Genomic DNA, 51,417 nt, shown 5'->3' with positions numbered 1-51,417 from the left:
CGAGTGCCTGTCCGTCGAGGACACCCTGCGCGTCCTGGACGGGCGCACCATCCACGCCTTCCACATCGAGGGCTGCGGCGGCGGACACGTCCCCAACGTGCTCAAGATGGCGGGCGTGCCGAACGTCATCGGCTCCTCCACCAACCCCACGCTGCCCTTCGGCCGGGACGCGGTCGCCGAGCACTACGGCATGATCGTCTCCGTCCACGACCTCAAGCCGGACCTCCCCGGTGACGCCGCCATGGCCCGCGACCGCATCCGCGCGGGCACCATGGGCGCCGAGGACGTGCTGCACGACCTGGGCGCCATCGGCATCACCTCCTCCGACGCCCAGGGCATGGGCCGCGCCGGCGAGACCATCCGCCGCACCTTCGCCATGGCCGCCAAGATGAAGGGCGAGCTCGGCCCGCTGGAAGGCGACGGCGAGGGAGACGACAACGCCCGCGTCCTGCGCTACATGGCCAAGCTGACCATCAACCCGGCCATCGCCCACGGCCTCGCCCACGAGATCGGCTCCATCGAGGTCGGCAAGCTCGCCGACATCGTGCTGTGGCGCCCCCAGTTCTTCGGCGCCAAGCCCCAGCTGGTCCTCAAGTCCGGCTTCCCCGCGTACGGGGTCACCGGCGACCCCAACGCGGCCACCGACACCTGCGAACCGCTGGTCCTCGGACCGCAGTTCGGCGCGTACGGCGCCACCGCCGCCGACATCTCCGTCGCCTTCGTCTCGGCCGCCGCGGCCGCCCTCGGGAGCGACGAGATGCCGACCCGCCGGCGCCGCGTCGCCGTCCGCGGCACCCGCGGCATCGGCCCCGGGAACCTCCTCCTCAACTCCCGGGTGGGCGCGGTCGACGTGGACGCGCGCAGCGGCCTCGTCACCCTCGACGGCGACCCGCTGCGCTCCGAAGCGGCCGACTCGGTCTCCCTCAACCGCCTGTACTTCTTGTGATGCGGCACAGCCTGTACATCAGCACCGCTTGTACGTCGCACAGCCTTTAAGGACCCTGCCATGACTGCAAAGCCCACGGACCACGGCTTCAAGATGCCCGCCGAGTGGACGCCCCACGAGCGCACCTGGATGGCCTGGCCGAGCCCCAACCCGACCTTCACCAACGAGCAGGAGCTCGCCGAAGCCCGCGAGGCCTGGGGCGCCGTCGCCCGCGCGGTGCGCACGTACGAGCCCGTGACCCTGGTCGTCTCGCCCGGTGACGCCGAGAACGCGCTCGCACACGTCGGCGACGACGTACAGCTGGTGGAGCGGGAGCTCGACGACGCCTGGATGCGCGACATCGGCCCGACCTTCGTCACCAACGGGGCCGGCGAACTGGCCGCCGTGGACTGGACCTTCAACGGCTGGGGCGCCCAGGAGTGGGCCCGCTGGGAGCACGACTCCAAGATCGCCCGGCACGTCTCGGACCTCGCCGGCACCCGTACGTTCAGCACCCGGCTGGTCAACGAGGGCGGCGCGATCCACGTCGACGGCGAGGGCACCGTGCTCCTCACCGACACCGTGCAGCTGGGCGCCGGGCGCAACCCCGAGTGGACCCGCCAGCAGGTCGAGGAGGAGATCCACGCCCACCTCGGCACCACCAAGGCGATCTGGCTGCCCTACGGTCTGGCCGGCGACTACGGCACCTACGGAACCCAGGGCCACGTGGACATCGTGGCCGCCTTCGCCCGCCCCGGCGTGGTGATGGTCCACACCCAGCCCGACCCGGCCCACCCGGACCACGAGCGCTGCAAGACCATCGCCGCCATCCTGCGCTCCTCCACGGACGCGCAGGGCCGGCGGCTGGAGGTCGTGGAGATCCCGGCGCCGACCGTGCTGGAGGAGGACGGGGAGTGGGTGGACTACTCCTACATCAACCACTACCTGTGCAACGGCGGCGTCGTGCTGTGCTCGTTCGACGACCCGCGCGACGAGGAAGCCGCCGAGATCTTCCGCGGCCTGTTCCCCGAGCGGACCGTGACACTGGTTGACGCACGTACGATTTTCGCCGGGGGTGGCGGTATCCACTGCATCACCCAGCAGCAGCCGAAGGTCTGACCCTGACCTGCAGCCATGGGTTTTGACCTGGGCAGACATCCTTTTGATCTAGCGGATCCTGGCGGTTCCTAGCGGATCCACGCGGTTGTTCCCCTTGATCAACTCCCATCTGTCTCCCATGGGGGTGGACTGAATCGAACAAGCCGAAGCCGGAGTGCTCACCTTGGGGGGTGGACTGCACTCCGGCTTCGGCGTTCTTGGGGAGTTGTTGCCGCCGGCCGGCCGCCGAGGGGGTACCGCAGCCGACCGGCGGTCATCTCCGGGATTGGGGCCTCGCTATGGGCTCCCAATCGGAATGAGTCAGTGAAGCGGCTAGATAGCTGCTGACTTATGATGATCTTCGGTTCAGTTTTTGTAGGTGCGTCCCGCAGACCAACCCGACTGGATCCTCGATGCCCGCCGACGGGTAGGCCTGAGAATTCGTGACGCCCGGGTGGGTGTGAAAATGACGCAAGAGGAATTGGCGCACTGCGCCGAGGTGGATCGCTCCACGGTTCAACGGGCCGAGCTTGGTCAGAATGATCTCAAGCTCAGCCACCTCTTCCGTATTGCAGCCGCCCTCCGCCTCCCGGCGAGGGATCTCATGCCGTAGCACCCCTATGCCCAGTTTCGGCCACGGGGAACGCTCTCATCCTGCCTGGCATATGCCAGCCCGGGAAGGGTGTGGCGCGCATTTATCTACACGCTGGGTTCGCACCCCGTGCGAATGTGTAACTTTTGCCAGGCCTGTCCTGCTCGTCGCCCCTGTCACGGGTCGAACCTACGAGCGAGTAGGTCCGGAGTCAACCATTCCGCAGAGTGGGGTCTGGCTGGTACCCGCCCCTCCCGTAGCCGCCGCAGCAGGAGGGGCGGGAGTCAGGGGGTGGCGGCCGGCCGCAGGCTGGACGCGAGGTGTCGCACGACCCGGGCGAGGCCGCGGGTGTAGGTCCAGTTCGCGATGCCTGCGGTCGTGCCCGTCGGCCCGGTGGCGGTCAGGTACTCCCAGTCTCGGATCGCGTTGACGTAGGCCGCCCGATCGGCTTCGGGGAGGGTCTCGATGGCTGTGATGGCCTGCTGCCCGTAGGTGAGTAGCTGGTCTGTCAGGCGGGCGACCTCAACCGGCGACGGCATCAGGCCGTAGGGGCCAAGGGCTTGCGTGATGACGGCGTCGAGGCCGTCGCCGTCCAGGGGTTTTTGGGGTGTCACAGTGGCTGTCCCTGCTCTCCGCGGCGGGTGGTGGTGCACAGCGTGGCCCGAATGCGGACGCAGGGCGAGGACGTCAAGCGGCCTCTTGCTGGCCGCTTTGCGGACGCATGAGGTCTCATGTGGGTGATTCGTGGCCTCAAGGCGGCCCCGCTGGGAGACTTGCCACCGCCCCTACGACATACGGAGGTTGGGATGTCCCGACCGCAAGGCAATGCGCGCCTGAGGGCGGCGCGGCAGGCAGCCGGGTACCGCTCGCAGCAGGACCTCGCCGATGCCCTGGCTCGCCGCGGGATGAGCGTCAGCGCCCGCCAGGTACGCCGCTGGGAGTCCGACAACCCGCCGATGCCGTACTCGGACCTTCAGCGTGCTCTCGTCGACCTGCTGCACGTCACCAGCATCGAGGATCTCGGTTTTCCGGCCCCGACGGGTGCGGATGCGGGCCGGGTGCTGCGGACGCCTCCGGTGGCGCCGATGGCCGTCCCGAACGCGGCGCAGCCGGCTTCGGCGGCGTCGGCTTTCGCCACGGTGACCCGGGCGCATCGGCGCCTGTACTGGACGGTGGCTCCAGCCACGCTGCATCCGGCGGTGGCGGCGCACGCGACGCTCGGCGCCGCCCTGCTTCCGGCGACGGCCGGTGTGATCCGCAGGTCTGTGGCGGCGGCGCTCGCCGAGTCCTGGCTGCTGGCCGGCCGCATCGAATTCTTCGATCTGTCCGAGCCGGGCCGGGCGCGGGAGACGTGGCTGCGCGCGTTGCAGGCCGCTGGTGACGCGGACGATGCGCTGCTCGGGGCGGCGATCCTCGCCCATACGGCGTTCGTGCCGGGCTGGGCGGGTGACCGGGCGGGCGCGGTGGAGCGGATGGCGATGGCCCGGACGTCGGCCCGGCGCGGTCCTGCGTCCGCGGAGCTGCTGGCGTGGCTGGACGCGGTGGAGGCCGAGTGCGAGACCCGCTGCGGCAACACGCGGACGGCCTTGAATCTGATCGCGCACGGCGAGGACGTCCTGGCGGCTGGTCGCGAGGATCCGTCCCCGGAGTGGCTGGACTGGTTCAGTGCGGTCCGTCTGGCGGCGTTCAAGGGCAACGTGCAGCTGCGTGCCGGCCATCTGCCGCAGGCCCGGGAGACGCTGCTCGGCGTGATGGCGGATCTGCCGGCTGACGCGGACAAGCAGATGACGGTCGTCCTCGGCGACCTCGCCGCGGTCGAAGCGGCAGCCGGTCAGCCTGAGGCGGCCTGTGACTACGCGGTCCGTGCCCTGGATCTACTGGAGACGCACTGGTACGCGACGGGTATGGAGCGGGTGTGGGGGGTACGGCGCGAGCTCGCCCAATGGCAGGGCGAGCCGTGCGTTCGTGCTCTCGATGACCGGTTGTACAGCTGGAGTGCGATGCTCAGCGCTCTCGCGAATTGAAGCCGCTGATCAGTGCGGGGAGTTCGAGGAGGCTGTCGACCCGGAAGGTCGGCAGTTTCTTCGCTTCTTCGGTGTCCCATTGGATGGTGGCCCAGGGGCCGCGTCGGATGAGCGCGGTGTGCATGCCGGCCTTCGCGCCGGGGCGCAGGTCGTTGTCGACGCGGTCGCCAACGTAGAGGATCTCCTCCGCCGCGAACGGGACGACCTTCGCGACGCGGACGAAGAACTCCGGGTCGGGCTTGCTCGCGCCCCAGTCGTCCGAGGTGCCGATCAGGTCGACGTCCTTCGTGAACAGGTCGCGGAGCAGGCCGCCGGCGCGCACGGTCTGGTTGCCTGCGATGCCCAGCCAGAGGCCCGCCTCGCGGAGGGCGGCGAGCGCGGGACGGACGTCGGTGTAGAGGTCGTCCTCGCCGAACCATTCCGGCTTGCCGGCGGCGGCGCGTGCATCCCGCTGCTCGGTCAGGTCGAAGCCGGGCTGGAAGGCCTGGAACACGTCGCGGTAGTCCCGGCCCTGGGCGATGACCGCGCCGAACATGGCGGCGAAGGTGTGGCGGGGGACGCCGAGCCAGTCGGCCCACGTCCCGTACTCGCGGGTCTCGTCTACCAGGCATTCGCCAACGTCGAAAACGACAGCTCGAATCATGGGCTGATCCTATGGGCGGCCGGGGTCGACTGTCGGTCCTGATCGCTATCCTGTGCGACATGATCCCGACCCCTGAGGCTGCCGAGCTGAACGAGGCGATCCGTGCCCTCGTCGCCCGCGGCGAGGCCGGGTCGGAGGAGTACCAGCGTCTCCTCGCCGCATGGCTGCGGGCGACTGTCGTACCGGCGGCCTGACGTGCGTCCGCCCCACCGGGCGCTGTCCCCTGGGGCGGGGTCCGATGGGGCGGATGAAGCACGAGGCGCAGCTTTTGCCTCAACCCGTGAATGGGATACGGACAGGCTAGCGGCGGCCACTGACAACGGCGTGCGCCGATCGACGTAGACTCGAACATGTGTCCGATGCTCAGCCGTCCCGTCTCGCCCTGCTCCGCTTCCTGGAGCGGGTGCAGCTGCAGGGCCTGGAGCGGACCCGCAGCTGGATCGCCGCCGAGGAGCAGCGGCTCGCCGAGCTGTCCGCGCGCCTGCCGCCCGCCCCGCCCGCCGAGTGGGAGCTGGAGCTCGACCTGGGCCGCCGGCCGACCACCGTGCACGTCGGTGGCTGCACGATGGGCGGCAAGGGCTTCCGGCGGCAGGCGCTGACCAGGGACGCGGCACTCCGAGCCCTCGGCGTTGACCAACTGCAGGCCTGCGAGTGTTGCCGGCCCGACGCGGAGCTCGGCGTGCTGGACTGACCGGCCCGTCGCACCCTGGATCCATGGAGCATGCGCCGATCCTCGTGCACCGGATCTCCCCGTCGGGTGGCCGGCGGGTCGTGATCCGGGTGCACGGTGTCGACACCGTCCTCGGCGTCGCCTACAGCGACCGCCCGACGACCTGGTCCTCGGCGACTCGGAGGTCATCGCCTGGCAGGGCGGGAAGCCACACGTGTACGAGGAGCAGCCGGACGCCGAGGCGTAGGCGCGCGGCAACCCTCCCGTGGGGAGCCGGGAGGGCGCTGGGCCCGGGATGGTCCGGAGTCACACCGTAGACCCGCAGGCAGGCGGGCCGGTAGGCATATGACAGAGCAAGATTCCGGACACGAAGAAGCCCGCCCCCGCTGGATGCGGAGGCGGGCGTCCGAGCCGAGGTCAGGATTCTGCGGACAAGAGCTCTGCCAGTTGAGCGATCGCTTCGGGCGGGAGGTTGCGACGCAAGGCCTTGGCCACGTTCTCGGGGCTGTCGGCGGGGATGGTGACCATGCGGCGTCGGAAGCCGGCTTTCACCATGGCGGCGTGGGTGGTGAGTGCGCCCGCGAGGACTTCGGCATGGAGGTCGGGGCGGTCCTTGCGGAGGCGACGGAGGCCGGCAGCGCGGGAGGTGCCTGAGGGCGCGCTCTGAGAGTCATCCTCCGCCCGCCCTTCAAGTTGTATGTTATGCAACTTGAAAGCTTTAGAGTGCCTGTCTCCACCATGCTGCCGCTGCGTCGCGGCCTCCAGGAGCCCCTGAGCTTCTGAGCGCTGGGCCGGGTCGTCGATCGACTCGACCAGCTTCTCGATCAGACGCATCGAGGCGCCCAGTCCTTTCAGTGGCTGCTTGATGACGAAGTCTTCGAACCGGTCGTACCGGACAGCCTCCCCCCGTTGGGTAACAAACTCCCGCCAGGACCCCTCACTGAGCACGCGGACCAGTAGTGCAGGGCCCGTCTTGAGACCGTGCTCCCCGCTGCGGAGGGAAGACCCAAGCGCCTCGACCAGGGCAGCGTTCTTCTTCGGGTTCCCCGTCACGCCTCGGCCGCCCATCCTGTGAGCGTCTTGAGCATCGCCTCAAGTTCCTCGACGGTGGCCTTGGACCGCTTGGGGTGGCCGGCACGAAGCAGGTCGATGTTGATGTCCTTCGGCTGGACCCGACGCCGGTACGCGACTTTGCGGGCGAGGGTCTCCACTGCCTGCCTCAGCATCTTCTCGCGCCGGTAGTGCGGGATCTCGGCCTCTCGCGGCTGCGGTACGGGCTGAGCTGTGGCTACGACCTGAGCCTGGGAAGCCTGGGCCCGTAGGAGCGGAACCAGATTCGCCGCGTAGGCCCGAGGGATGCCGAGCTCCTGGGCCTTTGCCTGCGCGGACGCGAGCTCCTCAGCCGAGACTTCGTCTCCCTGAAGGATGGCGCGGTCGAAGACGGACTCGGATGCGGAGAGGGGCGTCCGGAAGTCCAGCATGCCCTGCCCGCTGGATCCCCCGCCTTCCTCGCGGTCCTTTGCATCCTCCTCGGCCGCGATCTCCAGCTGGTGTCGCAGCTCCTCTTCGATCTCTCGTGCGTGCCGCATCAGCTCGGGCACGGCCGGGATGATGAGGCGGGCGTTGATCTCCTCGTTGGGCCTGGTGCGGACGAAGCGGCCCACGACTTGGCGGTAGAAGAGCGGGGTCTGCGTCTTGGAGGCGTACACGCCGACGGCCAGGCGGGGGATGTCCACGCCTTCTGAGATCATCTTGACGGCGACGATCCACCGCCCGGTACCTCGTCGGAACTGGTCGATCTGAGACTTGGCGATCCTGCTGCCGGGGTCGGCCTTCGGGTCCGATACCACCACGGGCGGGCGGGTGCCGGTGATTTGCTGCAGGAGCTCGGCGTATCCCTGGGCCAGCCACTGCCGTTCTGCGATGACCAGGCCTGCCGCGTCGGGCACGTCTTCTCGCACCTCGGTCAGCATGGCGTCGGCCTGCGCCAGGATGGACGGCATCCAGGCGTACTTTGGTTCGTACACCGTGTCGAGGGCGGCGGACACGTCCTCGTCGGGCATGTTGGCGCCCAGCTTGGCGGTGAACTCGACACTGACGTGGGACTTGCCGTTCTCCTCGATGGTGGAGCGCCGCACTCGGGCGGGGTCGGTCCATCGGGCCTCGCCGTCGTAGGCGTGGAACTCGATACGCCGGCAGACGCCATCCGCCACTGCCGCCCCGTACTCGTAGGCGTAGTCGACGGCCACAGTCCCGTCCGTGTCGTAGCGGACGAACGGGATCGGGGACGTGGCGTCCCGTCGCCATGGGGTGCCGGTCAGGCAGAGGCGGTGCACGGCAGGTTCGACGGCGGTCCGTAGCGCCTCGCCCCAGGACTTGTTGTCGCCCGCGTGGTGCACCTCATCCAGGATGACGAAGGTCCGGCGGCGCATGGCGTGCCGCATAAGGCTTCCGCCGGTGCCGAGTAGCTGCTGGTAGGTGACGACGCATCCGGTGTAGCCAGCCTTGTTGTAGCCGTCGCTGTCGCCGGGGGCGACCGGGTAGAGGGGCAGCCCTGCGGCCGAGGCTTCGTCTGCCCACTGAACACGCAGGTTGTCGGACGGAGCGACCACGGCAACCCGGTCGACTATGCCGCGCTGCAGGAGGTCCTGAGCCAGGTACAGGGAGAACTTGGTCTTTCCTGCTCCGGGCGTCGCAGAGACGAGGAAGTTCTCGGAGTCGGATGCATAGAAGGCGTCTACGGCGCGGCGCTGCCACTGGCGAAGCTGCATCAGCTGCTTGGAACCCTTCTTCAGGTTGCATGGGGCACAGAGCGCTTGTCCGTTGAGGACGTCGGTGGGGCCGTCGAGGGAGTACGGAGTCACGTGGTCGGCGTGCCAGCCAGATTCGAGATCGGTGCCGCAGCGGGTGCAGTACCCGTCAGCGGCGAGGTACAGGGCGGCGCGTTCGCTGGTGCTGAAGCGGCGCCGCGTTGGCGTGTCTGGTGGTTCAGGCATGGCGGAACCCTTCTGGGGGTGGGGCCCGTGCCCGGACGTAGCCGGATATTCACCAGTGTGGCAGCGATATGGCTGACGCATATGCAGAATGGCTGATCTTCCGATTGACAGCAGAGGCCTACACAGCAGAACGCCCACCCCTCGCGGGGTGGGCGCATGGAACAGCTCAGCCGTCCTCGGCCCTGCGGACCTCCCGGGACGCTGCTACATAGAGGTCGGCTACGTCTCGCGCCGATCGGCCTTCAGCCCATTCAGTCAGGATGCGGTGAGCTGCTCCGACGGTCTCGGCGGTTCGCCCGGCAGACCAAGAGCGGTCCGGCCAGCTGGTGCTCACAGCCGGATCGATGACGCGGGCTGACGCGATCAGGGCGACGCCCCACGAGAGAACGTGCTCAGGGGTGACGATGGCGGCGTAGTCGTCCGGGTCGGCCGACCCGTAGACGCCCTTGCAGAGTCCAGGGATGGCGCCAGCAGGCGCCGCACCTGCCGCATCCAACAGAGCGGCCGAGACAGTTGGAGCGGTGGACAGGAGGGCCAACTCTGCTGGAGACATACTCATGACTTCTCCTGGTGGGAGTCGTGAGCGCTCAGGGCCTGCGAGATGGCGCCGATGCTCGGATTCTTTCCTTTGTTCTTGCCCTCGGCGATCCGCAGGTGGGGCTGGATCTGCCGCAGGGTGAAGCCCTTCTCCTTCAGTGCTACTGCCTGGATGGTGAGGGCTTCCGTCATGACCGGCCTGCGCCCGCCGACCCGGCCGCGCGCCCGCGCTGCGACGAGACCGTCCTTGGTCTTCTTGACGATGTCGCGGCGTCGCTCCGATGCCAGCACTAGGGCGAGTTCGAGCAGGAGATTCATCTCCTTGTGCTCGCCGGCGCCGACGCCGTCCAGCACCTTGACGGAGATGTTCCGCTGGAAGAGCTCGGCCAGGGTGGTCAGGCCGGTGAGGGTGTCACGGCCGAGTCGGTCGACTTCCTGGACGCAGAGCATGTCGCCGTCGCGGAGGTAGGCCAGGGCGGCGCTGAGCCCCGGTCGCTCGTCGACGGAGAGCTTGCCGGACACCTTCTCTTCGAAGACCTTGACGCAGATCGGGTCGAGGGCGTCGTGTTGTCGGTCGACGTTCTGCTTGTCGGTTGATACGCGGACGAGTCCCACGAGTGCCACGCGGCCTCCAATTCATCAAACGCTTTGGATGAGTTCTTGAACGCTAGCAGTTGATGAAACGTTTGATGAAGGCTTTGGGTGAACTCGCTGACTCCGCAACGCGACTTGTTCAGCCTGCGCAGCTAACGACCGATTGATGAACAGCCATCCGAAGCTGGACCCACCTGACTCGCCAGCCGTAGGGTCGGCCCCATGCAGATGCATGAAGCGATTCAGGTCCGCCGCGAGTGGGCCGACAAGGGCAGCCCTCCGTGCGAGCATCCCCAGATCGAGAAGGAGTACCACCTAGGCAGCGACACTGGCGACAAGGTCTGCACGACCTGCGGCCAGTGCTTCTTCAACGGCAAGCCGGTCTAACAGAGCAAAGCGCCCCCGCCGCGCGAGCGGCAGGGGCGGTCATCCGTATGTATGGCATCTTATCTGGGTCGCGATCCTCAACCGGGCCTCGGTGCGCCGGGGTTGTCGCGGGCGCCGGTCGGCAGGCATGACGAAAGCCCCCACCCTCGAAGGGTGGGGGTCGCCTACTTCTCCTCGGTCGGCTCGGGTTCCCGCTGGACCCACTTGGTGATGGCGTCCACGACGGCTGGGTCCAACTTGGCGAGTTCGGCGATCGCCGCGGCGTCGGCTGGTTCGGGCTCGATGCCTGCTCCGGCAAGCGCCTCATCCAGGGCGGCCGCGTTAGCCTGCTCCTCCGGCGGTGGTGCCGGCGGTTCGTCAGGTGGCGGCTGCGGCTGTTCCTCGAGGACGCCCATGTCGACGAGCGTCTCGACATCGGCCATGAGCGGCTGGCGGCGCGGCGGTGCCGGCCGCGGGGCGGGCGCTTCGTCGCTCATACTCGCACTCCAGTTCTCACACGTCGCTGCGCTCGAGGACACGAGCGGCGCGGGCCGACATGGGACGTGATGCTGGCGGTTCTCCGCCGGACTTGCGGATGTAGGCGACGAGGTCTCGGATGCGCACCAAGGCCCAGGCGATGGCCTCATCGTTCTCGGCGAGGCGCTCCTGCTGTGCCGCGGCCTTCGTCTCGCCCTGCTCCACGCGCCGCTCTAGGCGTTCGATGGCTCTGCCTTGCTGCTCGCTGATCGCCACGAAGTCGTCGCGGTTCTCCTGCCGCTTCGATCTCCGCGCCGCCCGTCCGGCGAACGCGCTGGCTACGGCGGTAGCTCCCGCGAGTCCGACCTGCGCCCACATTTCAGCACTCATAGGGTGGCTCCGCTTTCTTGGCGCGGGGCGGCTCGGGCCACCCTGCTGCCACGAGGACCGGGACGGTAATCACCGCCCACACGGCTGCTGCCACCCAGCCGCGGGGAAAGTCCCCGAACGCCCAGGCGGCGAGGTACGACACCATCCACGGCACCACCACGAGTGGCAGCACGATGAAGGCGGCAGTGTCACGGCCCGGCGGAGCCCACGCACTTACAAGAGCCACAAGACCTGCGGCGATCCAGCACCAGCCCCAGAACTCCAGGGGCTGGATGCTCAGTACGAGCTGGAGCCCGCGCTGGTCGGGTTGGGGAATCGTCAGCTGCCCGTACCCGTACAGGAGCCAGACGAGTCCGTAGCTCGTGAGGATGGTGCCGCGGCGGCCCAGCTGACGCCTGAGCCGCCGGACCGCACGGCACCGCACCTACACGCCCGTGAGCGGGCGCTGCACCGCGGCGGCCGGTGCCGGGGCGGTGATCTGCGTCCGGTCCCACATGGCGACGACGGCGGACGCGGCGGCGAGGACGACGGCCTGCTGCTCGGCAGACCAGTCCAGGCCGAAGCCGACGGCGAGTGCGAGGACGGCCTGGGCGAGGCCGAGGACGGCGGCGCCGATCGCGTCGTGCGCCATCACGGCGAGCGCGAGACCGACGAGGGCCGCGGCGACCGCGTTGATGACGGCCTGCTGATCGGAGGAGACGTCCAGTCCGAACGCGGCGAGGAGCTTCACGACGATGGCAACCAGGCCCAACCAGAGCGCGGGCTCTCTCTTGAAGATCATGGCGGTTCCTCTCAGCCCCTCAGGGCCTTGTCGTAGGCGAAGAGCTGGTCGTACTGGGCGTCCCCGTCCGATGTTCCGGGGATCCAGTAGTCGATGGCCGGGCTGCCCCAGAGGGCGTACTCGGCGGCGGTGATCCGGCGGACGTAGCCGCTGGGCCAGATCCCGAAGACGGCCCTTCCGTCGCCCTGCTGAGCCTGCCCCTTGACGAGGATCAAGCCGGCCGGCTTGGTGAACGTCGGTGCGGGCGGCGTGGTGGGGGGCGTGGTCATGGTCAGACTCCGATCGCTCGGTAAGCGCGCGGCCGGCGATACCGGGGCGCGGGGGAAGGGGTGGGGGTTACGGGTGGCGTCGGGGCGCCTCCTGCGGCCAGCAGGGCTACGCGGTCGATTGCGCCGGGATCCCAGTGATCGTTGCCAGGAATGTTGGAGTGGCCGTAGTGCCCGCCGCGGGACAGCCAGACGGCCAGTGACCGGGGCGAGTCGTCGCTGTACGACTGTGCGAGACGCCCGGCCGGCCAGTCGTCCGGGATCCCCCAGGACCGGATCGCCCGCAGCAGGGCGCGGAAGTTGGGGCCGGGCTTCCAGTAGCTGGTGAACGCGGTACCGGCTTTTGCCATGACCTCGATCTGGATGCACACCAGGCCGGTTCGGTTGGTCCGGACAGACCCCGCGTTGACCAGGGCCTTCGCCGACTTGTTGAGCGGGCCGAACTGGCCGAGCCGGTCGGTGCGCGGGTCGTACAGGATGTGCGGCTCGTAGTTCTCGGACATCAGGTAGTCGGCCGTGCCCTGGAAAGCGGACTCGGTTCCGGCACTCCCCTCCGTGGTGTGCCAGACGGCGCGCGGCGGGTTGTTTGGGGTGTCCATGGCGCCGGAGCCGGCGATGTTGCCGTCCCCAAGGCGGGTGGCCTCGGGGATCCAGATCTCGCCCATCGGCGATACCTCCTGGGCGTGCGGAAGCCCCGGCCAAGACGGTCCGGGGCTTGAGTGGGTCAGGTGTGCAGGAACTCGATCAGGATGGACGCGGCCGTGCCGCTCGGTACGTCGGTGCTGAGGGCGCCGCCGGACTGTTGCAGTGCGGTCATGGTGATCTGCCGGCCGGCTGCCAGGTTGGCGATGCAGGTCCGTTCCTGGAGGGTGCCGACGTTGGCGCCGACCGCGCCGCCCTGAGAGCCGGGGATCTGGGTGCCGTTGTCGTTGAGCCACATCGTGCGCCAGCCGCCCCCGCCCGACGCGACCCACGACACCATGGCCGTCAGCCGGTACTTGCCCGCGACCGGCGTCAGCCAGTACTTGCCTGCCACGTTGAGTCCGGAGGTGTCGTCGAGGATCGCGGTGTTGATGTTCACCAGGGTGGAGGTGTTGTGCGGGACGGACTGCGCGGATGCTGCGTACACGAACGCGGAGAACCGGTCGATTATCCAGGCGCTGCCGTCGTAGTACGTCCACAGCTTCTCGGTGGCCAGCCAGGCGCGCATGCCGGCGGCCGGGCTGGTGATGGCGGCCGCCCGCGCGGCCGCGTTCGTGAACCGCATGTTGCTCTGGCCGACTGCCCCGGCAAGGCCTTGGGCCAGGACCTGGGCGTTGGGTGCATCGGTGAGCGCGGCGACTTGAATGCCCTGCCCGTAGGCGTCTGTGGTGCTCACATGCACCCCTTTCTAGGTGAGGCGGAATGTGGCGCCGTCGAGGGTGGCCCAGATGGCGGTACCGGGAAAGTCTGTGATCTGGATCGTTCCGTCGGTGTTGACGTCAAGGGCGCCGTTCACGCCCGGGTTGACGATCGTCGAGAACCGGGCCTTCTGAGCGGGTCGGGCGGTGGCCGGCAGGGTCGCGATGGTGGAGGTACCCGTGGTCGAGCCGGGCGCCTTGGCGAGGCCGGACAGGGAGACGGTGCCGTCGCCGTTGATGCGGTAGGCCGGCGAGTAGTGCGGTGCCCCCCAAGCTGACCAGGTGCCGTTGTAGGTAAGCGCCTGCCAGGTGCCTGCGGTGGTTGAGGGTGCGACGCGGCCCAGGGCCAGCCAGTTGCCGTTGCCGGAGACGGTGAGGACGATCGTCTCGCCGACGACAGGCGTGACGTAGAGGTCGGTACGGCGGGCGACGATGCCATCGGTCGTGGTGACGGTGCCGGTGGCCTGGATAGAGGCGACGAGGGCCAGCCGCCAGTCCGACCCTCGGATGCTCGGGTCCTGGTCGGACGCCTGCCGAACCTGACGGGAGAGGACATCAGCGAGGTCTGCGGCCGCCTGCTGGACGGAGCTCACGCGCCCTCCTTCGCCGAGATCGTCCGGATCGTGAAGGCGCCGCCGACGTCCAGAGGCACGGGGAACGCGGCGACCTGGTGGAGCTCGGCGGTGCCGTCTTCGTAGACGACTCGCAGGACATCGCCCGTTTCCAGCGCCGGGTTGGGGAGCGTGGTCAGGTCGGCGGACGCGTTCGCAGCCTGCGCCTGCCGCAGGTGCAGCGTCGCCGCCAGCGTCGCCTGCAGCGAGGTGAGGATCGCTGGCGAGGTGACCGGCGTCGGGTCCAGGCGGTGCCCGTAGGGGCCGTCCCAGTAGGTGGGGCTGCCAGGGTCGGAGTCGACGACGAGGACCTGGAAAGGGGCGATGCCCGCCTCGCTGTTCTCGCCGCGGCCGAGGACGCCGTTGTAGACGCCCTCGCTGCTCATGCCGCGTGACGCCTGCACGTAGGTGCCGCCCTCGGCGGCCGACACCGTCCAGACAGGGGCCGTCGTCAGGACGTCCGGGAGCTCCTCCAGGACGAAGGACGCGTCGCCGTCGACGTATGCCTCCGCGCCGATAACGGAGGCCAGTTCCTGGACCGCGGCCCAGGGATCCCCGCCGACGTCCCAGGTGCGGGCGGCTATCGCGGAGTCAACCAGCGAACCGACGACCACAGACGCTGTGGGGATCGACCGCTGGATCAGTGCGGTGATGGCGCTGACGGCTGTGCCGGTCGCCCGGTAGGGGGCGCTGAACCGGTCGTCGGACACGACGATCTCGAGGCCGTTGCCCGTGATGGTGACGGGCCCCTCGTCGACGTCGCCGCTGACGTCGTCGATGCGGAACGTGCCCAGCGGAACGGTCTCCTGGGAGCCGTCGCTGTACTGGACGCCGCGGCTGATCCGCAGCCGGGCGCCGTAGATACTCACCCGGTCCGCGGCGGTCCGCGGGATCAGGGACGGGTCGGCCACGGTGACCGTGCAGGTGCGCCGCACGGACCGGTTGCGGTCCACCGAGACGCTGCCGCCGACGATGGCGAGTGCCTCCTCGCCGCCGTCGGTACGGATCAGGACCACCTCGGTGACCACGTCATGCGATTCGGCGATGGCCTGCAGGAAGCGGTCCGATACGGCGTACATCAGGCTCCGATCTTCCGGTCCAGGAACACGTCCTCCCAGGTCGCGTACTTCGACAGCACCTCGGCCCAGGTCGCGTTCTCGGTCAGGACGTCCTGCCAGGTGCGGTCCGCCGAGCTTGCGACGCCGACAGTGACCGGCAGGTCGACCTGCTTGACGGGCAGTTGCCAGGTCCGCCACGGATCGGTGGCCATCCCGGAGTGTTCCTCTGCGGCGGCGCCGATGGCGATGTACATGTCGTCGACGCCGTGGCCGGGGGCGGCCTGCCACAGCAGCACCGACCCGGAGTCGAGCAGCCGGTGCAGGGCGGCCCGCTCCTCGTCGGTCTGGGTGTACACGACGAGAGTCCCCTCCAGACCGCCGCGGACGTCACTGAGGACGACCGTGTTGCGGCGGCGCCGGACCCTGAACTCGGCTTGCGTGACCGGGCGGGTCCACGACGGGGCCTCGGCCATCATGACCTGCATGTTCCGGTCGGGGCGTCCCGGGTCCTTCAGCCACGCGTACTGGGCGTCGCCCGGATCGAGGGTGACGCTGTCACTGGTGCGGGCCTCGGGGGTTGCGCCGACACTGTCCGCGATCTCCACGTAGTACGTCACCGGCACCCCGAGCGGGGCCTCGGCGTCCTCGATGATGTACTGGTCCGCGGCGATCGTCTCACTCTGGATCAGGCCTGACGAGCCGCGGACCAGAGTCCGGGTTCCGTCTGCGGTGACACGCCACACCGTCAGCAGGTAGCCGACGGTCAGCTCTCGCAAGGTCAGCGTCACCACCGCGGTCGCATCGTCGCCTGCCACCTCGATCAGGGGCAGCGCCTCCCACACCTGGACGGCGTCGATCCGCAGCGCCGACGAGGTAGCCGTCGCCGTCAGGGTCAGCTCTACCGCCGCCTGCGTGGCCAGCGCCGGCGCCGTCCCGCTGTGCGTGAGCACCCACCAGTCCGGTGTAGGCGCAGCCGCCGACGTCGACGAGGTCAAGCCGAGGCTGTTGTTCGCGGCGTCGTACCAGCGGATGTGTCGCTGGATCGTCCAGCCGCCTGCTGTGACGTTCGTGTACAGCTGCAGCCGGAAGCTCTTTCCCGCCGCAGAGCCGGCCGGGAATCGGGCGCTGCGGATGGTGCTCGCGGTGGCCGTCGCCGACGACACGGTCAGGGAGTAGGCGCCGTCGATGGCGTAAGCCCCCCATGGTGTGGACCGGGCCAGCGTCGCGACGCCGCTCGTCGTGGTCCAGCCAGCGACGTCCCTTTCGAAGGAGGCGTCGGCGTAGGGGATGATGCTGCCCTGGCGGATCACGGGCGCGGCCGCGATGACGGCACCGTCGATACGCATCACCTGGGCGGCTGTGCCCGAGGTGATACCGACAGCGAGCGTCGCGTAGGCGGTGGTAGCCGGCGCGGCCGCCGATACCCGCTGCTCGTAGTAGCCGGTACCCGGCGCCGCCAGGTTCGACCGGGTCGCGGTCAGCAGGACATCCGCAGCCGTGTAGAACCGCAGCTCCACCCAGACAGTCGACCCGGACGTCGGCGGGCTGAGGTAACACCGCCCCATGTACTCGACGCCCGCAGTCGCGGCAGGCTTCTCGGTCACCTTGGCGGCCGCGTTGCCGTTGGCGGTCACGGTCAGTGCCAGTACCTGGCCGCCTGCCAGGTAGTAGTCGACCGGCCACGACACCATGGGCGCCTGCCGGGCGACGCTGCAGTTCGTCTCCGCCACCCACTTCAGGGTGGCGTGCTCAACGCCCTCCGCGTCCGCCGACAGCAGGTTGCCTGTGGTGCGCATCGGCACACCCAGGTAGACGTTCTCGAAGTGGTTGACCACGCTGCCGGCCGCCGGGGTTGCCGAGACCACCACCTGCACGTCGGACGTTCCCAGCGGCGGCGTCCCGGAGACGGCGATCCGATGCCAGGTCGCCGATGCCGTGGCCGTGGACAGGGACCAGGTGATGCTGATCTCCGCGTTGAAGACGTTCATCCAGCGCAGCCCGATCCGTTCCGGGACCGTGGCCCCGGAGGCGTCCGCGAACGCCTGGTACTCCTGCCCGGGGGTGACCGGGTAGGAGGAGAACGTGCGAGCCTGCATCTCGCCAGCGGCGGTCGAGGACAGGCGCAGAGTCCCGTCCCCCGACCGTCCGCCAGTGCCCTTCGAGATCGTGCAGTTCAGCTTCGCCAGCCAGCCCGACGTGTTCGGATCGACTGTTTCCGTGACCAGCGACAGCATGTTCCCGGGGATCGCCATCGGTTACCCCCTCCGTCCAGGCTGGGTTGTCTGACGCAGCTGGCGCATCCCGCCCACCACGCGGGCATCTGCCCGGGTGTCCACGTAAGCGTTGAACTCCTGGCCGTCGACGACGAGGGTCAGGTGGTCACCGGCAGCGAGCCCTCGATTGGCCGCCGCCAGCGAAGAGACCGCCTGCCACTGGGGGGCGGTGAGGATGGCCTCGGGCCGGCCGGTCGCGTTGACCGCGGTGGTGACTCCTGGCTGGAGCCAGCCGCCGTCGTCGTACTTCCGGAGAGCGGGCGCGAAGCCGTACCGGTCGTGGAACAGGGGCGAGTTGTACCCGCGGGCGCGGGCACCTACGACGACGCCGTCCCCGCCGCGGGACTCCACATTCATGCCGGCGAGGGTGCCGGCGGTGTGGCCGACTCCGTCATTGGTGATGCCGATCATGAATGGGCTTTGCAGGTTGCGCTTCCAGCCGGCCGGAGCCGTGTCCCCCTGGAAGGAGAACGTGCTCCACAGGCGGCCGCCGGGGCTGAGGCCCTGGATGACCTTCTGGATGCCGGACATGAACCCGCTGCAGTCCCAGGACGGGTCGCCCGCACCGCCCCATTGGTAGGGTTTGCCGGCCTGCGAGCGGGCGAAGCCCATCGCTGCGGCGACGCTGCCGGAGGCCGAGCCGCCGATCAGCCCCTCGGCGGCGGCAACGACCTTGTCTTTCAGCGCCTGCAGCATCTTGATGGGGAACTGGCTGAGTGCCTGCGCCCACTGCGAGCCGGTCAGGTTGGAGCCGATCTGGTCGCGGATGAACTGGGTCGCAACGTCCCAGGCCTTGCTCGGACTGGTCATGAACTCGATGCCGTCCATGAGGGCGCCGCCGATCTGGCGGGCCTTCCCGGACAGCCAGTCGACGACACCTCCGTCGGCGTATCGCGGGATGCCGACGGCGCCGCCCCTCGCGAAGGCCGAACCGCCTCGCGCCGCCTGTGCTCGGAGAGCTTCGACCGCCGCGTGACCGCCGGCGCCCCGCACCTCGGCGGCCGTCCACACGTGCTCACCGTTGGAGAGCAGTGCGGGGATGGAGTCCGAGGTCGCGGTGCCAGCGCCGAAGACGGAGCCGCCGGTGGCGAAGGTGAGAACGCCGAGCTTGCCAGCGCCGGTGAAGTCGGCAACCTGATTCCATACCTTGCGGATGCCGTTGTTGTAGACGGTGTCGATGATGAACTGGACGGGCTTGCGGGTGATGTCCTTCAGCCCCTCCCAGATGCGGCCGATCGCGCTGACCCCCGTGTCGAAGGAGTCACGGACGTAGCCAACGCCCTTCGAGACGTTGTCGAAGGCCGGCTTGATCCAGTTCTGCCACACCCACTTGATCGCGGTTCCGATTCCGTCCCACGCCGGTTTGATGGCGTTCTGCCAGAGCCACACGGCTCCGTCGCCGACGAGGCGCACACCAGCCATGATGCTGTTGAACACGGGCCTGATGCCGTTCGTCCACAGCCACATTGCGCCCGCGGCGATGCTGTCCCACGCAGGCTTGATCGCATTCATCCACAGCCACATGGCCGCTGAACCGACCGCTCGGATCTGCGTCATGAAACCATCGAAGGCAACCTTGGCCCCGCCCCAAAGCCACAGAGCTGCCGCCACGATGCCGGAGAACGCCGGCTTCACCGCCGACTCGTACAGCCAGAGGGCGATGGCGCCGACCAGCTTGAACAGGAGGTAGAGGGGTGTCAGGACGGCCGTGGCGACGATCGTCCAGAGGTACTGGGCGGCGGTCACGATCGGCCCGAAGGCCGGCTTGATGCCGTTGTTCCAGAGCCACAGAGCTCCCGCCGCGGCCAGTTTGAAGGCGATGACCAGGCCGTCGAAGATCGGCTTGAGGACGTTGTTCCATGCCCACAGGGCGGCTGTCTGGATCCCGACCCAAGCTGCCTGCACGATGGCCCGGAACGTCTCGGACTTCTTGTAGGCGATGACGATCGCCGCGGCCAGGGCGACGAGCGCGATCACGATCAGGGTGATCGGGTTCAACGCCATGACTGCGTTGAGGACCGCCTGCGCCGCAGCGAACCCGTTGGTCACCGCAGTGCCGAGCAGGATTGCGCCACGGTAGATGGAGAACACGGCGGTCACGGCCGCGGTCGCGATGGCCTGCGCGTTCAGCGCCAGGGTGAGGCCGCCGACGAGGATGGCCGCCGGGAGCAGCCAGACACCCCACTCGCGCAGCCAGCCGATGACGGCGATGCCCACCGTGAAGAGCCCCTTCAGGGCAGGCACCAGCACCGCCGCGACCGCGGAGGCCACGGCTGTGATGGGCGGCAGGAGGTCACGGTTGAAGGCCTTCGCCACGTTCAGCACGACGGGCAGCGCTTCGGTGCTGAGGAAGTCGATGAAGTTCTGCTTGATCGTGCGGGCGAAGACCTCGAGTTCGTGGCTCGGCCCGGAGTGGATCGTCTTCCCGAGCTCGTCAGCCGCGCCTGTCACGCTCTCAAATGCGAGCGTCGCCTCGGAAGGGTTCAGCTCGAACAGAGCTTGACCCAGGTCCTCGGCCTGCGTACCGAAGAGGCCGACCGCGGCGGCGTTCCTCTCGACCGGGTCCTTCATTTCCCGGAGCTTGTCGAGAACCAGTTGCAGGCCGTCGCCTGCCTCGTCGCCGCCCTTCGCGATCTGCAGGCTCATCGCCTCGGCGTCGAGACCGATCGCCTTGTACGCGTCCTGCGAGGACTGGGACATGTCGATCGCGCGGATGCCGAACTCCTTGAACGCGTCCGCGATGATGTCCGTGTCCCGGGCGCCAGCGATGATCCCCTGGTTGAAGAGGCCGATCGCTTCCTTGCCGTCGATGCCCAGCTTCTTGAACTGGATCGAGTACTCCTGGAACGTCTCCAGGAGGTCTTCGGCGTTGGGGCCCAGCTTCTGGAATCCGGTCGTGATCAGGTCGAGCGCGTCCTCGGCGGACGGCGCCACGCCGTTCTTGAACATGGCCGCAACGGCCTGCGTCTGCAGTGACATGTCGAGCCCGAACGTCGTTGCGACGTCGGACATCTTGGCGGAGAGGGATTCGAGCTGCGCGTTCGTCGCATCCGGGGTGACGAGGCCTGCGTTGACGATGGATCGGATCGCCTCGGCGCCCTGCTCGAAGGACTCCGTGATGCCCTTGCTGTACAGCTGACCGGCGACCTTGCCGTACCGGGCCGCATCCTTACCGGTCGCGCCAAGCTGGGCCTGCAGGGTCGAGGTGATGTTCGCCTGCTCGATCGCCTCCGTGATCCCCGCGATGAGGATCGCGCCCGCAGCCGCGCCGGCGGCGGCAACGCCGACGAGCAGCTTCTCCTTCAGGTTGCCGCCCGCGGCTTCGCCGGCGTCCCCGCCCGCATCCTCGGACGGGCCGACGAGCTGGCTGCGCAGCTCGTCGGCGATACCGCGAACGGAGGGGATGATCTGGATCGTTGCGTAGCCGACGTTCGGCACCCGGCCACCCCCAGTCTGGTCAGGCGATGCGGCCGGCGGCGATCGCCTCGGCGCGCTCGCGCCTGCGTGTACGGGCGGCCTCAAGCCGTGCGGATCGGTCTCCGCCGGTGGCTTTTGCGCGGGCACTCTGCAACCACCAGCGCGGGTAGGGCTTGGGCGCCTTCGGCAGGTTGGACTTCTTGTCGACGTTGCTGGCGACGATGTGCCAGTCGACGTTCTGGAGCATGTCGAAGACGTCGGCCAGCAGGACCGCCTCAGGGGTCGGTTCGTTCCGCCCCTCGTTCAGGGCCGTCCTCAGGCGCGAGTTTGGTGGGAGGCCCTGAACGAGGGAGCCCAGTTCCCGCCATGTGAGCTCGCCGGTGTAGAGATGCCGGAGGCGGACGCCGGGATAGGTCGCCGGCAGGTCCGCCTCGAGGGCTCGGCCGTGCCTCCGGATCAGTTCCCGGAGGCCGCGGATTCCCCCGGCTCCAGCCCGCAGTGCTTGCGGTAGGCGGAGAACAGGGCCTTCATCTTGTACTGGGGGAGCTTGAGTTTGCGGAAGTCGGTCCACTGGTCGGCGAGGGAGATCTGGAAGACGCCGATCATCGCCTTGATCTCGCCGCCCTCTGCGGCTTCCACGAGGTCCCAGATGTCCAGGCTCTCGAGGTGCGCGAACTCCCAGCGCCGGTCCTTGTAGTGGACGCGGAACGGCGTGAGTGCGACCTCGGATTCGACAGCGTCGAGGTTGAAGTCGAAGGGCTGGTTGTCCGGAGTGGTCGCGGTTCGGGTGGCCATGGGTCACTCGCTTTCGGGTCGCGGTTCGGGGCGGATGACCTGCACGGAGGCGGCCATCAGGGTCAGACGGACGGTGCTCACTCCGTCGGGGTTGAGGCCGATGTCCATCGGCTGCGCCGCGACGAGCCACGGGAAGTGCTCGCCGTCGACGAGGATGGAGCTGCCGTGGATGACGATCTCCTGGGCGAGCTGCGGCTCGGGGGCCTGATGCCGTTCGGCGGCGTCGCCGTAGGCCATGGCGGCGACGACCTTGCCGCGCAGATGGCGGGGAAGGTCGGCGCCATCCTGGATGAGGCCAAGAGACACAGCCTTGTCGTGGATCTGCTGGTCGGTGTAGCTGATCGGCACGGGGCCTCCTCGCGGTTCGGGTGGTGCACCGGGGCGCGGCCGAACCGCGACAGAACTTCCGCGCCCCGGCGATCAGCTGACCGTCACCGCGCAGGTGTCGGAGAAGCCGCCGTAGCTGGCCGTGATGGTCGCGGAGCCGGTGGCGACCGCGGTCACGTAGCCGTAGGCGACAGTCGCCTTGGTCAGGTTGGACGACACCCACGACGCAGACGCGGTGACATCGGCGGTGGAAGCGTCGTCGTAGGTCGCGGTCGCCGTGAGTGCGCCGATCGCTCCGACCGCGAGGGTCTTGGTTGCGGGAGCGACGTCCAGGGCGGTCATCGTCGGCGTGCCCTGCCGGTCGAAGAGGACACCGCCGCCGGTGGGGTAGATCGTCGCGACGAACGTCATCGACTCGAGGTCGGTTTCGTTCTCGCCGTGGTCGCCGTCGAGTGAGATCTCCGCGTAGTTCGCGCTGATCAGGCGGCGGACCTTGCTGCCCTCGCGGGTCTCGAACGCGACGAGGACCTTCGCCGGTCGCGGCACGATGATCTGCGAGGACGTCGACCCAGGCCACAGCAGCGAGAACGTCGTGTCGTTGTCCTCAAGCGCGGTGAACGACTTCGTCAGCTTGAAGTGATTGCGGCTGGTACGGACGAGGATGCCGCCCCACGCGAACTTGTCGTCGGTGTCCTCGTCGCGGGACTCCGGGAAGCCGTCGTCTCCATCGAGGAGGCCGACCAGATCCCAGTCCACACCGAACGGGGTGCCGGCGTTGGCGGGCAGGGTCGCGGAGAGATTGGGCGAGATGTAGACGTCCGCGTCCGTCCACAGATTTGCCTTCAGCGGGTCGCCGGCCACGGCGTCCTCCTTCATTGGGTAAAGGGTTGTCGTCGCAGTTCGGCGGACGAGATCAGGCGCTGAGCACCTGGGGCTTGACGTTGGCGAGCACGGTGAACGTGGAGAGGTCGATGCCGGAGGCGGCTCGCTCCGCGCCCTCGTCGACCGCTGGCATCGGGCCGGTCCCGGGGCGGACGCCGCGGATGACCGATCCGGAGTGCACCAGCAGCAAGGCCTGGCAGAGCATCGCCAGGTCGTGCGCTTGGTCGTCGTCCTCATGCCAGACGGTGACCCGCAGCGTGCACCGCGCGTTGGCCATCGAGGAGTGCGGGAAGTCGGAGTCCTTACGGACCATGACGTAGGGCAGGTGCGGCGTCTCGGGCGAGCGGTCCCCGGGAACCCGGGTGCCGACCGTGACACCGTCCACGAACCCCTCCGGCCTCCCGGCCAGCGCCGCCCGTAGTACAGACGCGCCGGCCGCTTGGACGTCACCGAAGACGACGAGCGGCTTCATCGCTCCACGGCCTTGACCTCGAGGCCAGCCTGCGCGGCTGCACGGGTGAGGATCCCGTCGCGTGCCTGCCACGCCATGCCGCGGACGTCGGCCACAACGACCGTGGCGGCGCCGCGGTCCGTCGTGTACCGGCGCACCTCGATTGGGACGCCCGGGCGAACCAGCGGCTTGACGTTGTCGGCGACCTGCTGGGCGTAGCCGTCGACCAGTTCACGGACCGCCTGGCCCTTGAGGAGTTCGCGGACGCCGGCACTATCCAGCTCGAACTTCTCCAGCATGGCCGCCTCCTATCCGGTGGCTCGCTTCATCTTGAATTCGACGTGATGGACGGAGTCGGTGAACAGGTCCGGCCAGCGAGCCACCTCGCCGTCGACCTCGAGGGTCATGCCGTCCCACTCGATGCGGTCGTCGGCCCGGATGTCGGGGCTGGTGCCCTCGTCGGATTGGACGTGCCAGCCGGTGATCTTTGACGTGCGGGTCTCGTCGTGGGCTTCCTGCTGGACGCTGGGCTGGATGTTGACGCGGGTCACCGTGATCCGGGTGGCGGTGCCCCAGTCGGGGACCGTGTTGCCGCCGCGGTCTGTGCGCGTGCCCGCGCGCACCCGCACCAGCGACTGGTTGAACATCATCAGGTGTCGCTCCCGGTCTGCACCTGATGGCGCCTCACGGCATCCGACCACGAGCTGGTGACGCCCGTTTCGAAGGTCACCGACTGCCCGCCGACCGCCTTCGACTTGACGCCTGGATCGGACCTGAAAGCAGCGCGGGCCTGCTCGATCACCGCATCGGCGATGTCCTCGGGGATCTCCGCCCAGCCGTGGCTGTACGTGACCTTGAGACATCGGAGGCGGGCCGGCCACACCTGGCAGTCCAGGCGGCGCAGGATGCCCGCCTCCGACCATGAGTAGTCGGTGCCCGCGACGAGCCCCTCGTCGTCCAGGAGAACAGCTGTGACGGCGACGGTGGGCCAGACCGGCAGGAGCAGGGACTCTCGCCCATTGCCGTCGAGGACCACCTCGTCCCCCTCAACGAGGTTGACCTCGTGCCGGACGGCGCCCCGGAAACGGCGGGACGCAGAGCGCAGGGTTGCCAGCAGCAGAGGATCGTCGGCCGGAACGCGGAGCCAGGTGGCCAGCTCTGCGGGATCGGCCAGCGGAGTGTCAGTCGCCACCACCCGCACCGCCCTTGCCTCGAGGCGCACGCGCCTTGTTGGCCGCGGCAGGTCGCGCCTTGTTCGGATCCGGGGAAGCCGCCTTCGCGCTGCTGCCCGACTCGATGAGGTCCTCGTCGGACAGGCCGTGGCGCTCGGCGTCCTCCGCGCTCAGCTTGAGGACGGACTCGCTACCGCCGGCTGAGACGTACCGATACTTCCTGAGCGGCCCGCGCATCGCGGCCACCTCCTCAATGTCCTGACCGAAGGGCGTGACGGTCGAGGGCGGGCCGCACGTCGCGTGTTCGGAGCCGCACGGGCACCGCCCTCTGGCCGTCTGCCGGGTGAACAGGGTCACGGCGCAAGCTGGCCGGACGTCCGCATCGCGGCGAGCAGCGCGTTGACCTTGGTACGGAGTGCCAGGTAGTCGGCGCGCAGGGCGTCGTACTCGGCCTTCGTCGGGTTGGCGCCTGCAGCAACCACGGAGGTGGCGGCGGCCGCGTCGGCTACCGCTGCGGTCTGCTTGCCCTCTCGGGCAGCGCCGGCTCCTGCGTTCAGGTAAGCCATGTCGAGCCCTCCTTACGCGGTCAGGTCGATCTCGACGAAGGCGTTGGGCTGCAGGACACCGAACGCGGCCCGCATCTCGGCGAGGATCGCGACGAGGTTGCGGACGAAGAAGTCCGCGTGCGAGTCGGTCATCTGGATCGATGCCTGCTCGCGGTCCCACAGGACGGCCTTGCGGAAGTCGCCCACGTAGCCGGTGCCGGCGGGGACGGCCTCGGTCTCGATGACCGGCAGGCCCCACAGGACGGACGCAGACCCGACGCCGGACGGGCCGCCGAAGTAGAACCGGCCCTCGTTGTCCTGCAGGAGGTCGATCGTCTCCAGGTCCGCCGGGTTGAGGAGGTACGCGTTGGCGATCGATCGGCCCACGGTGCGGACCTTCGTCTTCGCCTTGCGGGCGGTGGTGAGCGCGTTGGTGTCCCAGGCCTGCGCCTGCACGCCGGAGACGTTGCCGAGGCCCTCGAAGTTCTCACCGGTCCCGTCACCCGAGATCATCTGGTCCTCGAGTTCCTCCTCGAGGCCGTAGCGCAGGAACGCGTCGATGAGCGTGCGGATCTGCGCGGCATCCGACAGGGCCCGCTTCGTGACCGGGATCCAGTGCGCGATCGTGCGCACGGGCGTGGTGACCTTGGCGGCGGCGAGCGCCGACTCGGGCTTGTAGCCGCCACCTGCGTTGTTGACCAGTGCGCCCGCTCCGCCGGGAGCGGTCGGCGCGGCCGAGGATGTGGCCTCCGCCACCGGGGCAGCGTTGTTGGTGGTCGACGTCATCCGCACGTACTCGACGGTGTCCGACGTGGTCGTGCCGTTGGTGACGACGTCGCGCAGGCGCAGCGGACGCTGGAAAGAATCCAGCGCCACCTGCAGGCCACGCATGTCGTTGGTGACGAACGCGCCCGCGGACGTGTCGGACAGGCCGGTGACCAGGCTCTTGTAGCCGACGGGCAGGGACTGGACGCGCTGCTTGGCGCCGAACTGGCCGTTCGCCGTGGTGCCCATCAGGGCGGCGTACTCGGCGGACTTCACGAAGTGCTCACCGAGCGAAGTCTTCTCGTCGGGCACGATCAGCCCGCTGGGCGTGCGCCGCTCGCCAGACTTCTTCTCGTTGAGGGCGATGCCGTCGCCGAGATCGGCCAGAGCAGCCCGGATGCCGGCGTCGCCCTTGGCCTTGGCCAGGTTGTCCTTGGCTTCGGTGGCCTTGGCCATGTGCTCGTTGAGCGCGGTGCGCTCGTCGTCGTGGAAGTCCCGGTCCTCGGCCTCCGCCTTCGCGGCGATGGCGCGGGCCTCGGTGAGGTGGTGCTTGATCTGGTCGGTGAGCTCGTCAATCTTGACGGTCATGTCTCCTCGTTCCGGTTAAGCGCCCAGCTCGAGCAGGTCGAGATCCAGGCGAGTAAGCAGGCGGGAGGGGGCGGCACCGACCTTGGCGGCATCCTCTGCGGATGCTTCGCGGGGGTCTGGCGTGGACTCTTCCTCTGTGCTGCTGGGGGCGGGTTCTGCCTTGAGGTCCTGGGCGGGCTGGATCTCCGGCTGTTCCGACGGCTGGCTGCCGTCAGGGGCGGGAGGTTCCTGCTGGCCGGACTCTTCGGTCTTGCTCTTCTCGGGCGTTGCCGCCGCGAGTACCTCACCGATGGCGGCGTGCGCCTTGGAGAGGGAGTCGTAGTTGGCCTGGCTGAGAACGCGGCCGGCCTTCGCGCCGCGGGCCAGGCCGTGGGCCTTGGCCGCGAGGAGTTCGGTCTCCTGGTTGGCGCCGACCAGGCAGGGGCCGACCTCGTGGAGCTTGAGGCGGCGGAGCTCGTAGTAGCCGCCGTAGCGGTGGCTTTCATCCTCGACCCAGGCGCCTTCCTTGACGTCGTAGGCGAAGGAGAACTGAGTGACGCGCCGGCCCTTCAGCAAGCGGTACACCTGGGCGCTGGTCGGGTTGGTGTCGAGGTCGTCGATCTGGCCGGTGACCTCAAGTCCCTGCAGGGTCTCGACTGCCTTGACGACGACACCGACGTGGGCGAACGGGTCGCCCCAGGCGTGGGACCAGATCACGGGGATCGGGTCGCCTTTCTCGCCCCACTCGGCCAGGGTCTCCGTGAACGCGCCCGGGCGGACGACGTCGCCGACACTGTCCTCGTTGCCGAACACGCTGACGATCGCGACGAACTGCCCCTCGGCCAGCCCGTCGGCGACGCCCGCCGCCTTCACCCTGGCGGTGAAATCCTTGGTGCGCACGTCATCCCTCCTTCGCATAGTCGAGAGTGCAGTTGCAGTTGACGAGCTCATCGGTCTTGCCCTGGCCGTCGCCCGGCCAGCGGAGGCCGTTGGAGAAGACGTCGTCGAGGCTGACGGTCTGGCCGTCCTGGGCCTTGTGGGACGGCCGCGGGTTGCGGCCACCGGTACGCCAGATCTTCTTCGTCAGACCGGACGCCGAGGCGGCATCGTGACCACCGAACGAGCGGAGCTCCGTTGAAGCTGTCGCCGCGCGCAGGACGGCCGCCGAGCCCCAGGACGATGCGGCGCCCTGCAGGCCTTCGCGCCAGCCGTCGCCGCCACGCTCCTGCACGGCGGCCACGGCCTTGCGTCCGGCTTCCTCGTGCTGCTCCGCGTGCGTGTGCGCGGCCGCGAGAATCCAGGCCAGCATCACGTCCGCCGACCAGTTCTCGGCCTCCGGATTCCAGGCGTTCAGGACCTCCCAGGCGCCGACCTGTGCGATGCGGTAGCCGTGGTCAGCGAGGAGGGCCTCAAGCTGGGCGATCCGGTCCTTCGATCCGGCAGCCCAAAGCGCCAGCAGGTCAGGCATGTCGCCGGCCTTCACACCGGCAGCTGCGAGTAGCTTGTCCGCTGCTCGCTTGGTCCACTTCTCCAGCGACGTCGCAAGGGCGTCGCCCTCGGTGCCCGCGGTTCCCAGGTCAGCCGGCCTGCCGCTCTTCACCAGCGCCAGGCCCCGCGCTTTTGGGAGCGCCGCCGGATCCGGCGCCGTGTCCCGCGGCGACGCGAGGCCGCCCTCAGTCACGTTCATCGGAGTGATCAGCGAGTCGCCGCCATCGATCGCCGGAAGGTTGTTCCGGGCCCGAGTCTCATTGACCGTCATCCAAGGGCGGCCGGTAGCCGTTGATGCGGCGACCGCCTGCTCCTCGAAAGAGCCGCGTAGCTTCGCGTCGATGTTGAATTCGCAGTAGACATCGCTGTTGTCGCCGGGCAGGTCGGGCAGGATCTGCGCCACGATCTCCTGCTGCAGCATCACCATCCACGGACCGAGCGTGTCCTGGTACAGGTGGGCGTGCTGCTCCTTGATGTTGGAGTAGGTGGCGTGGTCCAGGATCCCGATCAGCGGCGGCGGGATGAAGTACGCCGCCGAGACCTCTTCACGGGTCAGCTTGCGGGCCTCGATGTACTGGGCCTGCTCCGGGTTGAATCCCACCGGCACGTAGGTCATGCCGTCCTCAAGGATCGGCGTGCCACCCTCGGCGCCGCCGCCCTGAGAGAACGTCCGCCACATCTCGCGGAAGCGGGTCTTCTCCGTGGCCCCCCAGTCGGGTGCATCCATCGGACGCTGCAGGACACCCGTCAGACGGGCGCCCCCCTTCCACATCTGTGACCGCTGCCGGGCCGCCTCGGACGACTCGAGCAGCAGATCACGCAGCGACTCGATGGGCGAGGAGCCGACGGTCAGATTGTCGGGCGAGTAGCCGTGAATGTGGACGACCTCATCGACCGCGAAGTCGCGGCCTCCCGCCGTCTCGTAGTACTTCGGTGCGATCCAGTTGCCCCCGTGCGGGCGGATCAAGGAAGGCGGGACGGGGAGGATTCGGAGCTGGCCGTCGAGCTTCAGCTTGATCCCGTACCAGTGGTCGTACACGCCGATATCGGAGACCATCCGCTCGACGAAGCGGTACGTCGTCATGCCGGGCATCGGGGATGCTAGAAGCTTCGCCAGCGGATGATCCGTCAGCCGCTCCCGGTCGGTGTCGCTCACCCGGCGGAACGTGTGGATTCCCAGCTGCGCGATGTTCCGGGCGAGGAAGCCGATGACCGTGCGGACCTGGGGTTGGGTACGCCAGATCGTCTCGTACTCCCACGGCATCGCCGGCAGGGTCATCGCTGCGTATCCGGGAGTTACGCCAGCGCCGGTGACGGCGAGCTGGCCGGAGGAGACCACGAACGCCATCAGCCGCCACCGCCCGCCGAGAGAACCTGAGTGAACTCGATCCGGTGCCGCTCGATGACAACCTCGCCGTCCATGCGGTGGGGGGATCGACCAGGCTCCAGCAGCTCGGCATCCCGCAGGACCAGCAGCGGGCCACGCTTGGCCCACAGAACGCCGCTGAACGCCTTGTCAGCCAGGTTGACGACGACCCTCTTGCGTACCGCGGTACGACGCCAGGCGAACATGCGGCCCCCTCTCGGCGGCCGCTACACGACCATGATCTCTTCGTCGTCCGCGTAGCGGGACTTCCGCCGCGGGGGCCGGGCGACAACCTCGGCCATAGCCGTGGCGAGCGCCGAGACGCCATCGATCTTGTCGCCGGAGTTCGCCTTGTCAGGCTTCACGTTGCCGGCCGGGTCCATCGCCACGGCCAGGTTGTCGACGCACCAACGGGCCACCGGATGGCCGCCGTGCCGAAGCGCCGGAGATTCCGGCGTCCCCTGTAGCGTCAGCCGCTGGATCTCCTTCAGGACCGGCGACATCGTCGCGAAGCCCTGACGGACCTTGACCATCGGCGCCCGCTCAGACACCAGGTCGTTGGTCAGCTGCGAGGCGTTCCAAGGGTCGTAGCCGATGCTCTTGACCTTGAAGAAATCCCGGTCGCGGCGGATCTGCTCCTTGATCCAGTCGTAGTCCGCGACGTTCCCCGGCGTCGCCACCAGGAAACCCTCGCGTACCCACCGGCTGGCCGCACCCGCGGTCCGCTTGTCCAAGGCACGGAGGTTGTCCTCCGGCGTCCAGAAGCGGAACAGGGCGTCCAGCGTGCCAGTCTTGTCGTCCGGGAACAGCCAGCAGAGCGCGCAGAGGTCCGACGTGCTCGCGAGGTCCAGACCGCCATACGCCTCCCGCCCCTCGAAACGCCGCTCGTCGACCATGCCCGCATTGCGGTCCCAGGCATCCAGCGTCAAGAACCTGGTGGTCTGCTTGGTGCGGATGCCCAGGTGCAGGCGCAGAAACTTGGCCAGGTCGGCCGGCGACTGCTGGGCCTCCGCCGACGCGCCGCGCAGGTACGCCGCCGAAGGGCTCACCCCATAGCCCGGGTTGGCCTTCCGCCACGTCGCCTCGGCATGCGGGTCGTCGTCCTCGCCAGCACCCCAGACCACGCCGTAGGTGTCGAGGTCGTGGAGGGCGCCGCGCGCCAGCTGCTCGATGTACTGCCGCTTCCGGTCGTAGATCGACTCCTGCTTGCCCTCGTCGGCCGTCGTGATGATGATGACCAGCGGCTGCCGGCGGGAACCGGTACCCGTCTCGATCGTCTCCACCAGGTCCGGGCTCTTGTGGACGTGCAGCTCGTCGATGATCCCGCCGTGGACGTTGGCGCCGTGCAGAGCCTCTGCCACCGACGAGACGACGGTGAAGTACGAGCCGGACGCCGGGTGCGTGATCTTCTTGGTGAACGCCTTGACGTTTCCCTTCAGCGCAGGCGCCCGCTCCGCAATCGTCTTGATCGGGTCGAACGTGTACCGGGCCTGCTTCTCCGACGTGGCCGCCGCGTACACCTGGGCGCCCGGCTCCGAGTCCGCCGCCATCAGGTACACGGCGATGCCGCCGCTGAGAGTCGTCTTGCCGTTCCTGCGGGGCACGTCCACGTACAGCTTTCGGACGATCCGAACGTAGCCCTCGGCCTCGTCGTCCCAGCGGACCCAGCCGAACACCGGCGCCAGGATGTACGCGACCTGCCACGGGTCCGGGTCCAGCGGCTTGCCCGCCCACTTGCCCTGCGTGTGACGCAGCAGGTGGAAGGACTGCAGGACCTTGTCGACCTTCGTCGGGTCGAAGACTGCGCCCGGCGCCTCGCCAGGGTTGGGTGTCTGGATCTTCGGCGGGCAGTCCGGCACAGGGATCCCACGGTCCTGCAGATACCAGGCGACCTCCGGGGAAATCCCCAGGTCAGCCGGATCCGGCGAACGGGTTCGCCTCGTCGCCATCGTCGCCCCCGCTTCGCGCCAGCGCCTGCTCCGTGGACGGCGTCAGCCCGAAGTGCCCAGCCCACGAGCGGACTTCCCGGCCGGCCGCCCGCGCGATGGCCACGGCCGGATGCGCCAGGGTTCCCTGCCGCGCCTCGATCGTCAGGCCCTCTCGCTGCACCGTCTCCGTCGCCTCCCGGAACGTGGCCCACGCCTCGCAGTAAGCGGCGAGCGAAGCCCGGTCGGACTCCTTCACGAGGTCCAAGCGGGACAGCTCCGGCATGACCCGGTCCCACTCGGCAGCCGCCTCAGGCGACAGCCAGTCAGGGGCTTCGGGAGGTAGGCGCTTGAAGTCGGGCCCGGAGTTGACCTTGCGGCCACCGGAGTCCCGGCCGGTCGAGCGGCCTTCGATGAGCTTGAGCCCTGCCGGCTTGGCGGTCCGGGGCATGGTCAACACCCCCTGGAACCAGTCACTTAGCGTTATCGCAGGTCAGGGGCTTGATCCCCCTATGGCCGTTCTGAGCGTGCGCCTTCCCAGCTCACCGCGGCGCTGTCCAGGATGTCCGATTTGGTGATTTTGACTCCCCTACCCCCTCCTGGGGGTCCTCCCGGGGTCAAATCCGGGCTCTCGGGAGCCGATTTGGGGCTCTCAGAGGCCCCAAAATCGAAGATCCGGAGGCCATTTTCTCACCTCAAATGAGCCCTGTACAGGGTCAAAAGGTGAGCCCTGGACCGTCCGGACGCGTCCTCCGACGTCGATCTTGGGCTGATTTGACCTCGTGATGAGCCTTGCACAGCGTCTGGACGTTCGCGGGATCCCATTTCGAGCCCCCTTCAGACAGAGGGACGATGTGATCGACTTCGAGACCGATCCTCGACCCACACCATCGACACTGAGGCTCTGCTTCGAGTCTCTGAGCCCTGAACGTGCGCCACTTGCGTGTGCTGCCTGAGCCCCAAGCCTTGGACTTGTTGACCCATGCCTTCCTCTGGTGAGCCTCGCACCTGCCCTGCGTGGTCAGCTCTTGGCACTCGGGATCCCCGCACCGCGAGGGGGGTGAGGTCGGCATACCCCCTCCCCTCCAGATACCCCCTGCCCCCTTGAAGGGGGGTGGGGTGTCTCCTGGCTCCTAGGAGGGGGTGATCTCCTGGAGGGCTGCCATGATGCGTCTGGCGATGTACGCGTGCCCTGCATCGGTGGGGTGAACGCCGTCGATACCTATGTACGTGTCAGCGTTTCCAGTGCCCGTAGTGGCCCCTACGCGCCCTGTACCCGTGATCCATGCCCCGTGGGTCGCTATGAGCGTCCCTGAGGCGTCGTAGCAGCCCCCTGTGATCGGGCTGATGAACGGAAGGTTCGCTGCGGCGGCTGCCGCCCTCAGGGTGGCGTCCGTATTGGTGAGCGACGCTCCTGGAGACCCCGTTGGCGACCAGCAGCCGATGACGTAGACCGCTGCACTGGGCAGACCGGCCTTGATGGTGCCGTACAGGCTTGCCGCGGCTGCCGAGATGGCCGGCTGGGAGCCTCCGTTGTCGTTGTAGCCAGCCCAGACGATGAGCTTCGTCGGGGCGTTGGCGATGACGTCGGTGGCGACGCGGTTGGCGAGGGTGGCGTAGCTGCCAGCCGTGATGTAGCCGGTTCCGCCTCGCGCTTCGTTCCAGCAGTTGTCGTAGCCGAGCAGGGAGGCCGTCTTGGCCGCCCAGGTGCCTGCTCCGCCTCCCGTGTTCAAGCTGGACCCGTCGGAGAGGCTGTCACCGAAGGCCATGAAGCGGCCTGGGCGCGTAGCCGTGGACCACATGATCGCCCCTGGGGGAAGGTGAACCCCCCCGAAGGGCACCGTATAGAAGTCGAAGCGCACGACCCTCGGCTGGGCTGCTCCGAGGTTGACGGTCATGAGGTGAGTACTGCCCGGCGTGATGCCGCCTATGGGCTGCATGAGGTCGGTGTAGCGGCGGCCGTCCACGGTGAGCCGGTAGCAGCCTGCGCTCTGGTAGTTGAAGCGGAGCTGCAGAGCGGTCGCGTCGGTCCCGAATTCCACAGACCAGACCGATTGGGAGCTGGACAGGGTGCCGCGGGTGTTGGGGTAGCGGCTGATCGGTAGGACGTTGCTGCTGTCCGGCGTTCCAGAGCCGATCTGGAAGCCCGTAGCGCTGAGGTAGCGGAATGGGCCGGTCACGTCGGAACCCGCCAGGGCGACGCCCGCAGGCGCGTACTTGATGTAGCCGGCGCTGGGCGTGCCGGTCTGGGCGACGCTGATCGACGTCGGCGCGGGTGCCGGGCCGAGGTTCTCGAGGAGCATCCGCCACGGGTAATCGGTGTTCGCGTAGACCTTGCCGGAGGACGTCCCGGAGTGGGCGAGCGCGATCGTCACCATGCCGGTGCTCGTGATGTGCGCCGCAGCGACGGTGAACATGCCGGCTGACGCGGCCTTCGAGAAGCTGACGCTCGGGTAGAGCTCGGGGGCTCCTTCGGTCAGCGGCGACGCTGTGCCGGAGGCTCCGTATTGGGCGATGGCTCCGGCGCTGGTTAGCAGGGCCAGGTCCATGAAGTGGGCGCCGACGTACATCATCGAGAGGTGTACGCGGATGCGGTCTCCGGCGGCTGCGGGGATGGAGCACTGGAGCGGGGTGCCTACGGAGGTCGTGGCGATGATCCACGGCGTGGATGACGTCAGGTCGACGACGGCGCCGTCGGTGATGCGGGCTTCCGCGGTGCGGATTCCTGCTCCGTCTGTGCCGGCAACACCCTGGAGGCCTTGCGCTCCGGTCGCGCCGGTCGGCCCGGTGGGCCCCGTCGCTCCGGTGGCCCCCGTGGCGCCTGCGGGGCCGGTGGCTCCAGTCGGGCCCGGGTTGCCCTGGGGGCCGGTGGCGCCTGCAGCTCCGGCGGGGCCTGTGGCCCCCGTGGGTCCTGTCGGTCCGGGATCGCCCTGCGGCCCTTGGGGGCCCGCCGCTCCGTCGATTCCGTCAGTTCCGTCGGCTCCCGCAGGGCCCGCGGGTCCTTGCGGTCCGGTGGCCCCTGTCGCTCCCGTCGCTCCAGTCGGCCCTTGGGGGCCGGTGGCGCCCGTAGCGCCCGTCGGCCCTGCAGGTCCCTGGGGCCCTGCAGGGCCGGGAACGGTGACGTAGTCGCCCTGTGCCGGGCTGGCCGGTGCGAGCGTGGACAGGTTGACGGTCGGCCCGAGGCTCGCGGCGAGGAGGATGTCGTAGCCGTCGCTGGCCGCGTCGTAGGGCCGCTCGATGACCTCGTAGGTCCACCCGGTGGGCGTGAAGCCGTCGGCGTCTCCGGCGAGGAGTTCGACGCTGAGGGTGCCGTTGACCCATTCGCCTACGGCATCGCCCATGACGATCAGGCCGTGCTCGGTCGAGGTGACGGTGCGGACGCGGGGCCGGAAGATGACCTTGCCGCGCATGGGTCCGCCGTCGGGGTGGGCCCGGTCGTCTACGACTGTGACGGTCTGGACGTCGTCGGGCAGCGGCATGGCGGACCTCCCTCGGGGTGGATCCGCCGCGCCGTGCGGCTGGTTGGCTACTCGCCTGGCGTGGTCGCTTCGCCGTTGACGAGGGTCGCGAAGATCCGCGCTTGGGGTTCCTTGCTTGCCGCGACGGGCTGTACGAGGATCTCGCCGCCAGCGCCCTCGATGGTGATGAAGAGCTGGGTCATTTCCTTCTTCAGGAACACGGCGAATATCCCGGTGAGGGCTACGCGGGTGGCGGTGATGCGCGCCTTGGCCTCTTCGCCCCGTTCCAGGGTGACCTTCGCGCCTTCGACGGGCACGTCCATCTGGTTCGGTGACCGGAACTTGCCGCCGAACATGGTCACGCCGGCTGCGGCTGCTGCGCCTCGGATCTTGCTGAGGCGGGCCGCTGCGGCCTTCTCTTCTGGGGTCTTCTTGCTGCCGAACATGAGGGGTCCCTTGGTCGCGGTTCTGGGACGGCTCATGCTGCCGCAGGCTGGCCTGATTCCGCAGTGGTTCAGGCGGCCTTGGCTCCGGCGGGCAGTGGCGGCGGATCCCCGAGAGTGACCTCGCCCGTCCATTCGTCCACGGTCTTGCGGGGCATCTTCCGCAGGTCGTAGCGGGCCGCCTTGCCGCGGCCAACGACGTCGATGCGGCCTTCGGATGCCCAGCGCCAGATGGTTCCGATGGGCCGGCCGGTGTAGTAGGCGGCGTCGGCTGCGGTGGCGAGCCAGGGTCGGTCCATGCGCCGCCTCCTGGAATGACGAAAGGCCGTCCTTGGGTGGACGGCCTGAGCGCGCACGAGTGCTACTTCAGCAGATCATGACTTCGGTGGTGACTCGTGTCAAGTGCTCGGCTCTGATGGGAGACTGCGCTCATGAGGGTGTCGTTCATGGTGCGGTGCGCGACGGAGGCCGACTGTCTGGCCGAGCTGGACTGGTTGTGCCGGGAGCGGGGAGCGGTGGTGACGATGCTGCCGACGGACCGGTGCGGCGACGGCTGGCTGGCCCGCGCGGTCCCAATGACGAAGGCCCCCGCGGTCGGCGAGGGCCTGTCGGTGGAGCGGTAGGCCTGGGTTCAGTTCTTCCGGGCGGCCTGGATTTCGTCGATGGTTGCTCCGGCTGCCAGGGCTGAGTTTTTGAACGCTTTGGCTTCTTGCATGTCTTCGATGCTGGGGCCGTCGTCGGTGTTGTCCCAGGCTGCCTCGACCCGGTCGAGTGCCTCGGCGGCAAGTTCGATGGCTGACTCCTTGCTCATGGTTTTCTCCTACTGCTTGTTGATCGTTTTGGCGAACAGGCCTCGGGTCTGGGTGCTCACAGTGTGGTGCTCCTGGTGGACGGGCCCGGCGTAGTGGTGGTGGTGCTCCGCTCCGATGCCCTGCATGCCGCGGCTGGCGGCCTTGATCAGGGATCCGATGGCGAGGATCAGGGCGACGGGGGCTGCTCCTCCGATGGCGAGGGCTGTGGGGCTGACGTGGCCGAGCGTGTACAGGACCAGGGAGGTCGCGCCTCCGATGGGGAGCGAGGCGGCACCGGCGGCGAGCATGAGGGCGCTGGCGTCGGTCGCCTTCTGGCTCATAGGGGGCCGGCCGGGCTGGGGCACGGGCTCGGCGGCTCCGATGGTGGGGTTCGGGGTCGGGTCGCGGTAGGCGGTGGCTGCGATGCCGTCGAGTTCGGCGAGGATGGCTTCGGCCTGCCGGCGGGCCGAAGCGCGGTCGGTGGTCATGGCCGCCCTACTTGCTGGAGACGGAGTTGACGGTGTCGCTGGCGGTCTGCACGCCGGTCCCAATGATGCTCTGAACCTTGGCGACGCCTTCGGCGCCCCACGGGGTGGCGACGACTAGGACCCAGAAGAGGCTGACGGCGAGGAACTCGCGCTTCTTGAAGCTGGGATCCCTCTTCATCCAGATTCCGAGGCCGACGGCGACGAGCAGGAACAGGCCGGTGGTGGTGAGCGTCATGGCTGTACTCCGGTTTCGTGAGGAGGGGTGAGGCGTGGCTGTTTAGGCGTCGAGGCGTTCGGTGGTGTGCCAGTCGCGTTCGACCTTGCGGAGCTTGCCGAGGCGTTCCAGTCGAGTGGTGGCGCCGGCGACGTTGGCGGGCTTGAGGTCGGTTACCTCGGAGATCTGCTTGTTGCGGCGGGCGCCGGCGTCGACCGCGTGCCAGACCTTCTGTGTGCGGGTGAGCGGCACGAGGTCGTCCAGGTCCTCGTCGTCGGCTTCCGCCGTTGGTGCTGAGCGATTGGTGTCGATGACGGTGATCTTCTTGCTGCTCTTGGACTGCTGCTCTTTGCTGAGCTCGCGGAGGAACTCCTCTTCGTCCGCCGCGTCGAGGTGGCGATACTCATCGCGCCGCAGGTAGGCCGGACCGGCGGCCTCGGCCTCGCGGTCAGTCAGGGTCTCCAACGGGAACTGGCGGCTGAGTCGTGCAGGGTTGGTGTGGAAGGCGGCTCGCGACTGCGTGTACTGGTCTTTGCCGTCGGCCATGTAGAAGACTCCGCCGGTCTCGGAGCCGTCCGGGAAGCGTTCCGGTAGTGGTTCGAGCCGGTACTTGGGGGTGCGGGAGCCGAGGGACATCACGTCCACGTCGGCTCGGGCGGTGCGGAAGAGGGCGATGTTTCCGGACTGGAGCATGTCGCGAATGGCGTTCGCGCTGGCGTCCGATCCGAGGCTGTCGAGGTTGGGGATCTGGACCCAGATTCGTGCACCGATACCCGCGGCGCGGGAGAGCCGGCCGACGCTGGAGACGGACCGCAGTAGCGGCTTGACGTGATCGGCCTGCGGATCCTTAAGGACCATCTCGTTGAACTCGTCCCAGGTGACGGCCATCGGGGCGAACGGCTCGCCGGGTACGAAGAAGCTCCGGCCGTTCTCGGTGAATCCCTCGGCGTCGAGCCACTGCATCTTCATCTGCTCGGCGTAACGGTATTCGCTGACTCGGTTGGCGCCCTGGCCCATGAGCATGGCCCCGTAGGGGGACTTGACCAGCCAGTCGAGGTCATTCATCCAGGGGGCGTATCCGGCGCCGCCCTTGCCGTCGGCGAGCCAGGACACGAAGCCGTTCCGGCGCTGGGCGACCTGCAAGTCCTCTTCCAGGGAGGTCTTGCCGGCGCCAGTGGTGCCGGAGCCGAAGGCGTGTACGGCGCTGGCGGAGGAGCGGCCGGACAGGCCTCGGCGTGCGGGGTCGTACTTGAGTAGCCTCCATCGGGTCGGAAGGCCGTAGATGTCCTTGCCGACGGTGATGTAGCCCTGGTCGTCCATGAGGAGGGCGTCCAGGTCGAGGGGGACGCCGTCCTGGAGGGGGTTGATGCTCATCTCGTTGACTTCAATGCGGCGGGAGTCGAGGACACGGAGGTGAAGCCGGGATGCGGCGCCTTCGCCCTGGAGGTCGAGGGCCTGGGCGATGATGCCGGCCTGTACGTCGGCGACGCCGGACCCGCGGCGGGGCATGAGGAGCTGGAAGCGGTTGCCGAACTCGGTCTTTTCGACGTCGTACAGCTTGCTGCCGTTGTAGGGGTTGAATTCGTCCCAGACGGCTGCCAGGTCGTCCATGTCGGGGCCGCTGGTTGCAGCGGCCCGCAGGCGGACGGTGATCTTGGCACGGTTGGCTGGCATGTCGACCGGCTGGTATATGTTCACCGCGCGCGGCGGGACGTCGAATGCGATCGATACCGGGTCCTGCCCAAGGGAGGCTGCGGGCCTGGCGGTGGTGGAGACGATGACCGCGGTCAGTTCGTCGGCGTTCACCTGAACGTTGACCAGCCTGGATTCCGGCAGTGGGCCCCGTTCGCAGGCGATCCACTCGGCCCATCGGGCCTGGTACCAGTCGGCGGCCGCAATCTCGGGCTCGGGCATGACTGCAGGAGCGGGCCGGCGAAGAGTCCTGACTCCCCACGTTGCGGCGAGGGATCCGATGCCCAGGTGAGCCCACCAGGGCATGGCGATGAAACCTGCAGCGGGGAGTACTGCCAGCGGCCCGGCACGCAGGATCATCTCCGCAGGGGTGTGCTTGCGCCACCAGCCGGTGTCCCAGTTGGGGAGCGTTTTGGCCCAGGCGCTGCGCAGCATTTCGCAGCGTGCCCGGCGGGCGTCGGCGGTCACTTCCCGGATGAGGGCGGGGCGCTGGGGGTGCCCGTACCAGCCGGCGGGGATGCCCGCCGCTATGGCCTCCGCGCCGGTCTGAGTGAGGCGGCGGCGCATGCGGCGGAGAGTTCGGCGGTAGCCCCGCCGGCTGGAGCGGCACATCCATTCCCACGGCTGGCCGTGTCCGGGCAGCCACCGCCAGGGTCCGGGCAGTACGCCCAAAGCGGCCCAGCCGGCTGCAATCCCCGTCGTGCCGAGGGTGGTAGCGAGGAGCATGCCGTCGGGCATGACGGCGGGCGCGAGTCCGAGGGCCGCTCCGATGTACAGGCCCGGGTTGCGCTTCATCTCGGAGATCCGCGCCTGAGCGCTGGTCTCCGCGTGGTGGGTCTCGTCGTGCTCTTTCTGGGGTGCGATGGTGGTTGCCATCGGGGCCTCTTTCGGAGTCCGTGTGAGGGTGCGGAGGGGCCGCGTATGTGGCGCGGCCCCGTCCGTGGCCTGGCGTTTGGGGCTGAGGGGTTAGCGGGGCCGCAAGAACTGGGGATCGGCCATCTGCACGTTGTGGGTGCGGTTGGCGTCCGCCATCCGGCCATGCTGGGCGTGCGTCTCGCTGTCCAGGCCCTCCGCTGCGGTGGACAGGGAGTCGGCTGCCGAGACGATCTGGCCGACGTTGCCGGCCATGGCATTCGAGAGGTTCGCGATCTCCATGTATGCGGTCGTGGTCGGTTCGTCCACGACCAGGCGGGTCATCGCCTCGGAGAGGTAGCGGGCCGAGTCGGCCCGGTCCTCGAACCGGGACTGCAGGCGTTCGACGGCGGCCTGGGTGCGGGCCGCGCGCACGCCGTAGGCGGCTGCCCTGGCAAGTACGGCGGCGTAGGTGGCGTTCATGCTCAGGCTCCCTGCGTCTCGTAGGTTTCGGCAGCGGCGTTCGTGTCCTCGCTGTCGACCGCGTCGGAGATGTAGAACTCCCGCTCCTCGACTTCCTCCATGTCGGCTGCGATGCCGGCGTAGAGGCCCTGGCCGGCCAGAAGGAGGGCCTTGGCCTTCACGACTCCCTCACCCTGGGCGATGGTGTTGGCGTCGAGTTCGTCGAGCTGCGCGAGGATCACCCGGTACTGCTCTGCGCACCGGGAGATCCAGGCCTGGACGCCGGGGCTCTTGAGCTGCGCGATAAGGGAGTCGGCCCGTCCGATCTCGCGTTCGCAGCGTTCTCGAATCCGCCTGTATACGCTCCGGTCGTCCTCGCACATGAGGGAGAGTTCGTCGCTCTCGTCCATGACCGAGTCGTAGGTGACTTCTGTCGCCATCCGGCCGGTCCCTCCTTCGGTTGTCGCTGGTGCGTTCGGGTTGGCGGATTCGGCGGGCTCCGGCACGTGTTCCGACCGGGGCTCGGGGACGGTGGGCTCCGGCGCGGGTGCAGTGGTCGCCGTGCCCGATTCGATCGGGGCAGGGTCCTCGGCGTCCTTGCTCTCCGGGGCCCCTTCGGGCCTTTCGGGCGTCACGTTCGCCGGGTCGGCGCTGCCCACGGTCGGTGGGGTGGTCGGCATTGGCGGATAGGCCGGCATCGGCGGCACTTGCGGGCCGTGAACCGGGGCCGGGTCGGGTTCGCCAGCGGCCTTGCGGCGCTTGCGGTACTCCAGCAGGGCTGAGCGGCCGGTGTCCTTCGCCCAGTGCACTCCCCTTGCCGCCCAGTCACCGGCCAGTCGTCCCGCTGGGGTTGCGACGCGGGCGACGGGGGCGTATCCCCGGTAGCCGGCCCGGAAGGCCTCGGGAAGAGTGACCGGACTCGGTTCCGACTTCGGGTCGTCAGGCGATCCATCCGAGGAGGCCGGGATGCCGTGCTTCTCGGCGATCCTCCGTACCGCCTTCTCGTGGCGGACTTGTTCGCGGATCAGAGAGCGTTGTGCCGGGCTGATGCCCAGCTTGGCCTGTTCGCTCTGCGCCCCCGCGGCCCACGCCAGTAGGCAGGCGGCGAGCAGTATCTCCATCGCTTCCCCTTCACGGTCTGCGACGGGGAGAGGTGAACGGCCTGCTTGTGCGCGCACGTGCGCGCGTAACAGATCGGAGAGTTCATCTCTACCCAGGTGAATGAACGAGTGAATGATTACGGTGTGTAGCGATCCGTGATGCGTTGGATCGCGTCCGCCGCTTCCCGCCAGGCCCGGTTAGCGATCACCGGATCCACGTGCTGGAGGGTGCTGCGCAAGCGATCCATCCGCCGGGTCGCACCGGTCTTGGGGGATGCGGCATCCGCGCGCTTGATCTCTTTGGTCCAATAGTTCGAGCTCATGACGCCATCCCTTCGGGCTCGGGGCAGGTGGGCCGGGTCTGCTTGCCGGGTCTGCGAACGTTCCGCTCACCGGGTCACTCCTCGGCTGACCTGCGGGTTTGTGGTTCCGACTGCTTCCGGCAGTCTCGGCAAGGTCCAGCGGCTGATGCTGCTGGGCCCTGCCGGCTGTGCCGGGCGCGGGTTAGGCGGGTACGGCTTCGGCTTCGCGGGTCTCAATCTCGCCCCAGGTCCGGCGGACACGGTTCTCACGGGCCTGGAACCCGGCTTCACGGAACGCGGCATACGCCTGGCGGTAGGAGCGGGGCGGCTTCATCGCGTACCGGAGCCAGCGCACGACGACTTCAAGCTGCTCGTCGGTGAGGGTCACGCCCGGCTCAGGAACGTCGACGCCGGCTGCTACGGCAAGTTCCTCCAGGGTCATGGCGTCCTCGACGAGGACCTGCTCTACTTCAACTTCACTGTCCGATTCGTCCGCGGTTGCGGGCGAGATGGCCACGGCTTCGATTTCCGGGATGACCAGCGTGGCCACCGTGTGGCCACCCTGCTCAGACAGGGTGCGGCCAGAGTCCGTGGCCACGGGGCGCGGCCCGACGGTCAGCAGCTCCCGGGACATGAACGCCAGGGCCTTCTCACCGTGCTTTTTGTCGGCCTCGGCGAGGGTCTTCTCGGCCTTGGCCCGGGCCTTGCTGATCTTCTTCTGGGCTGCGGTCAGGACCTCAGCGCGGGCGGTTTGGCGGTGCAGCTCGGCGAGGTGCCCGGCAGTCTCATCGAGGACTTCGGTGCGGGCCTCCGATCGGAGCTGACGGGCGTCGGCCGCTGCGAGGGCGTGAGCGTTGCGGGCTGCAGCGGACTGGTCGGCGATCCGATCGGCCGTGGCGGAGTCCGCCAGCACGTTGCTGGAGAAGATCCGAAGACCCATGAAGACCGCGGCGGCGGCCGGTACGCCAGCGAAGATCTGGGCGTGCCCGAGGACCAACAGGGTCGCGGTGGATACGCCGATGGCTGCGACAGTCAGGCCGAGCATGACGGCCATGCCGATCCTGGACCGCTGCCGGATCGCTACCTCGGACATCCGAAGGGCGCCGATCCACAAGGCGTCGTACACCAGCGCGATCGACCATGCGGCGACGGTGGCCAGGGTGCCGTGCAGGCCGAGCATGTGGCCCAGCTGCCCGCCGACCGTGATGGCGACAAGGATGAGGGCCGCGAGGGTGAGGAGCTTCTCGACGACGGCGAACACGTCGAGCTTCTTGATCCACTCGGGGGGGCTCATAGCCTTCCTTCCTGAGGGCTGCGGCGGATGTCAGGCGGCGCGGCTGGCGTGGTCGTCGAGCTGGTCGGCGAGCTTGGTCACACCCGGGTTCGCCATGTCGTAGGCCAGGACCTCCCAGCGGGCCGCGGCCCGGCCGGCCCTCGTCGTGGCCTGCTCGTAGGCGGCGATGAGCTGCTCGCGGACTTCGTACTCAGCCCAGGCGGCCTCCAGGTCGGACGGCTGCTCGATCTCGGTGACGTTGGCGTTCATGACGGTGGTCCTTCCGTTGGTCAGGCGGTGTAGTAGGCGAGGGCGTCGCATGCTTCGGTGGTGCTGAGGGGGCCGTCGTCGAGGCCGGACAGTTTGCGGGCCTGTGCCTGAACGTCGGCGGGGGTGACAGCCGCGGCCTTGCAGCCGGCGGCACAGAGCGCGAGGTGAGCGGCCTGGCGGGCAACCCGCATGCGGTTGATGGCCCGGTACTCGGCGTGCCGGTCAATGGGCACGGCTACTCCTCAGCGGTTGCGGCGCTTGGCGTCGTAGTCGGCGCGGATATCGACGGCGAGCGAGAGCATCCCGTCGCCGAGCTCCTCGGCCGTGTATCCGGCGGCAACCCGGCGGCCGGCCTCGGTGGCTTCCTCGGGGGTGGCGCCGTTGGCGAGGGCGTCGGTGACGGCCTTCTCGACTCGCTGTGCTGCCTTGCTCCAGCCCATGACGGGGCTCCTTCCAGTGGTCAGGCGGGTGGGGTTACGGCTTGCGGGTGTCGATGGCGAGGAACGTGATCGTGTAGTCGCCGTCCTCGTCGGGCTCGTAGTCGGCGGGCGCCTGCTCCAGGTCCGCGATGCGGCGGTCGTAGGCGTCCATCTCGTCCGACGGTTCGGGCATGGCTGTCCTCCGGTTGGTCGTGCCGGGGTGGGTCTTGCTGCGGTGGGTGTGCTGCTGGCCGGTACCGAGGGCGATTACTCGCCGTCCTGCGGGTCGATCGGGTCACTGTCGCCCTGCCCGCACCAGTCGCAGGCGGTGATCGCGGCGCTCATGACGTCATCGCCGGGCGGCGGACGTAGGAGGCGGCGGCGTGGCGGCCTTGTCGGCGGCGGACATCTGGGGCTGCTCGATGATGAGCGGGCCGGCGCCGCGCTTGATCCCCGCAGCGATGAGACGCCGGGCCGGGGTGGGCGCGCCCTGTTCGTACAGGGAAGCGCTGGTCAGGATAGGCTTGTGCGACATGCGGATCCTCCTGGGCACAGGTAGGGGTTCGCAAGGCCCTGACCAGGTGTGCAAGACCTGGTCAGGGCCGTTTGCGTTGGGCACATTCAGAGGCTATCCCATTCAGGGGTCGCTTGTATAGGATAGGCGGGAGACATCTTGGAACGAGAGGAGAGGCCCATGGCGCCAGCCACCTACATGGACGTAGCAGACGCGATCCGACGCGACGTCGAGGCGGGTCGCTGGCCCATCGGCGACCCCATCCCTGGCATCGACAGACTCAAGGACGAGTACGGCGTATCCCGGCAGACAGCCAACCGAGCCGTCCAGCACCTCGTCGCCAGCGGCCTGCTCTACTCGGAAGGCCGTCGCGGCACGTTCATCCGGCCGCGTCTCGGGCCGCCGGCCGTAGTACGGGACCGCATCGCCTACCGGGACGAGATCGGCTACTTCTTCGACCGCAACGCCCAGGATTGGCGTGGCGTTGGCAGCGGCTCCCAGGCCGTGGGCGTTGCACCCGACGAAATCGCGGACGCTCTCGGCGTACCCCGTGGCGAGCACGTCATGATCCGCGACCGGTCCGTCGGCCCGCCGGAAGCCGAGTTCCCGCACCAGCTGGCCACCTCGTACCTGCCCATGCCCCTGGTGGGCGAACTCCCGATCCTGGGCGCCGCGAACACCGGCCCCGGCGGTATCTACGACCGGATCGAGGAGCACTTCGGTGCAGCCATCGAGTGGCGCGAGACGATAAGGGCGCGGCCGTCGAGTGATGAGGAGCAGCTGCGCTTGAAGATCAGCTCCAGCATTTGGGTGCTGGTCGTGACTCGCGAATCCCGCGTCGGCGACCTTGTGGTCGAGGTCAATCAGACGCGAATGGCAGCAGACATGTTCGCCGTGTCGTACCACGTAGAGCGCGACGAGTCGGCTTCCTGGCCCCGGACCCCCTGACCCGAACGCACTGAAGCGCCCCTGGCCGGCTCGGCCGGGGGCGCTTCGTCATGCTGCGGCTCGCTGTGCCAGTGCCATCTCCCGGAACTCTTCCCAGCCGTAGCCGGTGCCGCACTTGCGGCAGGTGATGGCCGGCGCATCGACGGGGACGTGCATGGCCTCTCCGCAGGTGCAAGTGGCTTTGATGGCGGGCGCCGGTTTGCCGCCGTCGATGACGGCCTGGTAGCGGCGGCAGTGCATGTCGATCTCGTGGGCGAACGCGTCGAGGGCGGGGTGCCGCCAGATGGCTTGGGGGAGGTTGCGGCGGAGGGTGGCGACGGCTTCGTCGAGGCGGTGCTGGAGTCGGCCGCCGCCGCCGTGGATGCCGAGTCCGTAGGTGGACCAGTCCTCAACCCAGCCTTCCAGCAGGCTGACGATGCCGCCGTTGGCTGTCTCGTTGAGGATGTTGAGGTTGCCGGCTATGCCTGCGGTGGCGCTGCCGCTGACGCGGGGGCCGCTGCTGGGGGCGCCGGGTTCGTTGCGGAGGCAGAGTCGGGCGTACAGGCCGCAGGGTCCGGCGAGGGCGCGCAGCCGGTCGTCGATACGGCGTTCGCAGGGGCGGCAAGCCATCCTGCCGAGTTCGTCTTCCCACAGCTCGCGGGTGCAGACCAAGCAGTTCACGGACTCGTTCACGGCGTCTCCTGTGCGGGCGGTACGGGGCGGGTCAGGCGGCGGCGTTGAGCGCGGTGATCGTTGGGCACGGCGCGGGGGCGGGCGGGTTGTCGGTGCTCTCGCCGCAGTAGGCGGAGCGTTCGGCGCAGATGACGCGGCCCATGTGCTCGACCGGCCGGTGCAGCTTCCGGATCCGGTCGCGCGTCTCGTCGAGGAGGGTCTGGATGCGGATGCTCCGCCGCTGGCTGGTCTCGAGTTCGACTGCGACGAGGGCGAGTACGGCGTCGGCGGCGACCGGGCGACCCTCGGTCGGGAGCCAGAACCTGCCGGCGTTTAGGTCGCGGGCGATGGCGTCGATGGCCCGATCGCGGAGGGTGGGCTGGTCGCTCATAGCAGGTCTCCTGTCGGCAGGTTGTGGATGGTCCGGGGTTCGAGTTCCCGCCGGCGTCCGGGTGGTTGGCCGTGGTCGCCGGGGATGATGCGGGGCCGGTCGTCGGGCTGGTCGAGGCCGTGCCCGTACCGGGTTTCGACGGCGGCCGGTTCGGGTGGGGCGGTGTCGCAGGGCTCGACGTCCCAGCCGGGCAGGAACAGAGGCGGCTGGACGGTCACGGCGCGGGCTCGTCGGCTCGGGCGAGGAGGGCCCGGAGGTCGTCGAGTCCGGCCTGGGTGAGGCCGATGTCAACGGACCAGACCTGGGTGTCGAGGTAGTTGATGTTCGGCAGGTGGAGGATCACGCCGCCGTCGGGGTTCGGGGTGAGGCGGGGCTTGTCGATCACGGCTGGCTCCCTTCGGGCTGGGTGCCGAGGGTCGGCGATCGGATAGCGGGTCGCTGGCAGGGTGAAGGTCGAGTCGGGGGTGCCGATGTGGAAGCTGCCGACGCCGAGGTAGGTGAGGGCGGGCTGCGGGTCGGGCTCGGTCACAGGCTGCTCCGCATCACGGCGACGATCACGGTGGAGGTGGCGGCGACGCCGGCGTACACCGCGAGGACCCACAGGAGGTCGGCGATCATCGGCTGCTCCCGGTCGGCTGGGTGGGCTCGCTGGCGTCGAGGAGGGCGAGGGCGTGCTGGAGGAGGGCCCGGCAGATGGCGCGCTCGCGGGGATCCTCGGGGACGGTGCGGTCGACGGGGTGGACGGCGTGGGTGCCGTCGAGCTGCTCGGTGCCGTGGAAGAAGAGGGCGGGGAGGGCGAGCGGGTCGGGTGTCATCGGGTTCTCCGGTGGTGGTCGGTGCGGGCCCACCGTGGGGTGTGGGCGGCCGCGTGACGGGCTTTCATGGCGCGGTGGCGGTCTCGGGCCTGGTTATCTCTGCGGCGCCGTCCTCGGGCGAGGAGAACGAGGACAGCGGACGCGGAGATAGCCCAGGCGAGGAGGGAAAGCAGGAAGACGATCACGGCTCGCCCAACGGGGTGTCTCGGAGCCGGGGTGCGGGACTGCGCGGCGGCATCGTGTGCCGGGCCCGCCAGTTGCGCATCGTCTGCTGCGGCCGGGTGGCGAGGAGGCCGGCGGCAGCACAGCCGAAGACAGCCTGCACGGCCCACCAGCGTCGCGAGTATCGGGCTGGCTGTCGGATGAGGGTCTGCCGCCAGGCCCAGGCCATGGCTCGACTGGCGGGCTGTACGCGGCCGGTGAGGTAGCCGAGGGCCAGGCCGCCGGCGACGAGGAGCAGGGTCAGCACGGCTACTCCTCGGCCTCGTCGGCGGGCCAGCGCAGCACGTGGGCCACGGTGAAGCCGTTCACCGTCAGAGTCGGCGCCGCCTCCTTCGCGAGCTTCAGCGCGGTGTCGAGGTCGAAGCGGTGCTCGGCCAGCCACTCGTCCTCGCGTTCGGACGGGACCGACTCGTAGCTCCACTGGCCCGCCGCGCTCAGGCAGGAGCCGTGGCGGACGACGGCCCACAGGTCCCGGCCGCGGTACTCGACGTTGAGGCTGAAGTGCGGGGCGTTGATGTCGTTCTCTGGGATACAGGAGACGACGTATCGGGTCGGCCGGACGGTCGCCGCGGGCTGCTGGCTCATGCTCCGGCCCCCTTGACGGCGGGCGGGTCGATGTCGAGCGCGCGGAGTACGGCGTTCAGCACGGTGTCCGCGTCGGGGTAGGCCTCCCAGTCGAGGCCGTCGATGGCGTGCCAAGCGGCCTCGTGCTCCAGCTCGGTCAGGCGGCGGCGCGGGGCGGCGGCGGCTCCTCCGGCCTGGCGGGCCATGTCGCGCTGTCCGGCGATGGCCTCCTCCAGCCGGCCGAGCGGGACCTTGACGGACGTGCCGCGGAAGCCGCCGTCGGTGGTCTCGAACCAGAGCGCGGGCGCCTCGTCGGGGTGCTCGCGCTCGACTGGGGTGATGCGGAGACGCTGGTCGTACTCGTCGGTGTACTCGAAGCGGTTCATGAGGGCCTTCCGGTGGTGTGGGTGGTCCGGGCCGGCCGCCCCGAGCGGGACGACCGGCAAGGCGGGCGGTCAGACAGCGGGGACGTGCCCGGCGGCGAGCATCAGCCGGAGAAGCAGCGGGCCGATGGTTTCGCCGCCAGCGCTGCCTTCTTCGGCCAGCCAGCAGTCCGTGAAGCCGTCCATCTGGAAGTCGCCGCCCTTCCATCCGGTGAACCAGGCGCCGCGGGCGGTTCGGGCGTCCGCGAGCATGTCGCCGATGGTGACGTTCCGGGCCGACTCGAAGGCGAGCTCGTGGTAGTAGCCGCGGTAGGAGTGCGGGTTGGTGAAGCCGTCAGGGCAGACCTTGCGAGGGTCCTCGGCTTCAAGGGCGGTGATGATCTCGTCGAGGGTCATGGGGGCTTCTCCTTGTGCGCGCGGGACGGGTCAGGCGGTCGGTTGGCACGGCAGGGCGAAGGCGGCTTCGAGGGTGGCGATCTCGGCGGCCCGCTCGGGGTCGTTCATGCAACTGGCGGCGCAGGCGGCCGTCCCGTGTCCGGGGCAGTCGGCGCGGTGAGGGAAGTCGGCGTGGCAGGTATCGCAGGACAGCCACTGGGGCATGCGGAACGTGAGCTTGAGGGTGTGTCGGCAGATGCGGGCCATCGGGTTCTCCGGGGGTCGGGTGGGGCTGTCGTCTTGGGTGCCGTGCGTTCTTGCCGGTTCCCGCCTTGCTGGTTGCGGCTGGGCGGCCTTGCAGGGGTGGGTTGGACCGATTGCCTTACGAGGGGGGTCCAACTCGTCGGGGACTTAACTGGCCGGTAGCTTCTGGCGGGCCTTCAGGGCCGCCTTGTGCTCCCGCTCCCCGGCCGAACACGTCTCGCAGAGCTTCGGGTCCTCGCCCCGGCGCCGGTGCGCCTCGTACCCGGCGTGATCCCCATGGCGGCGACGCTGGCCGTCGAGGATCCCGGCCTGGCAGCCGAGAAGAACCGCGTTGGGCATGTTCACCGCACCGAGCTTGCGGAAGACCTCGGTCATCAGCTTGCCGACGCTCTTCTCGTCGATGCCGAGCCTGTGGCCGATGGCGGCGTGAGTGTGGCCGGTGGCTGCCAGACGGAAGGCCTCAAGCTGGTGCGGCGTGAGGGGCTTGCTGCTGGGTCCGCGGCGTGAGGTCGGCACCGGCCGGGCGGGCGCGGTCACGACTCGGCCCCCGGCAGACCCTCGACCTCGCCACCCGGCAGACCCGGGTTCACGATGTGCCGGTGCCCGTCCGGCGTGAGCACCATGAACTGCACGTGCTTGACGCCCTCAGAGTCCGTGCGGGCCCATGCGTCGACGACTTCGCCCTCGAAGGTGACGCGTACCCGCTGCCCCTTGCGAGCCAGTGCACGGAGACGGGCTTCCCGGTCGGTGAGCGCCTGCAGCCGGCGGCGCTTCGGCCCGTCCTCGGCGGCCAGGAGAGTCACCCGCGTGGGGCGCAGACCGGGTACGGGGCTTGTGCACTTGCAGGCCGGGTCCCGGAGTGGCGGCTGGACCTTGCACGATTTCCGGCAGCGCCTGCAGTACCAGACGTTGAGGTGGGTATCGGCGGTGGCAGGCATCGGGTTCTCCTCGGGATGGTGGATGATTCGGTCTGGCTGGCCCCCTCGGTTGCGTCGAGGGGGCCAGCCGTCTGCGTCACGGGGTGGGGGCGTCGCCGACGTACCGGTAGCCGGTGCTGATGGGTCGGAAGCGGTCGAGGCGGATGCTGGTCCGGCGGCCGGGCTTGGCGCCGTTGTGGCCGGCTCCTCGCGGGACGATGAGCTCGACGACGGCGTGCGTGCCGGCGATCTCGACGATGCGGACTCGTCGGCCGTAGCCGCGCTTGTCGTTGTCCTGCCAGATCTGGTCGACGGCGGGGGCGGGGGTCTGCTCGGTCACGGGGTTGCCTTTCGGGGTCGGCGTGATGCCTGACGGCGGGTCACGCGGCGTGCTGGCGGTTGGGGTAGGCGGAGTCGGGTCACGGCTTGGCGCGACGGAGGCGATCGGCAGTGCTGCGGCACGTGCGGCATCGACGAAAGCCGGCGGCGGTAACGACCGTGTTGCTGTCGTCGTACCTATGACCGTGCGGGCAGTGCGTCTTACGGGCTGCCACTGCAGCAACTCCCTGGCCACGCAGGACGTTCACCCGCTGTGACACCGGTTCGAGATGCCAGGGATTTACGCACGCCCGATCTCGGCACAGGTGATCAAGGACGAGGCCGTTGGGTATCTCGGCCCGCAGCAGCTCGTAGGCATGGCGGTGAGCTCGAACAACCCGCCCGCGAAACTTGAACTTGCCGTATCCAGTGGTGCCGCGCATGGCAGTCCAGAGCCAGCAGGTTTGGACGTCACCGCCCGTCACGTGGGACCAGAAGCGGTCCTCATACTCGGTCTTCATGTGATCCCTCCGGGGGTGCAGCCGGGGCAGGGGCATTTGGTGCTGGCGTGGGGCCGGTCGACGACGAGCCAGCGCCGGTAGTCGGTGAGCGCCGCCTCGATCTGCGGGCCGGACGGTGCGGGGACCGGGGCGGGCCGGCTGGTGCCCGTGGGCCATGCGCCGGGGTGAGCGATGTGGACGCGGTCCGCGTCAGCGGCCGTGGTCCGCTGCTTGGGGACGGCGGCCGGGGTGAGGCCAGCGGCCATGAGGAGCAGGGCCACAAGATCGCCTTCCTCGCGAGCCGCGGCGATGTCCTCGGGCGTGAGCTCGGTCATCACGCCTCCGAAGCCATATCGACGAAACGGCCGTAGTGGCCCTGGAACGCGACGGTGATATCGCCGGGATGGCCGCCGCGGTGCTTGCCGACGATCAGGTCGGCTTCTCCGGCGCGGGGCGAGTCCCGCTCATAGGCGTCTTCGCGGTGCAGCAGGACCACGATGTCCGCGTCCTGCTCGATCGCCCCGGACTCGCGAAGGTCGGAGACCTGCGGGCGCTTGTCGGTGCGCTGCTCGGGGCCGCGGTTGAGCTGGGCCAGAACGATGATCGTGATGCCGAACTCTTTGGCCATGAGCTTCAACTGACGAGACATGTCGGCGACGGCCTGCTGCCGGTTCTCAGACTTGGGGGCATACATCAGCTGCAGGTAGTCGACGATCACAAGGCGCAGGCCAGCGGTTCGGACGAGGTGGCGGACCTGGCTTCGCAGCAGCGGCACGGACAGGTGCCCGGTCTCGTTGATGTGCAGCGGAGCGGGGCGTACCTGCCCGGCGGCCTTCGCGAGTCGGGCGAGCCCTGCCGCGTCGACCGCGCCCTGCTTGTGGTGGTGGAGGCCGACCTGCGCGGCGGAGCACAGCAGGGTGTCGGCAAGGTCTTCCTTGTTCATCTCGAGGGACTGGAACAGCGTCGGGATGCCGTGCTTGACCGCGGCGGCCCGTGCGAGGCCGAGGGCGAACGTGGTCTTGCCCATGGCGGGGCGGGCGCCGACGACGACCATCTGGCCGGGGGCCCAGCCGCCGGACAGCAGGAGGTCGAGGTCGATGAATCCGGTGGGGATGCGGTTCTCGGTCGTGGGCTTGGTGACTGCCCGCTCGAGGCTGCCGGCGAGCAGGTCGCCGACGACCGCCATGTCGGCCTGGTCGGTGGCGCCGAGGACCCCGTCAAGTTGGGCTTGGGCGGCGGGGACATCTTCGTCGGGGTCGAAGCCGGCGGACCGGCCGCGGCTGATGGCGTCGTAGCCGTGGGCGACGAGACGGGCCGCCTTCGCCTTCTTGGTGATGCTGGCCGCATACCAGGCGCTCGCCCCGGGCTGGGCGCGGCCGTACAGGTCGAC

General features: G+C 69.0%; 74 protein-coding genes (1 of these 74 only partly in view). 9 read left to right on the top strand and 65 right to left on the bottom strand.

Going from position 1 to position 51,417, the window contains the following annotated elements; genetic code table 11:
- The 3 genes from ADK52_RS25690 to ADK52_RS44610 form a co-directional block, all read left to right on the top strand.
- Window positions 1–946, top strand: a 946-nt coding sequence (locus ADK52_RS25690) for an urease subunit alpha (RefSeq protein ID WP_159046032.1), incomplete at its 5' end; no start/stop codon positions are given.
- Window positions 947–1,006: 60 nt separating this feature from the next.
- The gene (locus ADK52_RS25685; RefSeq protein ID WP_053692199.1) at window positions 1,007–2,044 is read left to right on the top strand and encodes an agmatine deiminase family protein; all 1,038 of its coding nucleotides are present in this window, start codon (window positions 1,007–1,009) and stop codon (window positions 2,042–2,044) included.
- A 358-nt stretch (window positions 2,045–2,402) separates the two neighbouring features.
- Window positions 2,403–2,636, top strand: a complete 234-nt coding sequence (locus ADK52_RS44610) for a helix-turn-helix transcriptional regulator (protein WP_078988592.1) — start codon at window positions 2,403–2,405, stop codon at window positions 2,634–2,636.
- Between the two features lie 263 nt (window positions 2,637–2,899).
- Here ADK52_RS44610 and ADK52_RS25680 read toward each other — a convergent pair whose 3' ends face one another.
- Window positions 2,900–3,229, bottom strand: a complete 330-nt coding sequence (locus ADK52_RS25680) for a DUF6415 family natural product biosynthesis protein (RefSeq protein ID WP_053692198.1) — start codon at window positions 3,227–3,229, stop codon at window positions 2,900–2,902.
- A gap of 192 nt (window positions 3,230–3,421) precedes the next feature.
- Between ADK52_RS25680 and ADK52_RS25675 the strand changes: the two genes are divergently transcribed.
- Window positions 3,422–4,639, top strand: coding sequence for a hypothetical protein (locus tag ADK52_RS25675; RefSeq protein ID WP_053692197.1), 1,218 nt, complete (start codon window positions 3,422–3,424; stop codon window positions 4,637–4,639).
- On the opposite strand, the gene ADK52_RS25670 is transcribed toward ADK52_RS25675, so the two are convergent.
- On the bottom strand, window positions 4,620–5,282 hold the full coding sequence (locus ADK52_RS25670) for an HAD family hydrolase (RefSeq protein WP_053692196.1): 663 nt from the start codon (window positions 5,280–5,282) through the stop codon (window positions 4,620–4,622). The two genes, ADK52_RS25675 and ADK52_RS25670, sit on opposite strands and share 20 nt — an antisense overlap.
- Window positions 5,283–5,341: 59 nt before the next feature.
- Here ADK52_RS25670 and ADK52_RS44605 point away from each other — a divergent pair, with 59 nt between their 5' ends.
- Both ADK52_RS44605 and ADK52_RS25660 read left to right on the top strand, forming a co-directional pair.
- Window positions 5,342–5,476 (top strand): hypothetical protein, encoded by a 135-nt coding sequence (locus ADK52_RS44605; protein ID WP_267887289.1) that lies wholly within the window; start codon window positions 5,342–5,344, stop codon window positions 5,474–5,476.
- A gap of 158 nt (window positions 5,477–5,634) precedes the next feature.
- Window positions 5,635–5,973: a DUF6233 domain-containing protein gene (locus ADK52_RS25660; RefSeq protein WP_063783936.1), complete on the top strand. Its 339-nt coding sequence runs from the start codon at window positions 5,635–5,637 to the stop codon at window positions 5,971–5,973.
- Between the two features lie 396 nt (window positions 5,974–6,369).
- Here the strand turns inward: ADK52_RS25660 and ADK52_RS25655 are convergent, their stop codons facing one another.
- The 3 genes from ADK52_RS25655 to ADK52_RS25640 form a co-directional block, all read right to left on the bottom strand.
- Complete coding sequence (locus ADK52_RS25655) at window positions 6,370–7,005, bottom strand: hypothetical protein (protein ID WP_159046031.1); 636 nt, start codon at window positions 7,003–7,005, stop codon at window positions 6,370–6,372.
- On the bottom strand, window positions 7,002–8,948 hold the full coding sequence (locus ADK52_RS25650; protein ID WP_159046030.1) for a DEAD/DEAH box helicase family protein: 1,947 nt from the start codon (window positions 8,946–8,948) through the stop codon (window positions 7,002–7,004). Before ADK52_RS25650 ends, ADK52_RS25655 begins: the two co-directional genes overlap by 4 nt.
- A gap of 555 nt (window positions 8,949–9,503) precedes the next feature.
- Window positions 9,504–10,109 (bottom strand): recombinase family protein, encoded by a 606-nt coding sequence (locus ADK52_RS25640; protein ID WP_053692190.1) that lies wholly within the window; start codon window positions 10,107–10,109, stop codon window positions 9,504–9,506.
- 198 nt (window positions 10,110–10,307) lie between these two features.
- Here ADK52_RS25640 and ADK52_RS43085 point away from each other — a divergent pair, with 198 nt between their 5' ends.
- Window positions 10,308–10,466, top strand: a complete 159-nt coding sequence (locus tag ADK52_RS43085; protein WP_199828548.1) for a hypothetical protein — start codon at window positions 10,308–10,310, stop codon at window positions 10,464–10,466.
- Window positions 10,467–10,630: 164 nt separating this feature from the next.
- Here the strand turns inward: ADK52_RS43085 and ADK52_RS25635 are convergent, their stop codons facing one another.
- From ADK52_RS25635 to ADK52_RS25490, 31 genes are all read right to left on the bottom strand, one after another.
- Window positions 10,631–10,942, bottom strand: a complete 312-nt coding sequence (locus ADK52_RS25635) for a hypothetical protein (RefSeq protein WP_053692189.1) — start codon at window positions 10,940–10,942, stop codon at window positions 10,631–10,633.
- A 16-nt stretch (window positions 10,943–10,958) separates the two neighbouring features.
- A complete protein-coding gene (locus ADK52_RS25630; protein ID WP_159046029.1) occupies window positions 10,959–11,312 on the bottom strand; it encodes a hypothetical protein in 354 nt (117 codons plus the stop codon).
- Window positions 11,302–11,736, bottom strand: coding sequence for a hypothetical protein (locus ADK52_RS25625; protein ID WP_053692187.1), 435 nt, complete (start codon window positions 11,734–11,736; stop codon window positions 11,302–11,304). Before ADK52_RS25625 ends, ADK52_RS25630 begins: the two co-directional genes overlap by 11 nt.
- A complete protein-coding gene (locus ADK52_RS25620; protein WP_053692186.1) occupies window positions 11,737–12,093 on the bottom strand; it encodes a hypothetical protein in 357 nt (118 codons plus the stop codon).
- 11 nt (window positions 12,094–12,104) lie between these two features.
- Window positions 12,105–12,362 carry a hypothetical protein gene (locus ADK52_RS25615; protein ID WP_053692185.1) on the bottom strand — a complete coding sequence of 86 codons (258 nt, stop codon included), beginning with the start codon at window positions 12,360–12,362 and terminating at the stop codon, window positions 12,105–12,107.
- 2 nt (window positions 12,363–12,364) lie between these two features.
- The gene (locus ADK52_RS25610) at window positions 12,365–13,024 is read right to left on the bottom strand and encodes a hypothetical protein (protein WP_053692184.1); all 660 of its coding nucleotides are present in this window, start codon (window positions 13,022–13,024) and stop codon (window positions 12,365–12,367) included.
- A 59-nt stretch (window positions 13,025–13,083) separates the two neighbouring features.
- A complete protein-coding gene (locus ADK52_RS25605) occupies window positions 13,084–13,737 on the bottom strand; it encodes a hypothetical protein (RefSeq protein ID WP_159046028.1) in 654 nt (217 codons plus the stop codon).
- Window positions 13,738–13,749: 12 nt separating this feature from the next.
- Window positions 13,750–14,352: a hypothetical protein gene (locus tag ADK52_RS25600; RefSeq protein ID WP_053692182.1), complete on the bottom strand. Its 603-nt coding sequence runs from the start codon at window positions 14,350–14,352 to the stop codon at window positions 13,750–13,752.
- Window positions 14,349–15,449, bottom strand: coding sequence for a DUF5047 domain-containing protein (locus tag ADK52_RS25595; RefSeq protein ID WP_053692181.1), 1,101 nt, complete (start codon window positions 15,447–15,449; stop codon window positions 14,349–14,351). Before ADK52_RS25595 ends, ADK52_RS25600 begins: the two co-directional genes overlap by 4 nt.
- A complete protein-coding gene (locus ADK52_RS25590; protein WP_053692180.1) occupies window positions 15,449–17,680 on the bottom strand; it encodes a hypothetical protein in 2,232 nt (743 codons plus the stop codon). Before ADK52_RS25590 ends, ADK52_RS25595 begins: the two co-directional genes overlap by 1 nt.
- Window positions 17,681–17,683: 3 nt before the next feature.
- Window positions 17,684–21,139 carry a phage tail tape measure protein gene (locus ADK52_RS25585; RefSeq protein WP_053692179.1) on the bottom strand — a complete coding sequence of 1,152 codons (3,456 nt, stop codon included), beginning with the start codon at window positions 21,137–21,139 and terminating at the stop codon, window positions 17,684–17,686.
- A gap of 19 nt (window positions 21,140–21,158) precedes the next feature.
- Entirely contained in the window at window positions 21,159–21,365 is a 207-nt protein-coding gene (locus ADK52_RS41745; protein ID WP_053692178.1) for a hypothetical protein, read from the bottom strand.
- Window positions 21,366–21,574: 209 nt separating this feature from the next.
- A complete protein-coding gene (locus ADK52_RS25575; protein WP_053692177.1) occupies window positions 21,575–21,913 on the bottom strand; it encodes a hypothetical protein in 339 nt (112 codons plus the stop codon).
- A 3-nt stretch (window positions 21,914–21,916) separates the two neighbouring features.
- Window positions 21,917–22,261, bottom strand: coding sequence for a hypothetical protein (locus ADK52_RS25570; RefSeq protein WP_053692176.1), 345 nt, complete (start codon window positions 22,259–22,261; stop codon window positions 21,917–21,919).
- Window positions 22,262–22,333: 72 nt separating this feature from the next.
- A complete protein-coding gene (locus tag ADK52_RS25565) occupies window positions 22,334–23,116 on the bottom strand; it encodes an Ig-like domain-containing protein (protein ID WP_107090171.1) in 783 nt (260 codons plus the stop codon).
- A 37-nt stretch (window positions 23,117–23,153) separates the two neighbouring features.
- On the bottom strand, window positions 23,154–23,594 hold the full coding sequence (locus ADK52_RS25560) for a hypothetical protein (protein WP_053692175.1): 441 nt from the start codon (window positions 23,592–23,594) through the stop codon (window positions 23,154–23,156).
- Complete coding sequence (locus tag ADK52_RS25555; protein WP_053692174.1) at window positions 23,591–23,872, bottom strand: hypothetical protein; 282 nt, start codon at window positions 23,870–23,872, stop codon at window positions 23,591–23,593. The genes ADK52_RS25560 and ADK52_RS25555 overlap by 4 nt, the downstream gene beginning before the upstream one ends.
- A gap of 9 nt (window positions 23,873–23,881) precedes the next feature.
- Entirely contained in the window at window positions 23,882–24,223 is a 342-nt protein-coding gene (locus ADK52_RS25550; RefSeq protein WP_053692173.1) for a hypothetical protein, read from the bottom strand.
- Complete coding sequence (locus ADK52_RS25545; RefSeq protein WP_053692202.1) at window positions 24,223–24,765, bottom strand: hypothetical protein; 543 nt, start codon at window positions 24,763–24,765, stop codon at window positions 24,223–24,225. Before ADK52_RS25545 ends, ADK52_RS25550 begins: the two co-directional genes overlap by 1 nt.
- Entirely contained in the window at window positions 24,755–25,102 is a 348-nt protein-coding gene (locus ADK52_RS25540) for a hypothetical protein (protein ID WP_053692172.1), read from the bottom strand. Before ADK52_RS25540 ends, ADK52_RS25545 begins: the two co-directional genes overlap by 11 nt.
- Window positions 25,099–25,311 carry a hypothetical protein gene (locus ADK52_RS25535; RefSeq protein WP_053692171.1) on the bottom strand — a complete coding sequence of 71 codons (213 nt, stop codon included), beginning with the start codon at window positions 25,309–25,311 and terminating at the stop codon, window positions 25,099–25,101. The genes ADK52_RS25540 and ADK52_RS25535 overlap by 4 nt, the downstream gene beginning before the upstream one ends.
- Window positions 25,312–25,323: 12 nt before the next feature.
- On the bottom strand, window positions 25,324–26,643 hold the full coding sequence (locus tag ADK52_RS25530) for a phage major capsid protein (RefSeq protein ID WP_053692170.1): 1,320 nt from the start codon (window positions 26,641–26,643) through the stop codon (window positions 25,324–25,326).
- Between the two features lie 15 nt (window positions 26,644–26,658).
- Window positions 26,659–27,522: an HK97 family phage prohead protease gene (locus tag ADK52_RS25525; protein WP_078988589.1), complete on the bottom strand. Its 864-nt coding sequence runs from the start codon at window positions 27,520–27,522 to the stop codon at window positions 26,659–26,661.
- A gap of 1 nt (window position 27,523) precedes the next feature.
- Window positions 27,524–29,458, bottom strand: coding sequence for a phage portal protein (locus tag ADK52_RS25520; RefSeq protein ID WP_053692169.1), 1,935 nt, complete (start codon window positions 29,456–29,458; stop codon window positions 27,524–27,526).
- Window positions 29,458–29,682, bottom strand: coding sequence for a hypothetical protein (locus ADK52_RS25515; RefSeq protein WP_053692168.1), 225 nt, complete (start codon window positions 29,680–29,682; stop codon window positions 29,458–29,460). The genes ADK52_RS25520 and ADK52_RS25515 overlap by 1 nt, the downstream gene beginning before the upstream one ends.
- A 21-nt stretch (window positions 29,683–29,703) precedes the next feature.
- On the bottom strand, window positions 29,704–31,335 hold the full coding sequence (locus ADK52_RS25510) for a terminase large subunit (RefSeq protein ID WP_234344227.1): 1,632 nt from the start codon (window positions 31,333–31,335) through the stop codon (window positions 29,704–29,706).
- Between the two features lie 52 nt (window positions 31,336–31,387).
- The gene (locus ADK52_RS25505) at window positions 31,388–31,852 is read right to left on the bottom strand and encodes a phage terminase small subunit P27 family (RefSeq protein WP_053692166.1); all 465 of its coding nucleotides are present in this window, start codon (window positions 31,850–31,852) and stop codon (window positions 31,388–31,390) included.
- A 265-nt stretch (window positions 31,853–32,117) separates the two neighbouring features.
- Window positions 32,118–32,474 carry an HNH endonuclease gene (locus ADK52_RS45085; RefSeq protein ID WP_078988588.1) on the bottom strand — a complete coding sequence of 119 codons (357 nt, stop codon included), beginning with the start codon at window positions 32,472–32,474 and terminating at the stop codon, window positions 32,118–32,120.
- Between the two features lie 60 nt (window positions 32,475–32,534).
- The gene (locus ADK52_RS25500) at window positions 32,535–34,880 is read right to left on the bottom strand and encodes an SGNH/GDSL hydrolase family protein (protein ID WP_053692165.1); all 2,346 of its coding nucleotides are present in this window, start codon (window positions 34,878–34,880) and stop codon (window positions 32,535–32,537) included.
- 47 nt (window positions 34,881–34,927) lie between these two features.
- Window positions 34,928–35,305: a hypothetical protein gene (locus ADK52_RS25495; protein ID WP_053692164.1), complete on the bottom strand. Its 378-nt coding sequence runs from the start codon at window positions 35,303–35,305 to the stop codon at window positions 34,928–34,930.
- Between the two features lie 68 nt (window positions 35,306–35,373).
- On the bottom strand, window positions 35,374–35,601 hold the full coding sequence (locus tag ADK52_RS25490) for a hypothetical protein (protein WP_053692163.1): 228 nt from the start codon (window positions 35,599–35,601) through the stop codon (window positions 35,374–35,376).
- A gap of 132 nt (window positions 35,602–35,733) precedes the next feature.
- Here ADK52_RS25490 and ADK52_RS25485 point away from each other — a divergent pair, with 132 nt between their 5' ends.
- Window positions 35,734–35,925 (top strand): hypothetical protein, encoded by a 192-nt coding sequence (locus tag ADK52_RS25485; RefSeq protein ID WP_053692162.1) that lies wholly within the window; start codon window positions 35,734–35,736, stop codon window positions 35,923–35,925.
- Between the two features lie 8 nt (window positions 35,926–35,933).
- Here ADK52_RS25485 and ADK52_RS25480 read toward each other — a convergent pair whose 3' ends face one another.
- From ADK52_RS25480 to ADK52_RS25425, 13 genes are all read right to left on the bottom strand, one after another.
- Window positions 35,934–36,113 (bottom strand): hypothetical protein, encoded by a 180-nt coding sequence (locus tag ADK52_RS25480; RefSeq protein WP_053692161.1) that lies wholly within the window; start codon window positions 36,111–36,113, stop codon window positions 35,934–35,936.
- Window positions 36,114–36,122: 9 nt separating this feature from the next.
- The gene (locus ADK52_RS25475; protein WP_053692160.1) at window positions 36,123–36,581 is read right to left on the bottom strand and encodes a hypothetical protein; all 459 of its coding nucleotides are present in this window, start codon (window positions 36,579–36,581) and stop codon (window positions 36,123–36,125) included.
- Between the two features lie 7 nt (window positions 36,582–36,588).
- Window positions 36,589–36,816, bottom strand: coding sequence for a hypothetical protein (locus tag ADK52_RS25470; protein ID WP_053692159.1), 228 nt, complete (start codon window positions 36,814–36,816; stop codon window positions 36,589–36,591).
- A gap of 42 nt (window positions 36,817–36,858) precedes the next feature.
- A complete protein-coding gene (locus tag ADK52_RS25465; protein ID WP_053692158.1) occupies window positions 36,859–39,363 on the bottom strand; it encodes a hypothetical protein in 2,505 nt (834 codons plus the stop codon).
- Window positions 39,364–39,453: 90 nt separating this feature from the next.
- Window positions 39,454–39,822: a hypothetical protein gene (locus tag ADK52_RS25460; protein WP_053692157.1), complete on the bottom strand. Its 369-nt coding sequence runs from the start codon at window positions 39,820–39,822 to the stop codon at window positions 39,454–39,456.
- A 2-nt stretch (window positions 39,823–39,824) separates the two neighbouring features.
- Complete coding sequence (locus ADK52_RS25455; RefSeq protein ID WP_053692156.1) at window positions 39,825–40,922, bottom strand: hypothetical protein; 1,098 nt, start codon at window positions 40,920–40,922, stop codon at window positions 39,825–39,827.
- Between the two features lie 116 nt (window positions 40,923–41,038).
- Window positions 41,039–41,224 carry a hypothetical protein gene (locus ADK52_RS25450; protein WP_053692155.1) on the bottom strand — a complete coding sequence of 62 codons (186 nt, stop codon included), beginning with the start codon at window positions 41,222–41,224 and terminating at the stop codon, window positions 41,039–41,041.
- A gap of 181 nt (window positions 41,225–41,405) precedes the next feature.
- Window positions 41,406–42,497 carry a hypothetical protein gene (locus ADK52_RS25445; RefSeq protein WP_053692154.1) on the bottom strand — a complete coding sequence of 364 codons (1,092 nt, stop codon included), beginning with the start codon at window positions 42,495–42,497 and terminating at the stop codon, window positions 41,406–41,408.
- Window positions 42,498–42,527: 30 nt separating this feature from the next.
- Entirely contained in the window at window positions 42,528–42,746 is a 219-nt protein-coding gene (locus ADK52_RS25440; RefSeq protein ID WP_053692153.1) for a hypothetical protein, read from the bottom strand.
- A 20-nt stretch (window positions 42,747–42,766) separates the two neighbouring features.
- Complete coding sequence (locus tag ADK52_RS25435) at window positions 42,767–42,979, bottom strand: hypothetical protein (RefSeq protein ID WP_053692152.1); 213 nt, start codon at window positions 42,977–42,979, stop codon at window positions 42,767–42,769.
- A 9-nt stretch (window positions 42,980–42,988) separates the two neighbouring features.
- A complete protein-coding gene (locus tag ADK52_RS25430) occupies window positions 42,989–43,186 on the bottom strand; it encodes a hypothetical protein (protein ID WP_053692151.1) in 198 nt (65 codons plus the stop codon).
- A 34-nt stretch (window positions 43,187–43,220) separates the two neighbouring features.
- Window positions 43,221–43,358: a hypothetical protein gene (locus ADK52_RS42555; RefSeq protein WP_159046027.1), complete on the bottom strand. Its 138-nt coding sequence runs from the start codon at window positions 43,356–43,358 to the stop codon at window positions 43,221–43,223.
- Window positions 43,359–43,514: 156 nt separating this feature from the next.
- A complete protein-coding gene (locus ADK52_RS25425) occupies window positions 43,515–43,700 on the bottom strand; it encodes a hypothetical protein (RefSeq protein WP_053692150.1) in 186 nt (61 codons plus the stop codon).
- Between the two features lie 159 nt (window positions 43,701–43,859).
- Here ADK52_RS25425 and ADK52_RS25420 point away from each other — a divergent pair, with 159 nt between their 5' ends.
- Window positions 43,860–44,627, top strand: coding sequence for a GntR family transcriptional regulator (locus ADK52_RS25420; RefSeq protein WP_053692149.1), 768 nt, complete (start codon window positions 43,860–43,862; stop codon window positions 44,625–44,627).
- Between the two features lie 48 nt (window positions 44,628–44,675).
- Here ADK52_RS25420 and ADK52_RS25415 read toward each other — a convergent pair whose 3' ends face one another.
- The 16 genes from ADK52_RS25415 to ADK52_RS25345 all read right to left on the bottom strand — a co-directional run.
- Window positions 44,676–45,299 carry a hypothetical protein gene (locus ADK52_RS25415; protein WP_053692148.1) on the bottom strand — a complete coding sequence of 208 codons (624 nt, stop codon included), beginning with the start codon at window positions 45,297–45,299 and terminating at the stop codon, window positions 44,676–44,678.
- Window positions 45,300–45,330: 31 nt separating this feature from the next.
- Entirely contained in the window at window positions 45,331–45,669 is a 339-nt protein-coding gene (locus ADK52_RS25410; protein ID WP_053692147.1) for a hypothetical protein, read from the bottom strand.
- Window positions 45,666–45,887, bottom strand: a complete 222-nt coding sequence (locus ADK52_RS25405; RefSeq protein ID WP_053692146.1) for a hypothetical protein — start codon at window positions 45,885–45,887, stop codon at window positions 45,666–45,668. The genes ADK52_RS25410 and ADK52_RS25405 overlap by 4 nt, the downstream gene beginning before the upstream one ends.
- Entirely contained in the window at window positions 45,884–46,198 is a 315-nt protein-coding gene (locus ADK52_RS25400) for a hypothetical protein (protein WP_053692145.1), read from the bottom strand. Before ADK52_RS25400 ends, ADK52_RS25405 begins: the two co-directional genes overlap by 4 nt.
- Window positions 46,199–46,283: 85 nt before the next feature.
- A complete protein-coding gene (locus ADK52_RS25395; RefSeq protein ID WP_053692144.1) occupies window positions 46,284–46,484 on the bottom strand; it encodes a hypothetical protein in 201 nt (66 codons plus the stop codon).
- Between the two features lie 181 nt (window positions 46,485–46,665).
- Window positions 46,666–46,953, bottom strand: coding sequence for a hypothetical protein (locus ADK52_RS25390; RefSeq protein WP_053692143.1), 288 nt, complete (start codon window positions 46,951–46,953; stop codon window positions 46,666–46,668).
- Window positions 46,954–46,955: 2 nt separating this feature from the next.
- Window positions 46,956–47,291, bottom strand: a complete 336-nt coding sequence (locus ADK52_RS25385; RefSeq protein ID WP_053692142.1) for a hypothetical protein — start codon at window positions 47,289–47,291, stop codon at window positions 46,956–46,958.
- A complete protein-coding gene (locus ADK52_RS25380) occupies window positions 47,288–47,656 on the bottom strand; it encodes a hypothetical protein (protein WP_053692141.1) in 369 nt (122 codons plus the stop codon). Before ADK52_RS25380 ends, ADK52_RS25385 begins: the two co-directional genes overlap by 4 nt.
- 69 nt (window positions 47,657–47,725) lie before the next feature.
- Window positions 47,726–48,049, bottom strand: a complete 324-nt coding sequence (locus tag ADK52_RS25375) for a hypothetical protein (protein WP_053692140.1) — start codon at window positions 48,047–48,049, stop codon at window positions 47,726–47,728.
- A 30-nt stretch (window positions 48,050–48,079) separates the two neighbouring features.
- The gene (locus tag ADK52_RS25370; RefSeq protein WP_053692139.1) at window positions 48,080–48,295 is read right to left on the bottom strand and encodes a hypothetical protein; all 216 of its coding nucleotides are present in this window, start codon (window positions 48,293–48,295) and stop codon (window positions 48,080–48,082) included.
- Window positions 48,296–48,439: 144 nt separating this feature from the next.
- Window positions 48,440–48,829 (bottom strand): LuxR C-terminal-related transcriptional regulator, encoded by a 390-nt coding sequence (locus ADK52_RS25365; protein ID WP_053692138.1) that lies wholly within the window; start codon window positions 48,827–48,829, stop codon window positions 48,440–48,442.
- Window positions 48,826–49,095, bottom strand: a complete 270-nt coding sequence (locus tag ADK52_RS25360) for a hypothetical protein (protein ID WP_159046026.1) — start codon at window positions 49,093–49,095, stop codon at window positions 48,826–48,828. Before ADK52_RS25360 ends, ADK52_RS25365 begins: the two co-directional genes overlap by 4 nt.
- A 211-nt stretch (window positions 49,096–49,306) precedes the next feature.
- Entirely contained in the window at window positions 49,307–49,549 is a 243-nt protein-coding gene (locus ADK52_RS25355; protein WP_053692136.1) for a hypothetical protein, read from the bottom strand.
- Between the two features lie 79 nt (window positions 49,550–49,628).
- Entirely contained in the window at window positions 49,629–50,048 is a 420-nt protein-coding gene (locus ADK52_RS40485; RefSeq protein ID WP_159046025.1) for an HNH endonuclease signature motif containing protein, read from the bottom strand.
- Window positions 50,045–50,362 carry a hypothetical protein gene (locus ADK52_RS42550; RefSeq protein ID WP_053692135.1) on the bottom strand — a complete coding sequence of 106 codons (318 nt, stop codon included), beginning with the start codon at window positions 50,360–50,362 and terminating at the stop codon, window positions 50,045–50,047. The genes ADK52_RS40485 and ADK52_RS42550 overlap by 4 nt, the downstream gene beginning before the upstream one ends.
- Window positions 50,362–51,417, bottom strand: the 3' portion of a protein-coding gene (locus ADK52_RS25345) for a replicative DNA helicase (protein WP_053692134.1). It continues 315 nt past the right edge of the window; 1,056 of the gene's 1,371 nt are visible here — the last part of the coding sequence; its start codon lies off the right edge, out of view; its stop codon occupies window positions 50,362–50,364. Before ADK52_RS25345 ends, ADK52_RS42550 begins: the two co-directional genes overlap by 1 nt.

Origin of the sequence: Streptomyces sp. WM6372, assembly GCF_001279655.1 — a bacterium.
Classification (GTDB): domain Bacteria; phylum Actinomycetota; class Actinomycetes; order Streptomycetales; family Streptomycetaceae; genus Streptomyces.
Note: the sequence above shows the minus strand (reverse complement) of the source record. Positions and strands in the feature narration are given on the sequence as shown.

Excerpts from the sequence above, each read along its gene's own strand:
- ADK52_RS25685 (WP_053692199.1), top strand. The coding sequence starts at position 1,007 with ATGACTGCAAAGCCCACGGACCACGGCTTCAAGATGCCCGCCGAGTGG.
- ADK52_RS25675 (WP_053692197.1), top strand. The coding sequence starts at position 3,422 with ATGTCCCGACCGCAAGGCAATGCGCGCCTGAGGGCGGCGCGGCAGGCA.
- ADK52_RS25670 (WP_053692196.1), bottom strand. The coding sequence starts at position 5,282 with ATGATTCGAGCTGTCGTTTTCGACGTTGGCGAATGCCTGGTAGACGAG.
- ADK52_RS44605 (WP_267887289.1), top strand. The coding sequence starts at position 5,342 with ATGATCCCGACCCCTGAGGCTGCCGAGCTGAACGAGGCGATCCGTGCC.
- ADK52_RS25650 (WP_159046030.1), bottom strand. The coding sequence starts at position 8,948 with ATGCCTGAACCACCAGACACGCCAACGCGGCGCCGCTTCAGCACCAGC.
- ADK52_RS43085 (WP_199828548.1), top strand. The coding sequence starts at position 10,308 with ATGCATGAAGCGATTCAGGTCCGCCGCGAGTGGGCCGACAAGGGCAGC.
- ADK52_RS25635 (WP_053692189.1), bottom strand. The coding sequence starts at position 10,942 with ATGAGCGACGAAGCGCCCGCCCCGCGGCCGGCACCGCCGCGCCGCCAG.
- ADK52_RS25630 (WP_159046029.1), bottom strand. The coding sequence starts at position 11,312 with ATGAGTGCTGAAATGTGGGCGCAGGTCGGACTCGCGGGAGCTACCGCC.
- ADK52_RS25620 (WP_053692186.1), bottom strand. The coding sequence starts at position 12,093 with ATGATCTTCAAGAGAGAGCCCGCGCTCTGGTTGGGCCTGGTTGCCATC.
- ADK52_RS25615 (WP_053692185.1), bottom strand. The coding sequence starts at position 12,362 with ATGACCACGCCCCCCACCACGCCGCCCGCACCGACGTTCACCAAGCCG.
- ADK52_RS25610 (WP_053692184.1), bottom strand. The coding sequence starts at position 13,024 with ATGGGCGAGATCTGGATCCCCGAGGCCACCCGCCTTGGGGACGGCAAC.
- ADK52_RS25595 (WP_053692181.1), bottom strand. The coding sequence starts at position 15,449 with ATGTACGCCGTATCGGACCGCTTCCTGCAGGCCATCGCCGAATCGCAT.
- ADK52_RS25590 (WP_053692180.1), bottom strand. The coding sequence starts at position 17,680 with ATGGCGATCCCCGGGAACATGCTGTCGCTGGTCACGGAAACAGTCGAT.
- ADK52_RS41745 (WP_053692178.1), bottom strand. The coding sequence starts at position 21,365 with ATGCTCCAGAACGTCGACTGGCACATCGTCGCCAGCAACGTCGACAAG.
- ADK52_RS25575 (WP_053692177.1), bottom strand. The coding sequence starts at position 21,913 with ATGGCCACCCGAACCGCGACCACTCCGGACAACCAGCCCTTCGACTTC.
- ADK52_RS25565 (WP_107090171.1), bottom strand. The coding sequence starts at position 23,116 with ATGAAGGAGGACGCCGTGGCCGGCGACCCGCTGAAGGCAAATCTGTGG.
- ADK52_RS25560 (WP_053692175.1), bottom strand. The coding sequence starts at position 23,594 with ATGAAGCCGCTCGTCGTCTTCGGTGACGTCCAAGCGGCCGGCGCGTCT.
- ADK52_RS25555 (WP_053692174.1), bottom strand. The coding sequence starts at position 23,872 with ATGCTGGAGAAGTTCGAGCTGGATAGTGCCGGCGTCCGCGAACTCCTC.
- ADK52_RS25550 (WP_053692173.1), bottom strand. The coding sequence starts at position 24,223 with ATGATGTTCAACCAGTCGCTGGTGCGGGTGCGCGCGGGCACGCGCACA.
- ADK52_RS25535 (WP_053692171.1), bottom strand. The coding sequence starts at position 25,311 with ATGGCTTACCTGAACGCAGGAGCCGGCGCTGCCCGAGAGGGCAAGCAG.
- ADK52_RS25530 (WP_053692170.1), bottom strand. The coding sequence starts at position 26,643 with ATGACCGTCAAGATTGACGAGCTCACCGACCAGATCAAGCACCACCTC.
- ADK52_RS25520 (WP_053692169.1), bottom strand. The coding sequence starts at position 29,458 with ATGGCGTTCGTGGTCTCCTCCGGCCAGCTCGCCGTCACCGGCGCTGGC.
- ADK52_RS25515 (WP_053692168.1), bottom strand. The coding sequence starts at position 29,682 with ATGTTCGCCTGGCGTCGTACCGCGGTACGCAAGAGGGTCGTCGTCAAC.
- ADK52_RS25505 (WP_053692166.1), bottom strand. The coding sequence starts at position 31,852 with ATGCCCCGGACCGCCAAGCCGGCAGGGCTCAAGCTCATCGAAGGCCGC.
- ADK52_RS45085 (WP_078988588.1), bottom strand. The coding sequence starts at position 32,474 with ATGCCGACCTCACCCCCCTCGCGGTGCGGGGATCCCGAGTGCCAAGAG.
- ADK52_RS25500 (WP_053692165.1), bottom strand. The coding sequence starts at position 34,880 with ATGCCGCTGCCCGACGACGTCCAGACCGTCACAGTCGTAGACGACCGG.
- ADK52_RS25495 (WP_053692164.1), bottom strand. The coding sequence starts at position 35,305 with ATGTTCGGCAGCAAGAAGACCCCAGAAGAGAAGGCCGCAGCGGCCCGC.
- ADK52_RS25490 (WP_053692163.1), bottom strand. The coding sequence starts at position 35,601 with ATGGACCGACCCTGGCTCGCCACCGCAGCCGACGCCGCCTACTACACC.
- ADK52_RS25485 (WP_053692162.1), top strand. The coding sequence starts at position 35,734 with ATGAGGGTGTCGTTCATGGTGCGGTGCGCGACGGAGGCCGACTGTCTG.
- ADK52_RS25480 (WP_053692161.1), bottom strand. The coding sequence starts at position 36,113 with ATGAGCAAGGAGTCAGCCATCGAACTTGCCGCCGAGGCACTCGACCGG.
- ADK52_RS25475 (WP_053692160.1), bottom strand. The coding sequence starts at position 36,581 with ATGACCACCGACCGCGCTTCGGCCCGCCGGCAGGCCGAAGCCATCCTC.
- ADK52_RS25470 (WP_053692159.1), bottom strand. The coding sequence starts at position 36,816 with ATGACGCTCACCACCACCGGCCTGTTCCTGCTCGTCGCCGTCGGCCTC.
- ADK52_RS25465 (WP_053692158.1), bottom strand. The coding sequence starts at position 39,363 with ATGGCAACCACCATCGCACCCCAGAAAGAGCACGACGAGACCCACCAC.
- ADK52_RS25460 (WP_053692157.1), bottom strand. The coding sequence starts at position 39,822 with ATGAACGCCACCTACGCCGCCGTACTTGCCAGGGCAGCCGCCTACGGC.
- ADK52_RS25455 (WP_053692156.1), bottom strand. The coding sequence starts at position 40,922 with ATGGAGATACTGCTCGCCGCCTGCCTACTGGCGTGGGCCGCGGGGGCG.
- ADK52_RS25450 (WP_053692155.1), bottom strand. The coding sequence starts at position 41,224 with ATGAGCTCGAACTATTGGACCAAAGAGATCAAGCGCGCGGATGCCGCA.
- ADK52_RS25445 (WP_053692154.1), bottom strand. The coding sequence starts at position 42,497 with ATGAGCCCCCCCGAGTGGATCAAGAAGCTCGACGTGTTCGCCGTCGTC.
- ADK52_RS25440 (WP_053692153.1), bottom strand. The coding sequence starts at position 42,746 with ATGAACGCCAACGTCACCGAGATCGAGCAGCCGTCCGACCTGGAGGCC.
- ADK52_RS25430 (WP_053692151.1), bottom strand. The coding sequence starts at position 43,186 with ATGGGCTGGAGCAAGGCAGCACAGCGAGTCGAGAAGGCCGTCACCGAC.
- ADK52_RS42555 (WP_159046027.1), bottom strand. The coding sequence starts at position 43,358 with ATGCCCGAACCGTCGGACGAGATGGACGCCTACGACCGCCGCATCGCG.
- ADK52_RS25425 (WP_053692150.1), bottom strand. The coding sequence starts at position 43,700 with ATGTCGCACAAGCCTATCCTGACCAGCGCTTCCCTGTACGAACAGGGC.
- ADK52_RS25420 (WP_053692149.1), top strand. The coding sequence starts at position 43,860 with ATGGCGCCAGCCACCTACATGGACGTAGCAGACGCGATCCGACGCGAC.
- ADK52_RS25410 (WP_053692147.1), bottom strand. The coding sequence starts at position 45,669 with ATGAGCGACCAGCCCACCCTCCGCGATCGGGCCATCGACGCCATCGCC.
- ADK52_RS25395 (WP_053692144.1), bottom strand. The coding sequence starts at position 46,484 with ATGACACCCGACCCGCTCGCCCTCCCCGCCCTCTTCTTCCACGGCACC.
- ADK52_RS25385 (WP_053692142.1), bottom strand. The coding sequence starts at position 47,291 with ATGAGCCAGCAGCCCGCGGCGACCGTCCGGCCGACCCGATACGTCGTC.
- ADK52_RS25380 (WP_053692141.1), bottom strand. The coding sequence starts at position 47,656 with ATGAACCGCTTCGAGTACACCGACGAGTACGACCAGCGTCTCCGCATC.
- ADK52_RS25375 (WP_053692140.1), bottom strand. The coding sequence starts at position 48,049 with ATGACCCTCGACGAGATCATCACCGCCCTTGAAGCCGAGGACCCTCGC.
- ADK52_RS25370 (WP_053692139.1), bottom strand. The coding sequence starts at position 48,295 with ATGGCCCGCATCTGCCGACACACCCTCAAGCTCACGTTCCGCATGCCC.
- ADK52_RS40485 (WP_159046025.1), bottom strand. The coding sequence starts at position 50,048 with ATGAAGACCGAGTATGAGGACCGCTTCTGGTCCCACGTGACGGGCGGT.
- ADK52_RS42550 (WP_053692135.1), bottom strand. The coding sequence starts at position 50,362 with ATGACCGAGCTCACGCCCGAGGACATCGCCGCGGCTCGCGAGGAAGGC.